Here is a 56,152-nt window from a genome sequence, read left to right as displayed (position 1 = left end):
GCAACACCATGAGCAAGAAAACCAAGCGACCTCAGATCCCCCAGACCAATCCCGTCGCCAAATATGCCGGGAAGTTCAACCGAGCCGCCACGTTCCGCGACGGCCGCACCTATACCCGCAAGCTCAAACACAAAGGCCAGGAGCCTTTTCCGATCCGCGCCGCCTGATCGGAAAAGGCTCTTGGATGGAGAAACAGCACGTCGGGAATCCCTTCCCGACCGACCGGCTGACACGGCCGTAGGTCGGCAATCCCTTGCCGACAAAGCCGCTGGCCCGGCCATGGCGTCGGGAAAGAATTCCCGACCTACCGAGTAACACCGATCGATCGGTCGAGCGGCAAGGCGACCGAACGTTGCCATGGTGGGTTACGGCGCACGCGAAGCATAGTGTTCTACGGCCAGCCTATACCGGAGTGCGCCTAACCCACCCTACGAAATCCCGGTTTCCGTCGTTACACCAAAGCGAAAAATGACCCGTGGTAGGGCGGGTTAGGTGCGCCGTCACGCAACCTGCGTGTAGCCCAGCGAGTCAGGCGCGCACCGTAACCCGCCAAACGAGCGGCAAGGCCACCAAGGAAAAAAGCGCATGGAACATTACTCGCGCTCCCGTCCCTGTGGAAACTTTTCCTCTCATCCGGTTGTTTCCAGCAACTGGGCCAGATCCAGCAAGCTCGGAAAGCTGAGCGCCGCCCATTTCGACAGTTTCCGGCGGATTTCGTGGCGCCGTTGAATCAGAACCGGAACAGTTCCCGCCGCACGGGCCGCTTCCAAGCCAGTTTCCGAATCCTCCAGCACCAGGCATAGGTCCGGCGGAACATTCAAACGTCTCGCCGCATCGAGAAAGAGGTCGGGCGCCGGTTTCCCCCGTTCGACCTGGTCGCGGGTCACGACAACCTGAAAGGTCTTTTCCATACCCGACAGCCGCAGGCACTCCCATGCATACGGGCCGTCGCTGTTGGTAGCCAGCGCATAGGGAATCGCCCGGTGTCGCAGAATAGCGAGCAGCTCTTTCAGGCCCGACATCGGCCCTATGCCGTGTTCGTCGAGATAGCGCCGCCAGTGGCGTTCGGCGGATTCATGAAACGACCTGCGATCGAACGCATCGCCAAGTGCAGTCTTAAGCGCCCGTTCCACGTCATCGGCATGGCGGCCGAACAACCCAAGGCAGAATTCTTCGCTCAGATCGAAGCCCAGATCGGCCGCCGCCGAACGCCAGGCGTGGCAATAAGTCGATTCGGTGTCCAGGGCCAGACCGTCCATGTCAAGAATGACCGCCCGGAAATCGGGAAGCGCCGACCGCGCACGGGCAAAAGTCATCGGGCCTGCTTGAGCATGACCAGGTTGCGAAACAGCGCAGCGCCCAAAGCGCCGAGCAGGGCGCCCGACACCTCCATCATGATGCCGGCGGTCGCGCTGTAATACGTGAATGACCCGCCCAGCAAAGGCTTGAGGATGGCGTACATCCAGATCGCCTTGATTCCGTAGTAGACGATCAAAGCGCCGACGATCCATTGCAGCACGTTGAGGTTGAGACGCAGCGCCGTGCGATAAAACCATATGCAAACCAGCACCGAAATGACGCCACCGATCATAATTTTCTCCTCCGAGTTCGTGAAAAACCCCCGTGCGACGGTTCTTTCGCGATCTCTATATATCGATAATTGGTTTAAGGGATGCAGGGGCGGAAATGTAACAAACGCAATGACGTTTGCCTATTCGGATTCAGGGCGTTCGCCGCTCGAACACCACCTTGATATATTCCCCCGCAGCTTCTCGGCTGGAACCCACTACGATGCGCCGCTGCCCCGAGTGCGATTCTTCCAGCAGACCCGAAATCTCGACGGTTTCTCCGGTCAGGGCCTGGCCCGCATAGGTGTGGGTAAAACTGACCGCTTCCGTGAGCTCGGGATGCGTCAATCGGTACACGGCCGGATAGTCGAACGCGTATGCCGCATCCGCTATTTGGGTCCGAAGCAGGATCGGCCCCAACTTGCGGACGGGGCCCGATGCTTTGGACGGTAGTTCGTCCACCAAGGTGATATCGAACTTTGTCCCGTCGATCAGCGCCTTGTTCAACTTGCGCCGCTCGTGCCAGAGAAATTCCTCGAACGTGAGCGCACAACCGCGCCGGTCGTAGGCGTCGCGCCATGCCGCATCGTCCAGCTCTTGCAGTTCTTCGGCCTCGATCAAGCGTCCGACGATCTCGCGAGCCTCGAAAAACGCTTCACGTCCGTAGATGACGAAATCGAGATCGGACTTCAGCGTTTGCGCGCCGATCAACAAAGAGCCGGTCAAACCGACCCGGCCCAAGTCCAGCCCGCAGGCACCGAATTTTTGCAGCAATCGAATCGCTTTCCGCTCGATTTCGTCTCGTGGCACCGAGTTCAGCAAATCTTGCACGCGATCCCGCGGTCGGAGATGGCGGCGTATGTTTTCCTGCGGCACGGCATGAAGTCGTGCGTCCAGCCGCTTCGACGAAAACAGATACCGGGGCGCCCGAGCTTGCAGGTAAGCATTGGCTTCGTCAGTGCCCATTTTGGCGAGCTTTCCTCCGATCGGCGCGTATCGGAGAAAACAGAGCACGCGATCATCCTCGAGCATCCCGTCCACGACGGCGAAAATCAGCCCTTCGTGGGTTTCGATGAAATCGCGGGGCTGATAAATGTCGGCAGGTTTTGGATTCATTGCCACGCTACATTCAACCGGAATTTCGGCTTTCCAAAAATTGCCGCCGACACGACGTCACGGCGTCGATCCGCTGCCGGCGCAGCTCTCGGCCCAGGCTCTCTCCTTTGAATCCTTTCTCCAACAGCGGTTGAACCGGAATCGCCAGAGCTGTTTCCCGCGCCGTCCGCAGCCATTCGGCTTGCGGATAAGGCCGATTCTCGAAACCGGGGCGGCCCTTGGCATCGGCTTCACAGGCGAGAAGAAAACCCTCCAGGGAGGCGTGGGCTCGGAGCGCATCGAGCCGCTGCAACAAATCCACCACGGTCGCGGGGCGCAGTTCGAGCGCCCGGTGACAATGGCCGTGGTAGCGCATCACTTTTTCAGCCAGCTTGCGATAGGCATTGGGCACCTTCAGCCGCAGGCAAAGGCTCTCCAATGCGCCAAGCCCGAGTTTTTCGTGGCCGTGATGCTTCGGCCACAATTCCTTGGGCGTCAGTCCTTTGCCCAAGTCGTGAGTCAGGGCGGCGAAACGCACTACCGGGTCGGGACTCAGCCGGACCGCCTGGTCGAGGACCAGCAAGGTATGAATACCGGTGTCGATCTCCGGATGATGCTCGGCGGGCTGCGGGACACCGAACAGCCGGTCGATTTCCGGGCACAGCCTGGCCAATGCGCCGCACTCCCGCAGCACCTCGAAAAAAGCTCTGGGAGTCGGCTCGGACAGGGCACGGGCGAGTTCCGCCCAAACCCTCTCCGGCACCAGAGCGTCCACTTCGCCGGCGGCCACCATGCCCCGCATCAGATCGGACGTTTCCGCCGCCACCCGAAAACCGAGCTGCGCGAAACGGGCAGCGAAGCGGGCCACTCGGAGGATGCGCACCGGGTCTTCGCCGAATGCCGGCGAAACATGGCGCAGAATCCGGTCCTTGAGATCCCGTGCGCCGCCATAGGGATCGACGAGCCGGCCTTCCTCGTCCAGGGCCATGGCGTTGATGGTCAGGTCGCGGCGGAGCAGATCCTGTTCCAGCGTCACGTCCGGCTCGGCATGAACGACGAAGCCTCGGTAGCCCGGCGCGGTTTTCCGCTCCGTGCGGGCGAGCGCGTATTCATCACGGGTCTCTGGATGCAAGAACACGGGAAAGTCCTTGCCGACCGGTTTAAAACCTCGGGCAATCATGCTTTCCGGCGTTTCGCCCACGACCACCCAGTCGCGTTCCTCCACCGGTCGCCCGAGCAGGCTATCCCTTACGGCGCCGCCGACAAGATAAGTTTTCATGGGTTTTTAGCTTGGACCCCGGTTCCTGTTAGCATACGGCCCCTATTTTAAACGCGGATGAGCAGCGCATGTGGGAAGAACTGGGACTGTACCTGGCTTTCGGCAGCCTGGCCGGCGTGTTGTCCGGCTTGTTCGGGATCGGCGGAGGGGTCGTGATCGTGCCGTTTCTGGTCTGGTTTTTTTCAATACGGGGCTTTCCACCGAATTCCGTCATGATCATGGCGGTGGCGACTTCGCTTGCTACCATCGTCGTCACGTCCGTTTCAGCGGTTTATGCGCACCACCGTCTCGGTGCCGTGCGCTGGGATACGGTATCCCGGCTGTCGCCCGGCATATTGATCGGCTCCGTTATCGGTTCGATCATCGCCGACCGATTGCCGGCACATTGGTTTAAACTGATTTTCGCGCTTTTTCTGCTTTATGTTGCCGCTCGTCTTCTAATCGATGTGAAGACTAAAAGCGATCAAAGTCGAACGCCGAGCGGGTGGCTATATTCAGCCGCCGGCTTAGGGATAGGCGCGGTTTCTTCCATCCTCGGGATAGGTGGCGGGACACTGAGCGTGCCCTTTCTCGTCAGATGCCATTTTCCGATCCGAAACGCCGTCGCCATCTCCAGCGCCTGCGGTTTTCCCATAGCGGTCGCCGGCTCTCTGACCTATATTGCCCTGGGTTGGGAAAAACCAGTGTTGCCGGCTTGGAGTCTAGGCTATGTTTACCTGCCCGCCTTTGCCGGCATCGTGGCGACCAGTATTCCGTTCGCGCCGCTCGGCGCTGAACTCGCGCATCGGCTACCGACGCGGAAACTCAGGCGAATGTTCGCGATCGTCGTACTGATCGTGGGAGTCAAACTGTTTTGGCAGGCCATTCAACCCTGAATCTGAATTTAAGTGCGGTAGGTCGGCCATCCTTTGCCGACAAATCCGCTGCGTCGGGAAGGGATTTCCGACCTACAAAGAGAGAGAAACTATGACCGCAAAACCCCGCATCGAAATCGAATACTGCACTCAATGCCGCTGGCTGCTGCGCGCAGCCTGGCTGGCGCAGGAACTTCTGACCACGTTCGAGGAGGAGATCGGCGAAGTGGCGCTGATTCCCGGTACCGGCGGAATATTCGAAGTGCGCCACGGGAACACGATGCTATGGTCCCGAAAGGAAGAAGGACGCTTCCCCGAAGCGAAAGAGCTTAAACAGCGGGTAAGGGATGAAATCGTGCCGGGAAAAGACCTCGGCCATTCGGATAGGGAGAACAGATAGGCACCCGTAACTACCCCGCAAACGATACCTAACCGGAAAGACGAGAAACTACGTCTAATGTTTCGCTCCAAATATTTCCGGGACTGAAAGCGCCGGCAAGATTTTCAGCAATGTCTCCTAAAAGGCTCTTGTTCAAGTATGCAAAGGGAGACATGGCTGGACAAACATAACAAAGTCACAAAGTACACTACACTTCTTCAAGAAATCACAATTGTGTGACAGCCGTCATACAACGTTCGATCCGGACGCACTAGATTTAGGCGTATCCGGAGCTCGGAGCTCCACTCCCTTTTCTCGATAAAGTCGCAGGCTATCGCTACGACAGCTCCCAGGGTGATCGGCGCTGCCGACGGATGGATTTTCAAGACACGGGAATAGTTTCCAAAGGTGCTTCAAATGATGGTGTGGAGCAAGCATCGGCCACTCCAGGCTGCCGGAAAATCACGGGGGGTCACATTGATCGAACTGCTAGTGACGGTGTCGGTCCTGGCTATTCTGTCGTCTATCGCTGTGCCCAGTCTCCAGAATTTCACGAATACTAGCCGTGCCGTCGCCCTAACCAACGAACTTGTGGCAGCGCTCAACTTCGCCCGTTCCGAGGCGATCAAGCGCGGCGTCGCCGTAACGATCTGTAAGACCGCCAATCCCGATAATGCAAGCCCCACCTGCACGACCGCAGAAGGTTGGCAGAGCGGTTGGCTGACGTTTACCGACCCCACCGATCGAGGCACTGTGAATGACGGCGAAACCCGCCTACGGATCAAGCAGCCGACTAGCGGTACCGGCACCATCGATGGCGGCACCGAATTCGGCAACTACATCACCTATTTTCCCGGTGGGGATTATGTGGGCAGTGGCGGAACGAACGGAACGCTGACCGTGTGTGTAGGCGGCGTCAAACGCGATATTGCCGTGAAAAACACTGGCCAGATCCACATCGAAAAAGGAACTTGCTAATGAAGCGCAGAAACGTTTCAAAAGGCCGATTCGGCCTAAAGGCGGGGCAAAAAGGCGTTAGCATGATCGAAGTGCTGGTGACCATGGTCGTCATCGCGCTCGGTCTATTGGGGCACGGCAGGCTGCTCGCCACCACTCTCAATCACAACAACTCGGCTTATATGCGAAGCCTGGCGACCATGCTGGCTTATGACATAGCCGAGAGCATGCGCGCCAACCGCGCCGCCGCGATAGGCGGCAGCTATAACGTTGCGGTCGGCAGCAGCCCCAGCGGCGGCACCGTGGCGGGCGACGATCTGGTCTCATGGAAAAACCGGCTATCCGAGTTGCTTCCCGCTGGAGACGGCTCCGTCACCGTCGACATTCAGGGCAACACTACCATCGTCATCCAATGGGACCAAAAAGAGGATCGCGACGGCGACGGCAATAACGATCTGATATCCCTGACAACCCAGACCGATCTTTAGCCATGCGCACTCCCATTTTCGCGATGACGGTACCGCCGAACTCCTACCGAGGCGTGACCCTGATCGAGCTGATGATATCCCTGACAATCGGCTTATTGCTGACCGCCGTTCTCGGCTACGCATTTCTGGGCAGCCGACAGGCTTTTCGTACCACGGACACGCTGTCCCGCATGCAGGAGAGCGCCCGCTACGCTTTCGAACGCATCTCCTCCGACATCCGCATGGCGGGATTCACGGGTTGTTCGTTCTCCACGATGGCCAATGTGCTCAACACCGCAACGGATTGGGACAAAGATCTGTTCGGCTTCCCGCTGGTGGGTTATGAGGACACGGCAAATCCCACCTACCCGAACGGTGTCTCCGGCAACGTATTGAGAGGTGACGCGCTGACGGTATTGCGGGCAGACAATTCTCGCGAGTGGGTCGTAGTCCATCCCCCCGGGCATAACGCAAGCGCCGCGACCATTCCGGTAGCCCCCACCCATAACATCCAACCGGGAGAAATCCTGGTCATTACCGACTGCCGGCATGCCGCCGTTTTTCAGATGACCGGCCCGGCCAACATCGGCAACAACTCGAATCAAATCAACCATACTACCGGGAATTCCACCGCCCCCGGCAACTTCACGAAGTGCTTTGGTATCGGAACACCATCAGATCCGATGTGCGGCAGCGCCAACAGCCAACTTTATACCTACGCCCCTGGATCGAGGATTCTGCGCCTCAGTGCCGCGACCTATTACATCCGTACCAACGATGCGGGTGAACCCGCGCTCTACCGCCAAAGACTCATAGCCAGCGGCGGCAATGCCGCCACCACGGCGGAGGAAATGGTGGAAGGCGTGCAGGACATGCAAATTCAGTATGGAGAGAATACCGATGGAGCTCCCGGCGTCGATACCTACGTCACGGCCGATGGGGTTACCAACTGGACGAATGTTCTGAGCATACGCATCAGCTTGCTGATGGTCAGCCTTTCGGATGAAAGCATCACTACCGCCCCCCAGGCGTATACCTACAACGGGGCCACGATCACACCGACCGACCGGCTTTTGCGCAAGGCTTTCACCACCACCATCTCCGTAAGGAACCGACTATGACCAGGCGGTTTGAGAATGGCGCCGGCTTGCCTAGAAGGCAACGAGGCATCTCGCTCGTGATGGCGTTGATCTTTCTGACCATTCTGATGCTGTTGGGCACCAGCGCTACGCTGAACACCAATCTTCAGGAACGCATGGCGGGTAACACCCGCAATCGCGATTTGGCTTTTCAGGCCGCCGAAGCCGCCCTGAAGGACGCCGAAAGCACCCTGACGGCTTGGCGCACCTTGGCGTTCGACGGCAGCGTCGACGGCCTTATTACTTATGACGCCACCCATGGTAACGACGCCGACTACTGGGGCAGCACCGTCAATCTGGACAGCTTGGTCGACGCCGACTATCCCAATTGGTCGAGCTCTCGCAGTCCCGCCCAGAGTCTGAGCCAGGTTGCCGAACAGCCGAGATACATCGTCGAAAGAATGCCCAATGTCGCGGCCACGGAGTATTACCGTGTCACCGCGCGCGGCGTCGGCGGCGATCTTAACGCGGTAGTGATTTTGCAAGCTCTTTATACGTATACGCCACCTTGAAACGGAGAGGCAACATGCATCAATCCGCCAAAGCCATCCGCCTGACTTCGTTGTCTTTGGGGCTGCTCGCTTCAGGCTGCCTGGATTTGTCTGCGTACGCGGCGCCTTTGACGCTGTCCGATCAGCCGCTTTTTCTAACCGTTCCGGTCGCGCCGAATCTGGTCGTCACACTAGACGATTCACTCAGTATGCCGTCCGCGGCCGTGCCGGACAGTATCGAGGCAAGTCAGGCGACCAATCGTTTCAAGTCGGCCTATTTCAATGCCCTTTATTACAACCCGGCCATTACCTATCCGCCGCCGCCGAAGTACAACGGAACCAGCAATGACTGCACGCTCAGCAGCGCCCCAGCAGCCATGTGCTACCCCAATATTTCGTTTACCGCCGCTCCGATTAACGGTTTCGACACGTCACGCGGAACGGTGAACCTTGCAACCAATTATTGGGCAACGAGACAGTACTCGCCACAGAACACGAACCAGACTAACGCCGGCTCTCCGAATGGGAGCAGCGACCGCGGATACTACGGTTCAAACACAAGCATTACCTACAACTATGGACCTTCCACCTGCCAGGTGGATTTCGACAACAACAGCAGCAACGACCGGATACATATCGATTCCGGATGCTCGGGTATCTTCGCTAATCTTGCATCGGGGGCATCGCTTACGGTTACCGGTTCTTCCCGGGATGGGACCTATACGGTCACCAGCGTCAACAGTTCACAGCAGTACATTTACGTCGGCAATCGCTGGTCCAATGATCTCAACAACCAAACGGGCGTAAGCCTTTCCTGGACGCTCGACACTACGGCAAACACTTACCCGGCCTATTACTACCTTTTTTATACGCAAGCCGGCGTCCCCAGACCAGCCGCTTGCACTCCTACCGCCTCCGGCCAGAAGGACGATGATGATTGCTACGTGAAAGTGACTGTCGGTTCGGCGTCGGACACCTTTGCGGGCACAGCGGAACAAAAGGAACAGAACTTCGCCAACTGGTACTCCTATTACCGCACCCGGAACCTGGCTACGGTGTCCGGCGCAATGCGCGCTTTTGCAGGCCTGGATGGCGAGGTGCGCGTGGCATGGCAAGATCTAAATAACTCGGGCATTACGTGCAATACGTTCGGGACAAATTGCGAGGGGTGGGATGGCAGCACCACAGACAATCGAATTCGACGATTGAACGCTACGCTCCCGAATGGGAAGACTCATAAGCAGGAGCTTTACGACTGGCTTGCCCGTTTTCCGGTTGCTGGAAGCACTTATTTGCGTACAGCCGCCGTCCGTGCCGGTGATTACTTTACGGGAGCCATCAACATCAACCATCCTTTGGCAGACGACCCGCAAATCCGGGACAAGCCTCTCAATCCTGACGGAACGGTAAGAGGTTATGATGCCTGCCGTCGAAACGTCCATCTGTTGATGACCGATGGAGGGTGGTGCGGAGATTCGGTAACCGTCGGCGACTTGAACAGCTCCGGGGTTACCTTGCCCGAACCCATGCCGACCTCGGGCGGTGGAACCACTTCGAGCTGGACCCCGGGCCCCCCTTACAGGGATTACCAAAGCAACAATCTGGCGGATATCGCGTTCAAGTATTGGGTTACCGATCTTCAGTCAGGTCTAGATAATAATGTCCCCGCGAGTTTCAAAGATCTTTCCGGCGATGCGGCGGCTCAGTGGCTCAACCCCAAGAATGATCCGGCGACTTGGCAGCACCTGAATACCTTCATCATTGGACTCGGCTTGGGTACGACGATGAGCGGCACCCCGGTATCCGGCACGGGAACGTACCCGATATGGGGCGGCAGCACCTTCGCTGGGGACTATTCCAAATTGGCCGAGGGTGCTAGCTGCCCCAATCCTCCAACGAGCTCGAGTTCCGGCTCACCCTATTGTTGGCCTTACACTCAGACCAGCGAATCTTGTCCTCCGAGCGACCTGAATCAGCAGCGCAAAGTATACGATTTGTGGCATGCCGCCATTAGCAGTCGGGGAGAGTTCTTCAGCGCGGAGAACGCTCAGGATGTCGTGGATGCATTCAATTCGGTCGTGAATGCCGTTACAGCAGCAAATCCTTCTTTCGCGGCACTGGCCGCAAATTCCACCAGCATTCAAAGCGGTGCCGTACTTTTCCAAGCCCGCTTCGACACTAGGGATTGGCATGGCCAGCTCATCGCCTATCCGGTACAGGGCGACGGCAGTGTCGGTTCGCCCTATTGGGATGCCGCCACAATTCCCGCTCCGGGTTCCCGGAACATCTTCACCTGGACCGGTGCTTCAGGCCAAAGCTTCAGCGACTGTACCAACCTTAGCGCCTCACAGAAGGCGGTTCTGGATACTGACTCCAGCGGGGTGGTGGACAATCTCTGTAGCGATCGGCTTAATTGGCTGCGGGGCAGCCATAGCGACGAGCAACGGAATGGCGGTGCCTTTCGGAATCGGGTAGCAAGCATTGTCGATATCGCCGATTCGGACGGGGACGGCAATCGGAGCGAATCGGTCAATGTCGAATGGTGGCTGGGCGACATCATCGATTCCGATCCGGCTTTCGTAAAAGCAGAGGACTACGGTTATAGCGAAGGCACATCGGCGTTGGCGGAACCGGAAAGATCCTCATATTCAGCATTTGTAAGCGGTAAATCGTCGCGCACCCCGGCCGTATACGTAGGTGCAAACGACGGCATGCTGCACGCTTTCCGAGCTGATGTCGGGAGCGCCGATTCCGGCAAGGAACTATTCGCTTATGTTCCAGCGGGAGTTTACGACAATCTCAGCAAGCTCACTAACCCGGCCTATACACATAAATATTTTGTAGACGGTTCGCCTCAGGTAAGTGATGCCTACTTGTCAGGCGATTGGAAAACCGTATTGGTTGGAGGACTTGGCGCTGGGGGTAAATCGATCTACGCTCTGGATATCAGCGATCCTGACGGCTTTAACGCCAGTAACGTGCTGTGGGAATACTCGGATGCGACCGATTTGGGTTATACCTTCAGTCAGCCACAGATCGCCAGACTAAATAACGGTCAATGGGCGGCTATTTTCGGCAACGGTTACAACAGCGCCTCGGACAAGGCCTTTCTGTACGTGGTGAATCTGAGTAATGGGTCTCAGATCGCAAAGATTGCCGCAGGCGACAGCACCAGCAACGGTCTCTCCACCCCGGTTTTGTACGATGCCAACAACGACAAAATCATCGATTATGCCTACGCCGGCGATTTGCAGGGCAACCTCTGGAAATTCGACCTGAGCGCTTTAACGCTGGCCAACGGCGGAAATCCTCTGTTCACCGCGACTAATGCAAACGGCGAGGTTCAACCGATTACGGTTCAGCCCGTAATCGGCAACCACCCGAACGGCGGTGTGCTGATCTACTTCGGAACAGGGCGCTATCTCACAGCCACCGACCCGTCCAATATCGAAGTGCAAAGCTTTTATGCCATTTGGGACAAACCCAATGAGATTGGAACAGTGCCCCGGGATAACGATCATATACAAGCTCAAACAATCACCACCGAAACAACGGAATTCGGCTTCGGCCAAAGAGAAACCAGCAACAACACAGTAGATTGGGGCAGCAAGCGCGGCTGGTATCTCGATCTGGTGCCGCCTAGCGGCGCCGCCGGCGAGCGCGTGATTTCACGAGCTTTGCTGAAGCACGATCGCATCATCTTCGTTACCGTCATCCCGTCCTCTGATCCCTGCGTTTCCGGGGGAGACAGTTGGCTCATGGAACTCGACGCGGTCACCGGTGGGCGCACCAGTATTTCTAACTTCGACTTCAATGCAGACAATGTTTTTGATGACGCGGATAAACTGGCTAGCGGCAATGTTTCGTCGGGGATAAAGTCGACGGTAGGCATTGCCGAAACCCCGACATGGCTACAGAGCGAGACTCCCGGCGTGGCATATAAGGAATTATCAGGCACCACGGGCAATATCATGAGCATCAAGAATCGGGGGCCTTTAGATGACGAAGGTGGCGGCAGCGGGAGCATAGAACGGAAATATTGGATGCAAATCCAATAGGAGTAACGCGAGATGAACTCCCAGACGACGCCAAGAGGGTTCACGCTGATCGAACTGATGATCACCGTGGCTATAGTGGGTATCTTGGCAGCCATCGCTCTGCCAGGCTATCAAGAATATGTCAAACGTGCGGCCCGATCCGAAGCAAAGTCTGACTTGCTGGAAGATGCGCAGTTTCTCGAACGTCTGTTCACGGAAGCGAATTGCTACAATTCCGGTACTGATCGAATTTGCGGCGATGCGAACGACGGAAACCCGATGTTGCCGGTAATTCAATCTCCACGGAATGGAACTGCGAAATACAACATCACCGTTGCTGCTGGTGCAACAACATTTACTTTGACAGCAGCTCCGGCAAGCGGCAGCACCATGGACGGTGACGCATGCGGTTCGTTCACGCTGAATCAGCTTGGACAGAAGGGACTTACGGGCGCATCGAAAACTGTCAGCGAATGTTGGAATTGACCCTGAACAGGCAGCTCTCTGAAGGTTTTACTACCGACTCTTTACAATTGTGAGCAATTTGCCAATCAGGCGTAAAATTTACAGCGTTTCTCACCACTGTTCACCGGCGTTCACTCAGAAGCCGCCCCGCGCCCTCTAATGGACGCTGAGATGAGTAGTCGTCGGCAATTCGTTGCCGACGAAGTTGTCTGTGAAACGGCCAATTCCTCAGTGCATCTTCCGGTTTGGCGTAGCGGTCCAGGGGATAGTAGATAGTGGGTTGGGAATCCTTTCCCGACGCAACGGCCCGGGAAGCGGCTTCGTCGGCAATGGATTGCCGACCTACTCCACTGGGCAGCTCACTCGCTTTGCCAAGAACCGTTTGCATCCCCGATCATGGCGCAGCCGGTAATAGTCGTTGAGGTCGCGGTAATCGCAACACCAGCGTAGAGTCATCGGGCAGTTAGACTTCGACCACGCGCGTTGTTCGGCCCATTCGCCACGGGCTTGGAGAATGGGAGGAGCCAATCGACTGCCGGAACTGATCACCCCGTCCGGAAACTAGCTTCAATCATCCAGCGCCCGAAGCGTCCTGATTCCATCGCGCTGCGGCAAGCTGACTTTGGCATCGGGACACGGCTCCCACAAAATCTACTTCTCTAATCTGATTTATGAGAGTTTAGCGGCTGTGCAGATATACTTAGCGAAATATTCGGTTTAGGAAATGGATAGGTTACGCTGAAGCATCGGCTACCCCCTACGAATTACTGGGCTGATGTCTGCAGCGGATCACCAGCAGTTAGCAACGGTTCCGGTTCCTGTAATTCCCTTAGCTCCCGAACTGCTTAACGTTAGATTGCCGCAAACGCCATCGCTTTGCTGGCTGCCTTGTCCAGTCGCCGTTAGTGAAAAGCATGTCGCGATCGGGCATGCCGCCGTAGCGGCAGCGATGCTGATCTGGTAATAACCTTCTTGAGAATTTGCCGGGTTAGCGGCATAGCCGAGTGCCGTCATAGAGTTGGCATAAGTTTTATTGTCCAGATAGTACTGTTCCTGCTTGGCGGCGGCGGCCATCAAAGCGGCTTTGCCGTCCGAGCGCCGAGTTTTAATTACTTGGCTTTGATAGCTGGGAAAAGCGACCGCCGCCAGTATTCCTACCACGGCAACCGCGATCATCAATTCCATCAGGGTAAAACCCCGAATTTTTCGAATACCTTGCATCGTCATGATCGATCTCTCATTCCTTCTCATACCAGAATGTTTTCCAAATCGCCCTGCTTTCCAAGGGATGCCTGAACTCTTCTTCCGGTGGGATATTCCCTGGAGTAATAAATTGTTTTCCGCCCAATGACATGTAGATCGGATCGCTGGGGATGCCCGATCCGGTATCGACAGAACGCTCCTTCGTTTCACCGTTGGAATCATTGCTGGTGTCGAAGTCGTAAACGCCAGCCGCAGTAAACAGATTTACGACATAAGTATAGGCTTTGCCCTCCGCCGGTCCGCACGTCAGGTTGTCGTCTTCCCCAGAATCCCCCACGGGCACATAAGTGCTGAAGAATATTTTTCCGAAGAACGTCAACGGTGAAGCCAGAGACTTTTCGCCACCGTCCGCGCCAAGTCCAAGATTGATATACCACCCACAGTTACACGCATTGCTCGCCGTCGCCGCCGTGTCGGTCAAATTGTCGAGATTGCTCACCTGTTTTGTGGTAGACGGAGGATTTCCAGTGAGCGTGTTACGGTCCTTGAACATGTAAAACTGATTCTGAATATTTGTGTCCAGCGGATGTTCGCGGTCTCCGGAACCAATGATTACAGCGTCAAAGGTTCCGGTATTGTCTTTTGCCTGAACGAAATCTGGTCTGTGGAAGAACCGGCGGTCGGCTTGCCCTGCATGCCGTCCAACGGAAAGAATGGGTGATATCGTCCATTCCGCACGCTTATCGAGGTAAACCGGTGGATCGACTTCAGGATCCGGAGGGGGGGGAGCAATCAAATCCGCACGCCATATCACACCGCCGGTATCGCCAACCAGGATTCTATCGGTCAGCCCGTCGCTGTCTGTATCTACGGCGGTTACGCTGGAGGGTATGCTGTCCAGAAGATCGGCGTGCGCTCTGCATTGGGTCGCCGGAATGCTTCCGCACGTTTTGGCCGCTTTCCACACCAGAGCTCCGGTTTCGGCATCGACGATATAGATCGCGTTGCCCTCGCTATCGTTGGTGCCGGTTGCGGCATTATTGGAATCGGCGCCGCTTCGGGTGTCTTTATTGGCGTCGTACCCGCCCGCGAAGATCACGACGGGCTTCTCGCCGCTTCCCCAGTTCAAGCTGCCTACAACCGGATCGGAGAAGGTCCATCCCAAGTCGTCGAAATTACCGCCGCTGGTTTTGGAAATCGACCACAGCATTTTGGGATCGTCCGGGTCGCTGATGTCCAAAGCGTAATAAGCCTTGCCGCCGCGCCGCATACCTATGTAGGCCCAGACCTTTTCTCCCGATTCGATCGTACCGTCGCCGTCGGTGTCCTTCATATAGACGGCGGCCTTACCATCTAGCCCATACACATGCGGCGTAGCATCTGCATTCTCCGCTAAAAGTTTGAGGTTGCCGATCAGAGACCTCGGCATAAAAGCCCAATCCTCCACGCCGCTCGGCACTTCGGGCGAACTGCCGGAGGTCGAGTTGCGGAACATATGCAGATAGCCGTCGTTGCCCGCCAAGAGAATACGCACATCCTGCACCGTGTTCGAATAGCCCGCCGCCGTTCGCGCGCCGTAATTGATGGGTGTCGGCTTCGAATGCAAGGGATCGGCCATCAGCCAGGGCTTTTGGGGGCTCTGGCCGCTCGGCGTAGCGCTCGGCGTAGCCCATGGATGCACGTCCGAGATGCTCCCGTCGGCGTCCAGGTCGAACGGGTCGAGTCCGCGGGCGAACTTGAGAAGATCGATCGCCATGGTTTGATCCGTCGCGGAGGCGGTCGCGTAGCTGGCGGCGGTGGTCCAGCAATCCGTCGAAGGAGAACAGGATGTCGACTTGTTCGCGCCCCTAAGTTTAAGCTTGTCCCAGATTACGGAGACGCCAGCCGTCGTCGCATCATCCGCGTTCAGCGCGCGGAATGCGGTGGGCGTTCCGTTTGTATAGCTGTCCGGCTCGGTAAAAAGCTTTCGGGCGCCGGATGTATTGCTAGTGCCTGGACTGCCGCCCAGAAAACCGGGAATTTTTTGTCCGGCGCCACCACGCGAGACGCTACGGCCATCCTTGCCTGAAACTTCACCAATCTCCGTATCGGCCGCTACGACGTCCGCGCCACCGGCACTGGTCCAAAAGGTCAGAGCTTCGTTCTTGATCCGACCGTCGGTCGCCGAAATGGCCTCGTTGTCGTTCTGATCGAGAACCAGCAAATTTCCGGTGCTCTCGTCAACCGCCAGTTTCAGACGTTTGAGATTGCCGTTCCAGCGGGGGGTACCTTCCGGCTGGAACAAGGCATAAAACACATTTTCGAGCGTTTCGGTACGGTTGAAGACATTGACCGGAACGGCGGCGGATACGAAGGTCGTGCTGATGCTCAAAATTTGCTCAAAAACATCTTTAAACTGCTTGACCAGATCATCGGGATTGCTGCTCAAAGGCAGCGCCGCATTCGTACCGCCGGCCGACGCATAACCGTTGGTAGTTGTGTTGACCTTGGTCTGATCGACGAAGAAAAAGGAAGTGACATTTTGGACGTCTTCCAGATCCGGATTGTGTTGTCCCCAAGTTCCATCCGCCAAATCAGCATCGCGCATAAAGCGGATCACGGTCGAGAAGTTGTTGTTAGTGCCGGTGATGTTCAGCTGGTTCATGCCGCCGTTGGCCTTGGTCTCCCTGATCGCCAGATCCGAATCGGAATCCTGCTGGGACACCTGGAACATGATGTTGATGACGAAAATCTTACTGCATTGGGTCCCGGACAAAGGGCTAGTGTAGCGGTTTCCCGTTTCTATGGAGGTATCCCAACTGATGTCGGGATTATCAACGGGCAAGTTTTGCTGGTTGTTCGTGTCGTAATCGGTCCAGCCATTATGGCCGTTATAGATATCCTGGCCCGTCAAATAGCGGAACAGCTCGAAATAAAGCTCCTTTCCCTGAAACGAATGGGCAAGATTGCCTTGCGGCACCGGGATTTGAGCAAGCTTGTTGTGCAGACGGCTTGTGCCGGTATCGAAACCCAGCATCATATAGCCGCCGTTACTGCAACCGGTTCTGTTGGGGCCTTCGCAATTGTTATTGTTGTTATGGTTGATCATGAGTCCGAACTTCACGCCGGTGAGCTGCGGCGCCAGATCGTCCGTCACTTTTCTCAAGACAGCCCGCAACAGCTCGAAAAAACTGACGGTGCCGCTAGCGGGAAGATAAGTCGTTCCCGTGCTCGGCGATACGGCCGAGCGGAGACTGTTGCACTCGCTGCCCTGACAAACCGTCGACCCCAAATTCGAGCGGTAATCTAGAGCAAACATCACCATGGGACTTCCGCCCTCGGTGCTGGCTGAGTTCAGATAAATGTCGGTGTCCTCGCCATGAGCGGGTTGCAGACTCAAAATGGCAATCAGAGAGGAGACCAAGACTGTTGCGAGTTTCATGGATGCACTCCGCGAGTTCTTTTTCATTTGGGTATGATCCGCATCAGTCCGGCGCCCAAACCGGCCGCGCCGCGTCCGACGCCTGTAGCATCGTATTGGCTTTCCCCCAGGTAATAAGCCGATGCGAACATGGCCGAGCTGGTAGCCAAAAGGCGGGGCGGCAAACCGGTACCAGGATTCTGGCGAGTAAGTCGTAATCTGCTGGTACCCGTGGCGCTGTCGTCGAATGGCGGAGCAGGAAGATCGATGTTGGTTTGGTCGCAAGCCGTTCCGTCCGCCTTGGTTTGGTTTGCCGTACAGAGGGCATAACCGACATTGCCGATGACCGGGAGCAGATCCGGATTATTGACGAGGTAATCGATAGCCGCTTGTGCTTGTTGAAATGCCGTCTCTTTATCTTCGGCATTACTGGCCATACGCAGCTCTTGAGTGCTCGTCCGCATCCCGGCCAATCCGACGATCGTCACCACCAGGAGAATCAGCAGCGACACCACTAAAGCGGCGCCCCTCTGAATGTGAAGATTACTGAAGTGCTTCATGAGGCGGTCGCTCCTTGCAGAAGGAGTTGGTATTGGGTATTTCGTAGTTGCACAGTGGTTGTGTACATCCGGCGGTAATAGTGATCGTTGAAGGCATTGCCGCCGTTAAGAATCCCATTGACACTCACATCGACACCTGAGTCGTATGCGCCGTCTCCATCCGCATCTACGAGCAAATAGGTCTTGTCGTCGGCGGGAGAGGAAAAATCCTGGTCTGAGCTGCGGACCAGCAAAGAGATGCGTGCGCTAACCGCGGTTTGCAGCTGCGTAGCGGAAGGGTTGGACAGATACCGATTCGGAATGCCGTCGCCGTCGGTATCGATACCGAATTCGACGTAGAGAAACTCGATTCCTTCTACCAATTCCCCTTCGCCTTGCTCGCTCATCGCACCATTTACAAGATGCTTCCGGCGCAGCCATGGAACTCCCGTGGTATCGTCGGTGGCGATGTAATACATATGGGATTGATATTCCCAGTCCTGCATTCCCGCGGGGGTTTGGGTAACGCTGTCCCGTGTCGCCAGAGTGCCGCCGGCTCCCACCGTGCTGACGTAGACGCCTGCAGGAGGTGTGCTGGGGTTCTGATAATTGACTCCGGAGACATGCTTGACGGCGAGAATATTAGTATTGGATTTATAGCTTGACCCGCTTGGGACGCTGAACCAAGCGAATCTAGAAGTAGGAGCGGGCGCCGCTACGGAAGGTACGAAATAATCGATCGTCGATGCCAAGTTATAGGCCCAGGCGGCCCCGGTTCCCGCGGTCGAGGGCCCTGAGCTATCGATATCACTGCCGGAACCGACCACCCCTCCCCAGAAGCCCGCCATCGACAAATCGCGCGCCAGAAGCTGTAGGGCATAGCGGGCGTTTTCCTGCATCCGGGCGCTCCGCTCGTCCTGGTTATAACTTCCCTTGTTCTGGACGAACATGCTGGTGACGCCGGCGGTGACGAACAAGCCCAAGACCAGCGCCACCATGAGCTCGACCAAGCCGACACCGGATTGCCTGAATGTGGTGGTATGTATCAATCTGCTCATGGTCCGATCCAGGTGGTGATGGATAAGATGCGGCGATAGCCGTTCGTGCCGCTCGGTCCGTCGTAACTTCCCTGGCCACAGGTGCTGGCGTTGACACCTTGATTGCTCCACGCTAAATCGGCCTGACCGCGCCACGCGATGGTGACCGTGTAAGTACCGGGCGAGCCGTCCGCCGGGCCGCTGATACACGTAGTTGGATTGACCAAGCCGCCGGTTTGATTGCCGTTCCGGGTTTCGCTGGCGCCATTCAAGGCATCCCAAAAATTCCGCAAGTCCAAGGCGGCAATTTGAGTAGAAGTGCAGCCGGCCGAGCAGTTCGGAGCGGCTGCGGGCGGAGTGGACGAATTGAATGTCTGTGTGCCGTTGGCCGTGACGTAATTGATCAAAGACGTGCCCGACGAATTCAACCTCATCCTTTCCAGCAGCTCGGTGGCCAAGGACGTGGCCAAAGTCCGCTGTACGGCCTCGTAGCCCGACTGCTTGGCCTTGAGCTGAAGCGCGGCGATGCCGAGGACGCCTATGGAAAAGACCAAGACGCTGATCAGCACTTCCAACATGGAGAAACCTCCCATCCTTGCCAGGAGATGCCAAGGGCGCGAGTTTGCCGACTTCAATGGCATGCGGCCGTATTCGTAAATACGATCCGAACCGCAGAAAAAACTTATTCGAGAATCTAGTCGTTTCATATCGGTTTTAGTTACAGCTCAAGCTGTCTGTGGGTTCCCTAAGTCTTCCAGTGTTGGAAAGGACGCGGCCTTTGGCTTTGCTCGATCCCCGGCTGTCGCAAAAAATGAATGTGCCATTGAACCCGGCGGAAAAACCTCGTGCATCGAAGGTAACCCGACCCCCGCTGAAGGTAAGGGTGGTTCCAGAAGCCAGTGGCGGTTTTACCTGGAGCAGATTGTCGTCGCCGTCCAAAACCCCGTTGCGGTTGCGATCCGAGAATATTATCCAGCCGTCCGCCCATGCGGCACTGGAGTCGCAGTTGTTACCGCTTGTGTTTCTCTTGCATAGCGTCACCGGAATACCCCGCTTGATGGCTTCGCTTCTCGCAAGACCCACATCAGCTACCAGTTCGTTGATCTGTGTCGTCTGGCGATTATTAAGTATCGTCTCTCGAAAGCTGGGTACCCCGATGGTGAGTGTCACGGCAAGCACCGCTACCGCGACCATCAGCTCGATTAATGTAAAACCGTTTTCATGATCTGTTTTCATGCCGATAGTTATAGCAGCGCTTTTTCGCTGCATCGGTAGAAGCCGACAATCGGTAGGATTTATCCGACGAACGGCCGTGATGGAGCGGCGCGTTCAAAACAGCCGCAAGAAGAGGATAGGGCGGATTGTTGCCCTCCGATGATCAAAGGGATGCGCTCGAATTACCGAATTCAAGCGGATCTCTTGTTTTCGATGGGCTCTCGTGTGTGCCGAGGGAACTGAAGAAGAAAAGGTCGGGCAGGTGTTATTTCACGTGGAACGGCCTTCGAGACACCTTGAAAGGAAACAATCGGCAAATGGCGCGCGACAGCCAATTGCGCTTGGCAAGGCGTTGTTCGCGCGAGCGTTCGAATTCCGCGTTGAAGAACGCTTTGGTGAGCTGTCCCGGCGTGGGAGTGTAACCGTGACGCGCCAGCCATGCGTCTCGGGCTTCCGCCAGAAGACGATAAAAGGCGATATCGTAAGCTGTATTGGCCTCGTAACTGAGTGGCTCGTCGTCGAAATGGATTCTCAGTTCATCCAGCCGCCGGCGGAACCACGCAGTCAGTTCATTCAAGGTGTACTCGTCGGATACCGGCATCTTTGCGAACCCGTTTCGTCTGTCAGTGTAATCACTAAGATTTCGTTACGGCCGATGAAGTTCAGCCGGCGCCCCGTCCCGGTGCGCACCTAACTCACCCAGCAAACTTCGGAGTACCGGGGAAAAACGTGGATTGCCGCGGGCTGGAGCCAGTCCTTAAGCCACTTAGCGGAGAAACGACGTCGACTGCGTCCAATTGTCGCTTCTAGGTTAAAGTTTGCCCGAGAACTTTCTCATCCAACTTTATAAGTTCGCTCAGCCATGAACACAGAAGAAATATTCAAACGATTGCGTATCGGCTTGTCGCTGGTAGTTGGATTTTTTACCGGCAAGTTTCTCGCGACCACCATGCAGCATCATGCGTCGGAGTTTTTTATCGGCGGTTTCGGGGTAGGCGTCGTTTTGACGCAGTTGGTTTACTGGGGCATCGAATCTCTTTGGGGCGGCGAACGTTCCGAGTGATTGCATCGCGCCCAAAATCGCTCTACAGTAGAATTCAATCCACGGATGACGAGCCTTTAAACGAATTCATTCCTGAGAGGAGACATGTGCCATGTTTCTCAAACTGAAAAAGAATGGACATCTGGTCGAGATTCTCGGTCTCAACGATTTGGTCAATCCGATACATAAAAACATAGTCGGGCGCTTGCATTGGGGCGAGGAGATGCAGGATCCGGAAAAATTCCCGAAGACCGAATTGGTATTTCCGTCAGGCGAAGAGCTTCCGGTTTGCTGGACGGATGTCCACTATCGCGACAAGGAACTCCCCGCAAGTAAACCGTAAGAGCACGCGGAGCTACGAGAATTTCGCGTTCGTTATCCCGAAGCGAGGCGGTGTGCATGCCGCGTCGTTTCGGGCAAGCGGTAACGCTTAGTGCAGCGCATCACCCATTCGACGGCCGTCTGCAAAGCGACACGGTGGCCGGGCGAGATGTAAACCGGTTTGACGCCCTGCCTCGTCCTTAACACGGCTCCGATGGTCTCCCCTTTGTCCAAAAGGGGAACCCAAGCGCCGCGCCGGTCTGGAACGCCGTCATGAACACCTAAGAGCCGTGTCTTTCCGACGCCTATCGTCGGGATATCGGTTAGTACCCCCAAATGACAAGCTATGCCCAAGCGGCGAGGATGCGCATAGCCTTGACCATCGACCAGCATCAAATCCGGCAGATCTCGCAAAGCTTGCAAGGCATCCAAGATGGCTGGAATTTCCCGGAAGGATAGAAGGCCCGGAATATAAGGAAACGAAGTCGGCCGCCTCGCAACGGCGCTATCGATCAACTCCAGCTCGGGGAAACTCAACTTCGCCACGGCAGCTCGCGTGACAGTGCCCCCTTCTTCGAAACCGACGTCCACCCCGGCTACGCATCGGACCGTTTCCGGTAATTCGTCCTGCAAACTGACGAGGTTTCGCAGCCGTTTCTGAATGGCGATCGCTTCTTGCGGTGTGACATCCCAGGGGTGTTCGTGTCGTAGCTTCAACTTCAACGTCCATTTTGGTGGATTAAACCTTTCGGCTTCGTCAGCGGGTTTGTCGGCAAAGGATTGCCGACCTACGTCCAAGGTGTAGACCCGAACAAATTCGTAGGATGTGCTGAACGAAGGGAAGCGCCCTTCGACTGAGCTCAGGACAGGCATCGTTCGCGATTGATGCGGTTCGGTTCATGCCGGGCTATCCTGCCCGGCTCCCTCCGGGCGGCTCTCTCCGTGCAAATCGGCGATCTTGCCGATTTGTCGTACCTCAGCGCATCCTACATGCCTAATCTGACAAACTTCGTTTTGCCTCATCCCACAAGGCGTCCATCTCGGCCAGTGTGGACTCAGTCAAGGATTTTCCCCGTGCCGACAATTGCTTTTCGATATAGCGAAAGCGGTTGATGAACTTTCGGTTGCCGCTCCGAAGCGCCGTCTCGGCATCGACCTCGAGGTGCCGGGCGAGATTGACGACGACGAACAGCAAATCGCCGATTTCTTCCCGGATATGGCTTTGGTCGCCCGTTGCCCAAGCGGCCTCGAGCTCGTCCAATTCTTCCCTGACTTTGGCGAAAACTGGCCCTATGTCGGGCCAATCGAAGCCGTGCCGCGCGGCCCGCTTCTGCAATTTCTGCGCGGCTACGAGCGCCGGCAAATTCGCCGCGATGCCGCTCAAAGCACTTTCGTCCTGCTCCGTTTTGCCTTTTTCCCGGCGCTCGGCGACTTTGGATGATTCCCAATACTCATGCCTTTCGGCATCGGTCTCGAATACGGTCTCGCCGAAAACATGGGGATGTCGGCGTATCAGCTTTTCGCTGATCGCGCCGGCCACGTCTTCGAAAGTGAACAAGCCGCGGTCCTCGGCGATCCGCGAATGGAAAACGACCTGCAAAAGCAAATCGCCCAATTCTTCGCGTAAATCCTCGATATCCCCGCGCTCCGCCGCATCGGCGACCTCGTACGCCTCTTCCAAGGTGTAGGGTACGAGGCTCGCGAAGTCCTGCTGCAAGTCCCAGGGACACCCCGTCTCGGGATGGCGCAAGCGCGCCATGATGTCCAACAGCCGCTGGATATTCGTCATATCCGATCGGGCAGCTCGCAGCCGAAGCTTTCCCGATAGCGCTCCTTGAACGCATGCAGGGTGAAGCTGTGATTCTGGGTGCCGAAGGTCTCGACCTTGATGGCTCCCATCAACGAGGCGATACGGCCTATGGTGGGCCAGTCGAATTCTTCCAGAAGGCCGTAGATCAGCCCGGCGCGGTAGGCGTCACCGCAACCGGTCGGATCGAGCACTGCAGTCGGCTTTGCCGGCGGTATTTCGTGGCGGATGCCATTGGCATAGATCAACGATCCTTGTGCGCCCTTGGTGACGATCAGCGCTTCGACGCGCTGCGCGAGTTCTTCCGGCGCGAGACCGGTGCGATCCTGCATGAGCTGCGCTTCGTAGTCGTTCAAGGTCACCCAGGTCGCCAGCTCGACGAAACTCAAGAGTTCCTGTCCGTCGAACATAGGCATGCCCTGGCCGGGATCGAAGATGAACGGGATGCCGGCTTCGGCGAATTGGGCGGCATGCTGAACCATGCCGTCCTTGCCGTCCGGCGCCACGATGCCGATGCGGATGCCGCAATCCGTGGGTACTCGGTTCAGATGGGAAAACGACATCGCGCCAGGGTGGAAAGCCGTGATCTGGTTGTCGTCCATGTCCGTGGTGATATAAGCCTGTGCCGTATAGCTGTCGCCCAGGACCTTGATGAAATCCTGATTAATGCCGCAGTAGCCCAGCCACTGCGCGTAGGGTGTGAAATCCTTGCCCACAGTGGCCATGGGCAGAGGATCGGCGCCCAAGAGCTTGAGGTTATAAGCAATATTGCCGGCGCAGCCGCCATATTCGCGGCGGAGTTCCGGAACCAGAAAGGAGACGTTCAGGATATGGACCTGCTCCGGGAGGATGTGATTCTTGAATCGATCCTGAAACACCATGATAGTGTCGTAGGCCACCGAGCCGCAGATTAACGCTGTCATTCTTTTTTACCTTTTTATCGAATCAAAATCAGTAACCAGACCGCACCGGCGAGGACCAGCGAGAAAAACACGGCCGCCGATCCAATATCCTTGGCGCGGCCGGACAATTCGTGCCGTTCGAAACCGATACGGTCGACGGTCGCTTCGACGGCGCTGTTCAACAATTCGACGATCAAGACGTTCAGCAGCACGCCGATCAAAAGCGCGCGTTCGATGCCGTTCTGGCCGATCCACAGCCCCAAGGGAACGCCGGCGAGGACCAGCAGACACTCCTGCCGAAACGCCTCCTCATTCAGCCAGGCGGCCCGGATACCCGAAATGGAATTGGTAAATGCCGCGTAAAAACGGGCAATGCCCGTGAGCGTTTGTCCTGCCATAGAGGGGTTCTTATTCTGATTTATAGGCGAGATCGGGGTGCCGCGCCGCCCGGACTTCATCCAAACGGCGCACCGGCAGCGAATGGGGTGCGCTCTTAAGCCGATCCGGGTCGGTCTCTGCTTCTTTCAGAATCTCGGCCATTATCCGGACAAACGCATCCAGGGCTTCCTTGCTTTCCGTCTCGGTCGGCTCGATGAGAAAACACTCGGGAATCAAGAGCGGAAAATATACCGTCGGCGCATGGACGCCATAATCCAACAGGCGTTTAGCGAAGTCCAGCGCCGTAACATGATGTTCTTTGGCCAGCCGCTTCAGCGTAATGATGAACTCGTGGGCGGCGCGGCGCTGCGGAAAAGCGGGTTCGAATCCGGCTTCGACCAGTTTCTTGAGCAGATAATTGGCGTTCAGGGTCGAGAATTCCGCCACCCGCTCGAGGCCTTCATGGCCTAGCATTCGGATGTAGACATAAGCGCGCAGGAGAACGCCGACATTTCCCGCGAACGTGACCAGATGCCCGATGCTGTGCGGCCGCTCGGTTTCGGTCAGCATGCGATAGCGCGACCCGTCTTTCACAATGACGGGCAGAGGCAGGAAGGGCAGCAGCTTGTCACCCACGCCCACCGGGCCCGCACCCGGACCGCCGCCGCCGTGGGGCGTCGAAAACGTCTTGTGGAGATTGAGATGAATGACGTCGAAGCCCATGTCGCCGGGGCGCACTTTGCCGGCGATGGCGTTCAGATTGGCGCCGTCGTAATAGAGCAGCCCGCCGGCCCGGTGCACGATATCGGCGATGGCTCGAATGTGCTGGTCGAACACTCCCAAAGTCGAGGGATTGGTGAGCATGATGCCGGCGGTTTGCGGACCCACGGCCAGCTCCAGTGCAGTGAGATCCACGTTGCCGTCGGCATCGGTGGCGACTTCCCGTACCCGAAAGCCGCCCATGGACGCCGAAGCGGGATTGGTGCCGTGCGCGGCGTCGGGCACCAGCATTTCGGTTCGAGCTAAATCGTCCCGCAACCTGTGGTAAGCGCGGATCATGCCGACGCCGGCGAATTCGCCCTGAGCCCCGGCCGCGCAGGCCAGCGAAACCCCGGCCATGCCGGTGATTTCCGCGAGCATCTCCTGGAGCTCGTACAGACAGGCCAAAGTCCCTTGCCCGGTCCGCTCCAGCCCCAGGGGATGGGTATTCAGAAATCCGGGCAGACTTGCGAGGTCATGGCAAACCTTGGGGTTGTACTTCATGGTGCAAGAGCCCAGGGGATAAAAGTGAGTGTCTATAGAGAAATTTTGCTGGGACAGCCGGGTGTAATGGCGAACGGCATCCAGTTCTGAGACTTCGGGCAAGGCCGGAGGAATTTTGCGCAACAAATGGTCTGGAATGGCCGGCGATTCACCGGATTCCGGGAGCAACTGGGCATGCGCGGCGCGCCCTCGGCGCGAACGATCGAAAATCAGCATTCTATCGGCTCCGACCTCTTCAGCCATGATTAAGCAGCGACGCTATTTGGCGTGCGTACGATTCGATATCCTCCTGAGTACGCGTTTCCGTGACACAAACCAGAATGGCTTCGCCGAGTTCCGGATAATCCCTTGCGAGTTCGTGTCCTCCAAGAATCCCCCGTTCCGCCAAGCCGTCCATGATCTCCCTGGCGGGCCTCCGCGTGCGGAAAACCGCTTCATGGAAGAAAGGCCCCGAGAAAACCCGCTCGACGCCGTCGACGGCAGTCAAGCTACTCATCAGGCTGAGCGTGTTTTGATGGCTCTGCAAAGCGACTCGCCGCAATCCTTCCGGCCCTAAGAGCGCCATGTAAATGGTCGCCGCCGTGACCATCAAGCCCTGGTTGGTGCAGATATTGGAGGTCGCCCGGCCGCGGCGGATATGTTGCTCGCGTGCCTGAAGCGTAAGCGTGAAACCGGGCTTGCCGTCCATATCCACGGTCCGGCCGACCAGACGTCCGGGCAGTTGATGGACGTGCGCCTTGCGGCAGCACATAAATCCGAAATACGGTCCACCGCCCGACAAGGGTATGCCCAAAGGCTGGCCGTCCCCGCAAGCGATATCGGCGCCCTCTTGCCCCCATTCGCCCGGGGGCTTAAGGAGAGCCAGTGCCATGGGATTGACCAGCGCGATGGCGATGGCGCCGTTTGCGGCGGCCCAAACGGTCAGTTCGTCTACGGCCTCGAGCACGCCGAAGAAATTGATCTGGGGAATCACCAAGGCGGCGATGTCCGTGCCCGAGTGGATTTCCAGAGACGCCGGATCGACGCGCCCGGTTTCGACGTCATAGGGCAGCTCGATCAGTTCCAGCGCCTGGCTCCCGACGATGGTCCGGACCACCCGCCGGTAAAACGGATGTACGGTCTTCGGCATCAGGATGCGGCGCGAATGCGATTTTCGGTTCGTCCGCACCGCCATCAACACCGCTTCCGCGAGGCTGGTCGCGCCGTCGTAGAGCGAAGCGTTCGATACGTCCATGGCGGTGAGGCTCGCCATCATGCTCTGATATTCGTAGAGCACCTGCAGCGTGCCTTGACTCGCTTCCGCCTGGTAGGGCGTGTACGCGCTGTAATACTCGCCCCGGCTGGTTACGGCCCAAACCGCGGCCGGTATGTGGTGCTCGTAAGCCCCGGCGCCGGCAAAGCATAGAAGCGGACGGTTCTGGCCGGCGCGTGCGCGCATCAAACGCGTAACTTCCATTTCTTTCAAAGCGGGCGGGAGATCGAGCGCGCCGCAACGCAACTCCGCCGGTATTTCGTCGAAGAGCGTTTCTGTCGATGGCACACCGAGGGCCGCAAGCATCTCGCGGATATCGGCTTCGGTATGAGGAATGAAAGGCATGTGGCTAAGGGTTTGCTTTCTTAATTATTTCTGGCCCCTCCGCCGGGCCAGAATGCTATGGGCTCAAGACATTCGATCTGGGCCTGGACAAGGCATGGGCGCTCCTGGCAAACACCGGACAAATCGGCATGTATCATCTGCCGGAGAATTTATGCCGATTGGCACGCGCGACGCGTATAACCCAAAGACATGCGAAACGCCGGTGCCTGTTCCGGCCGCTACACTCGATTCGCTAGCATCGCTACCGGAGGAGAACAAGCGATAAAACAAACGAACCGTTTAGTCGGCCTCAGCGTCTGCTTTATAAGCTTCGGCATCCAAAAGGGTGTTTAGTTCTGAAAGATCATCCGCCTTGACGCAGAACAACCACGCGGCATAGGAGTCTTGGTTGATCGCTTCGGGAGCATCCGACAATGACCCGTTGACCTCGACGATTTCGCCGGATACCGGGCTATAGATGTCCGAGGCGGCTTTCACCGATTCGACCACGGCGCATGCTTCGCCCGCCTTAACCCGCCGGCCGATTTCCGGCAGCTCGACATATACCACGTCGCCCAATTGCTCTTGAGCGTAGTCGGAGATGCCCACGCGTACATTCCCGCTCTCCTCCGGTTTCGCCCATTCATGGGTTTTCGCATACTTCAAATCGTCCGGCAGTCTGCTCATCGTTCTATCCTATTCACCCTAAATAACCGACACTCCGGTCAAATTACGGGAAAACCACGCGATGGTAAAGGGCACCCTATACGCCCGCCATGATTGAACGAAAAATTCCGGGATTGCCATGGCGCAAAGCCAAGGGCTCGCAGTCACGTGGTTAACGTCGGTAGCGATTATGTGGCCGAGGATTACGAAATGGCACACCGGAACCATAAGGCCGCCGTTCCCAGTGACGGAAAGGCTTATTGAACCGATGAGGCTGTCTGTCACGGTACTGAAAAGGTTTATCGAATCGATCGGGCCGTTTGTCGCGGTACTGGAACGGTTTATCGTAGCGATAAGGCCGTCTGTCCCAGTAGTAGGGGCGATGATAACGATCGAACCCATAAAAACGCCGGTCATAGCCATAGGGTCGCCGGTACGTGTAAGGGTAGGCGCCGTATCCGTGGAAATAGCTATAAGGATAATAATCGTACCGGTAGTAAGGACTCGGATATCCCGCGCCGATGCCCGCCCGATAATGAACACCTGCGCCGCAGCCGCTCACGAGCGCACCGATGAACGCGAACAGCAGGATCCGAAGTAATCGACAGGGCTCTTTGAAGCAGACATCCATAAGCAGCGCACGCCTATGAGCAGTCAGTGTCACAGTTTTGATATCGACCTATTAGACTCCTCTCGCACCAAAAAATCATGGGTGCAAGGATTATTTCCTTCGTGATCGGGTCGTACTTTAAACGTCAGAGCTGAAAAGATTTGGCACAGTGAATGCTTAAAGAACAGCGATGCCAGCTACGACAAACTACCGGTATACCGGGGAACAAAACCATTACCGCCGATCGGATAAGCCGGTATCATTTTGCTGTTTGTTCTGGACTCCGAACCCCGAGAAATCAGCATGCCGCCCGAAAAATTCGGAACGCTCGCTGAATGTCTTTTTTATATTTTGTTTTATGAGCTAGCCGATGACTTTTCAATTTACCTCAACAGGCAAAGCCCTCCTGGCTTTGTGCTCGATTTTTCTTGGGTTCCTCCCGGTTGTGACCGGTGCTGAAGCCCTGCTTCCACCCCAGCAAGTCATTCAGAAAACGTCCGATGAGGTAAAGCAAGCCTTACGGGAATACGACTATAAGCTCGACGTTCCCAGAGCGACGCGCATCGTCAAGGAGATCCTGGAGCCCCATGTCGACGTCGATCGCGCGGCCCTGCTCATTCTAGGCAAGCACTGGCGAACCGCCACTCCACAGCAGCGGGAACGTTTCAAAAACGAATTCCGTATGCTGCTCATTCGCACTTACACCGCGGCATTCACCGAATATAAGGACTGGGACATCCGCTATCTGCCGCTTCAGACACCGCTAGCCGACAAGAAAGCCGTCATCAAGACCGAGATTCTCCAGCCCGGCGCAAAACCGGTCGCCGTGGACTATCGCATGGTCGACACCAATGGCGCATGGAAAGTCTATGACGTGCTGATAGAAGGCATCAGTCTGGTGCAAAACTATCGCACGACGTTTAGCGAGGACATTGCCCGGACCGGCTCTTTGGACAGTGTCATCGACGAACTGAGCAAGCGCAACGCTGAAGGATCAAAAGCCTCGATAAACGGCGCTGCCCGTTCCCCGGCCACCTAGAACTGCTTTCCCGCTTACGCGGGTGTCGCGTTGCGCGATGCCCCCCTTGTCGCCCAGGAGAGACATCTCTGCCGGGCGACTTCGATCTTAAGTCAGCCGATCGGGGTGGCTTGCGACAGCAAGGCGAAGGTAATCTCCCGCCAAGGACGGACCGCCATCGATCCTGATACCTGAGCGCCAGCACGCTTTGTAAGCCTGGCTCTTGGGTAATTTCTCACAGAATCACATCTCGATTCTTTCTATCGTCTCGATCTGGCTTGGGGAAACGGTCGCACGCGTATTTTTTCCGTCGGACTCACTGGAAAAAAAGCGATCTCAAGCCCCTCCCTAAGTTTCTTTCGAGTGTTCCCCATTATGAATACTTACGACGTTTATCTTTATCTCGATGGCCGTACCGAGGTTATCAAGATAAAGGCACCAACCAGCCTTGAAGCCAAGGCGATAGCGGAAACCCGATTGGGAATCGCCGAGAGAGGATTCGACCAAAACAGGCATGTGTTTGCTGTAAGCGAGAGAGAAAATCAGAATTTTGGCCGGGAATAGTCTCTCCCATTCGATCTCTTCCCTAGAAATATTATCGAGTCGATCATATTATCGCTTCGGGCGCCGATCCGTGTTCGGCACCTTAACCAATCGCTAATATAAAGGAGATCTCTCGATGAAAACGATAAGATTGATGACCCTGTTCGGTTCCGTGGCATCGATGATCCTCGTGTCCTCCCCAAGTTGGGCCGAAACACCGAACTATCTGAAAGTGAAACAAGCGGAAGTCGAATGGGAAAACAAGAGCAAAGGGAAGGTTCTTGACGTGGAAATTGAAACATCGGCCGCCGTGCCTATGGACGGCAAGGCAGGCGCATTCGGTTATGGCGCCCTGACCGACGGCACCAACAACGTCCTGGTCCTGGTTACTCATTTGCCCATACAGGACAGCACGCACGTAGATCCCAAGAGCGGGTTTCACGCCCACGTGCTCGACCTGAAGAAACCCACAGCGGCCTGCGACGGAGCCACGCTCGAGGTGGATCTTGAGAATTCCGGAAACAATACCGGCTTCGACGCCAATTACACCTGGTCGATCAAAGGCACCAAGATCAAGATAGAGGGTGTTCCGGTAACCGATCTCGGCGATGCAGGTGTGGAAAATCTGGTGAGCTTTTCCATCAAGCCAGTACTAGACGCGCAGCAAAATCCGACCAATCTCTGCGTAACCGTAGCCGAACAGATCTAAATCAATCGTGTACAGCCGGCGGCGCTCAAATGTGCCGTCGGCGGTTTGAAATCAGCCTGTCAACCTCGATATGGTCGATAAGAAGGCTCGTTCAAAAGAAAGCCCCGGTAGACCGAGGCTGTTAAAGGTGAGGTTAAGAGGAGAGTCGATTATTACGCTGTAAAGGATTTTAACCTACCTATCTTATTACATACAAGACTATACATTGGTATCGTTATTCTATTTAAGAATAACAAAACTCTCCCTTTCTGACGCTCTCTAATTCGATCGGCCTCAGATGAGGCAAAGCCGACCTCCTGCACAACACGGTACCATGCTTTCCCAGTCCTAAAGAGCTCAACGCTTCGTTCCCCCGGCTCATCGGAAAATGCTCGGCCTGCGGGGCTATTCCATGCAGTGCGGCAAAATCCAGCATCATATTGTTGATCATCCCCGTGAGCCGGCAGGCGAGCCGGACACGCTTTTTTGCCCCGGGATCAGGCTCGTCTTGATTACTTGAATCGGCTCCAAAACGGCGCCCAGGCGCGAATTGCGTTCAGGCTTCCTTCCACGAAATCGTTAACGAGGATGACCTCCCGAATGACGGGCAACAAGAACTCTGATGCTGAATCAAACCGTCCGAATCATTTACTTTTTGCCGAACTGCACCGGCTTAAGTTTCAGACAAATTGAGACTTCGCATCCGGGGAAAGCTTGTGATGTGGCATCCACATGCACGCGTTATAGGGCTATCCTTGAGCTGTTCCATATCGCTAGAGTTTGCCGGACTACGGCTTAATATGTTTTTCAAAGGAAGAACTTCGTGAGTAACGTAAAACCTTTGTTCGGACGTTTTTCCGGCCCGCCGCCCATCTCCCTGCCGCGAATCCTCCTGATTCTATTGCTCATCGTCTTGGCATGGACCTCGTACTACACAATACCGGCGGAATCGGAAGGCATTGTGCTCCGGTTCGGAAAATACATTCTTAAAGTGCCGCCCGGCCTGCATTTCAAACTTCCGTTCGGCATCGACAACGTGATCGAGGTGCCGACCCAGCGGCAACTCAAGCTGGAATTCGGTTTGGTCACACCCGGCTACACCCACCCGGATCAGGTGGGCAAGGAGCCGGAAAAGGAAAAATCCATGGTGACCGGAGACTTGAATGCGGCGCTCGTCGAGTGGGTCGTGCAATACCGCATCACCGAACCCGAGACTTACCTCTTCGCGGTGCGTAATCCGGGACTGACCCTGCGGGACCTCTCCGAATCGGTCATGCGGGAAGTCGTAGGAGACCGGACAGTCGACGAAATCATTACGATAGGCCGCCAGGAAATCGAGGAATCGGTCCTCGATCGGCTGCGGGAATTGGCGGGCCGTTACCGCCTCGGCGTTTCCGTCAATCAGGTGCAGTTAAAGAACGTCAATCCGCCGGAACCCGTGCAGCCCTCGTTCAACGAAGTGAATCGGGCGCAGCAGGACCGGGAGAATGCCATCAATCTGGCCAACGGCGAATACAACAAAGCCGTGCCCCGCGCCCGCGGCGAGGCGGATCAGAAAATCCGCGCAGCCGAAGGCTACCGGTTCAAGCGGATCAACGAGGCGGAGGGCGATGCCGCCGCGTTCAGCGCCGTTCTCGAGCAATACATCAAGGCGCCGGAGATCACCCGGGCGCGTCTTTACCTCGAAACGCTGGGCGACGTTCTTCCCGAGGCCAAGCAATCGATCATCGTGGACGAATCGGTACAGCAGATCCTGCCGATGCTTCCCTTACCCGCACGGCTGCCGGAGGAAAGATAAATGAGCTTGGCTAAGACTCTCGCGATTCTTCTCGCGCTCTTGGCGGCTGCATTGGTACTGCTGTCCGCATTCACGGTCAACGAAACCGAGCAAGCAATCGTTACCCAGTTCGGCAGGCCGGTCCGCGACCCCATTACCGACCCCGGTCTACATTTCAAACTGCCTCTCATCCAGCAGGTCACCCGTTTCGACAAACGTTATCTGGCCTGGGACGGGCCCATGGTGGAAATGTCAACCAAGGACAAGACCTATATTCAGGTGGATACCTTCGCGCGCTGGCGCATCACCGATCCCATGCAGTATTACCTTCGCCTGCGGGACGAGCGGAGTGCCCAGTCGCGTCTGGAAGATATCTTGGGCAGCGAGACGCGCACGGCGATAGCCAGGCACGAACTGATCGAGGTGGTTCGCACCGACAAAACGCGTCGACCGCTGCAGGATGAAAGCGTCGCAGGCGCGCTATCGGCAGTAGGCGGGCTTGGCGTTTTGCGTCCGATCCAATACGGTCGGCTGGAAATCGAAAAAGGCATCTTCAACGCCGCCGCTCCGAAACTGGCCGAGTTCGGCATCGAGCTTCTGGACATCCGGCTCAAGCGGATCAATTACAATCCGGGCGTGCTCGAGCGCATCCACCAACGCATGATCAGCGAGCGGCTACAGATTGCCCAGCGGTTCCGATCCGAAGGCGAGGGTGAAGCCGCGCGCATTTCCGGCAACAAGGACCGCGACATCAACGAAATCGAATCGGCCGCCTACAAACGGGTTCAGGAAATTCGCGGCGAGGCGGATGCCAAAGCGACGGAGATCTATGCCAGGGCATACACGCAGCGCCCCGAGGCGGCCGACTTCTACCGTTTCTTGAAGAGCCTCGAAACCTATCGCAAGGTCATCAACGGCGAATCTACGGTCGTTCTTTCGACCAACAGCGATCTTTTTGCCTTGCTCAAGCGCATCGAGCAAAAAGGGCACCGTGACCAATAGCGCCACTGCATGGCCAGGCCGTTCGGCACGGCTCGTCGGAAGCTCTCGACCGGAACCAGCCGAATCTTTCGTCGATTTCGGCGTCAAATCGGGGGTATCCGGCGCTATGTCGAGGCAAAGTCACTTGGTGAATCGCTTCCTGGCTACTCTTCTTGCCATCCAGCTTTCTGTCGGAATCGCCGGCTGTGCGACCAATCCCATCACCGGCCGCAGTCAGATCATGTTGGTCAGCGACAACAAGGCCGCCCGGTACTCCGCACAGGCTTACGACCAATTGCTGCTGAATGCAGAAAAACAGCAGGTCCTAGACGAAGATCCCGCCACGGTCAATCGGGTTCGATCCATAGCACAGCCGTTAATTGCACAAGCCGCAGCGCTGCGTCCGGAGACCCGCCACTGGCAATGGGAGGTGCACGTTCTGAAAAGCGATCAAGTAAATGCCTGGTGCATGGCCGGTGGCAAGATCGCCGTATACACGGGACTGCTTCAGAAAATCCGTCCCACGGACGACGAACTGGCTCAGGTTCTGGGACACGAAATCGCTCACGCCTTGCTCTCGCACCAGGCCGAGAAAATGTCGCGCCTTCAGGTTCAAAAGCTTGGCTTGGGCCTAGGCGTTCTGGCCGGGGCAATCGCTGGCTATAACTTGGGCGGCGTGGCCGGCCTCGCCGATACCGTCGCCACCGTCAGCTTGCAGTTGCCCAACAGCCGCAAGGCCGAGAGCGAGGCGGACGCGGTCGGCATCGAGCTCGCCGCCAAAGCGGGATATGATCCTTTTGCCGCTATTTCCCTCTGGGAGAAAATGATCAAAGTCGGAGGCAGCGGCGGTCCGGACTGGCTCAGCACTCACCCCAATCCCGAACAACGCCTACAGAGCATGCGGGTAAAGGCTCAGCAGTTGATGCCTGTTTATGAAGCCAATCGCCGCGCGCCCTGAACCGGTTGTCGGATCGCTTGCGTAGCGGCTTTTAAATCGGCATGCTCGCTGCGAACGGAAGAACGGCAACCCGCCTTTGCACAATTCTTTTCCAATGCCACTTTTGATCGAGCTTAAGCAACGCGCCCGTCGCCTCAAAGCGGAGGCTTTCGCGCTGTATCTGGCCGCCCGTCATCCAGGAACGCCCTGGTATGCAAAGCTTCTCGCGGCCGCGATCGTGGCTTATGCGTTCAGCCCGGTCGATCTCATCCCGGATTTCATCCCCGTGCTGGGATATCTCGACGATCTAGTCTTGATTCCGCTGGGACTGGCCTTGGTGATTCGATTGATTCCATCCGCGGTACTCGCCGAATGCCGATCCGCGGCTGCAGACGCATTCACGCCCGGCAACAAACCGGTGAGTTATGCGGCCGGAGCCTTTATCGTCATGATTTGGTTGACGCTGGCCGCTCTAGGGATGATCTGGCTTTACGGTGTGTTCGCGGATGCGCCGGTCTCGCCTTGAAGACGGACAAGGTTCCACCTGGTAATATCGGCGACCCGATTTGCCGGCATCCGACATGACCGAGTTCCTCCGCTGCCCGACCCATCGTTACGACGACCCGCTCGCGCTGGTGTGGATTGCCTGCGCCGAACGCGTGGGCTTTCGCATCGAACGCACCCCGCACGCCTACGCCTCGACCGATGGGCGCGGCACGATCTTCATCGGCACCGACGACATCCTCGACCCTGACGATTCGCTCGCCCAGATGATTCTTCACGAGCTATGTCATGCCCTGGTCGAAGGGGAAGCCGGCGAAAGACAGGTAGACTGGGGGCTAGTCGGCAGCGGCGGCCGAAATCCATGGCGCGAGCATGCTTGTCTGCGGCTGCAAGCCTATCTGGCCGATAGCGTGGGCCTGCGGGATTTCTTCGCGCCGACCACCGATTTCCGCGTAAGCTTTTGGGAGTCGCTGCCCGCCGATCCATTCACGGCGTCGCCGAAAGAGGGAGGGCGCCGCGAGCGTAGCTGTGTCGCCGCACGCCTTGCCGCTTGGCGGGCATCGCAGCACCGTTGGGCGCCGCACCTCGACGAGGCGCTCGCCGCCAGCGCGGCCATTGCGGCTTTAGTTCCCCGTGTGAAGCACAACGCTAATGCTGGCCCAGACGCCTGCGGCGAAAGCGCGATGCCTTCGCTGTGGACGAAGGCGGCCGAACCACCCGCCCGGCATCCGGCGGGGCACGCGCCCATCGCGGCGTATCATAGCGGCCGCGGCTGTACCGGCTGTGCCTGGGCGTTCATCGAGCGCCGGGGATTGCGCTGCCGGCATGCGCCCGGCGTCCGGCTGCCAAGCGATGCGCCGGCGTGCTCGCGTTTCGAACCGGCCGACGAGCTCGATTGCCTTACCTGCGGCGCGTGTTGCCGCGAGGCTTATGATTCGGTCGAGATCTCCAAGCGCGAGCCGGTGATCAAGCGCCATCCGACCCTCGTCATCATTCACGATGCCCGCAGCAAGCTGCGGCGACACGGCTCGCGCTGTGCTGCGCTGTCCGGAGGCGGCACTTCCACCGAGAGCTACGCATGCGTGATCTACGACGACCGTCCAAGAACCTGCCGCGACTTTACCCGCGGCAGCGGAAACTGCCTCGATGCGCGCCGCAGGGTCGGTCTTTCGCTATGAATGACCGGTCCCTGCAATAAGCCGATCTGAAACCTGCCCAGCGGCATGAAGTCTTAATTTAAACGGGGCTAACCGCTGGCGAGAAGCTCATCGTAATGGTGCCGCGCTCGGTTTCAAGCGGGATACGGGAATCATTATTCAGGAGGAAACCTGTTATGGCTTATCACGATACGCCCATAGACACTGCGACACGGGGATTGTTCGGTTTTGTCGCGGGCTTTTTCGCCACACTGATTTTCCACCAGCTCACATTGGCGCTGCTTTGGGCCGTCGGTCTGGCGCCTTTCGCACCGTTCTCATTGGCGCCAACCTCGCCGTTCGGCATCCCGGCCGTGTTCTCGTTGGCCTTCTGGGGCGGTGTCTGGGGTTTTTTGTTTGCGCTGGTAGAACCCCGGTTTCCGCCGCCTCCCGGCTACTGGGTGACAGCGTTCCTGTTCGGCGCCATTCTGCCGTCGCTGGTGGCGCTCTTGGTGGTATTTCCGCTCAAGGGCCGGCCCTTGGGAGGCGGCTGGCACCCTCCTTTGCTCGCGACGGCGTTCCTGATCAATGGCGCCTGGGGGCTCGGCACCGGCTTGATCTTCAAATTACTCGCCACCCGCTGGCGTGGATTACGTGCCAGCCCTGCGGACCACCATCCGTAGTTCGGAACGTCCGTTCTGAGGACTGATAGTCACGCGATCCGGTTCACTCGACAGTGACGGATTTCGCCAAGTTGCGCGGCTGATCGACGTCGGTACCTTTGATCAATGCGACGTGATAGGCGAGCATCTGCAAGGGCACCGTGTAGACGATAGGCGCAACGATCTCTTCGGTCTCCGCGACGCGTAACAAATTGACGCCCGGCGCGCTCTCCATGGGCACGCGCACGTCGGCGAAGACGTAGAGTTCGCCGCCCCGGGCCTGAACCTCCTGAAGATTCGATTTGAGCTTTTCCAGAAGTTCGTTGTTCGGAGCAACCGCCACTACCGGCATCTCGGCGTCGATGAGCGCGAGAGGGCCGTGCTTGAGCTCGCCAGACGGATACGCTTCGGCGTGAATATAGGAGATTTCCTTCAGTTTGAGCGCACCCTCCATCGCGACCGGATAATGGGCACCACGTCCCAGATAGAGCGCGTGACGCTTGTCGCCGAAACGTTCCGCCCATTGCTGAATTTCGTCCTCCAGAAGTAAAACTCGCTCGATTTGCTCCGGCAGACTTTCAAGCTCCTTGACGATCCGCGCTTCCTGCTCCTGCGGGAGCCCGTTGCGCTTGCCCAGGGCGACGACCAGAAGGAGCAGGGCGGTCAGCTGGGTGGTGAACGCCTTGGTGGAGGCGACGCCGACTTCGGGACCGGCTCGAGTCATCAGGGTCGATTCGGATTCCCGAACGATCGAGCTTTCCGGCACGTTGCAGATCGCGAGGGTGTGCGCATAGCCGAGCTTCTTGGCCTCCTTCAGCGCCGCCAAGGTATCGGCGGTTTCGCCGGACTGCGAAATGCTGACGAACAGGGTCCCGGGCGGAACTACATTCTTGCGGTAACGGAATTCGCTGGCCACTTCCACGCTGCACGGAAGTCCCGCGATCGATTCCATCCAGTAGCGCGCCACCATGCCGGCATGATAGCTGGTACCGCAGGCGACGATCTGAACCGATTTGATGTGGTCGAACGCTTTCTCGGCATACGGCCCGAAAGCGGCATCGAGCACTTTTCCGGCTCGTATCCGCCCGTCGAGGGTTTTTTCGATTGCCACCGGCTGCTCATGAATTTCCTTTTGCATGTAGTGGCGGTATTCGCCGCGCTCCACGGCGTCGGCCGCCAATTTCGTTTCATGGACGGGCCGCTGTACCGGATTTCCGTGTCTATCGTAAATATCGACCGCTTCCGTGGACAAATCGGCGATGTCGCCGTCGTCGAGGAAAATAAAACGCTGCGTTTCACCGACTAGCGCGAAGACATCGGAGGCGATGAAGTTTTCGCTCTCGCCCAACCCCACCACTAATGGACTGCCGTGGCGCGCGGCGATCAGCCGCTTCGGTTCGTTGATGCTGATCACGCCGATGGCATAAGCCCCTTCGAGCACCTTGCAGGTTTCCTTGACGGCCTCGAAAAGACTCAGACCTTCCTCCAAAAATCCGTGGATCTGATGGACGATGACTTCGGTGTCCGTTTCCGATTCGAAATCGTATCCCTTTTGCCGGAGTTCCTTTCTAAGATCGTCATGATTCTCGATGATGCCGTTGTGGACCACGGCCACGGACTCGCGGCAGATATGAGGATGGGCGTTGCGTTCGGAGGGAACGCCATGTGTCGCCCAACGGGTATGAGCTATGCCGACTTTGCCGTCGACTAAGGAAGTTTCCAAAGCCTTTTCCAGCTCCCTGATCTTCCCTTTTCTGCGTACACGCTGAAGCTGAGCGGAATCGTCCAATACCGCCAGCCCCGCCGAGTCGTAGCCGCGATATTCCAGACGGCGAAGCCCTTCCAGCAGGACGGGGGTAACGACTCTGTGTGCGATGGCACCAACAATACCACACATGACTCAACTCCTTTTCTTGGTGGGTCGCTGCCAACCCTCGATGGTAACTTGGTTCGCTCGGCTGAGGGTCAGGGCATTTTCGGGCGCATCCTTGGTAACCGTTGCTCCGGCACCGATGGTTGCATTCTTGCCGACTCTGACCGGCGCGACCAACTGGGTATCCGAACCGATGAACGCGCCGTCTTCTATGACGGTTTGATGTTTATTGGCGCCGTCATAGTTGCAGGTGATCGTGCCGGCACCGACGTTCACGTCGCGGCCGATGATCGTGTCTCCGATATAGCTGAGGTGATTGACCTTGGAACGACTGGCTATCGCCGACTTCTTGACTTCCACAAAGTTGCCGATGTGGACGTGATCTTCGATCCGCGTTTCCGGACGGATGCGTGCAAACGGGCCGATGCGGCAGCCCTGGCCGATCACGGCATCTTCGATGACGCAGTTCGGAAGAATTTCCACGTCGTTGGCGATCTGGCTGTCCTTGATCACGCAATTGGCACCGATGCGGACGTTATCGCCGAGTTTGATCCGGCCCTCCAAAATGACATTGATGTCGATTTCCACGTCGCGCCCGATGGATTCGATTTCTCCCCGCACATCGAAACGCGACGGATCGCGCAAGGTGACACCGTTCCGCATCAAATCTTCCGCCACTCGTCTTTGGAAAACCCGTTCCAGGTGAGCCAACTGTTCGCGGTTGTTCACGCCCAGCACTTCGTCCGGATCGTGCGGCTGTACCGTTTCCACCCGAACGTCATCGGCAACCGCCATGGCGATCACATCGGTAAGGTAATACTCCCGCTGGGCATTATTGTTTTCCAACCGGCTCAGCCAGGTTTTGAGGTGTCTGCCTTTTATGGCCAAAATTCCCGTATTGACTTCGCTGATCTTACGCTCCTCCGGCGTGGCATCTTTTTCTTCCACGATCCTGACCACTCGACCGCTGCCATCCCGGACGATGCGGCCATAGCCGTAAGGGTCGGCAAGATCGACCGTCAACAGCCCCATCTGATCCGCCTCTGCCAGCGGAATCAGCTTTTCGACCGTCTCGTCGCCGAGCAAGGGCACATCGCCATAAAGAATCAGAACCGTGCGCGCTTCGTCGATGTCGTCCGCAACTTGCATGACTGCATGGCCGGTGCCGAGCTGTTCCTTCTGCTCGACCCAGATGACCTTCAGGTGCTCGAGGCTCTTGAGAACTGTCTCGCCACCATGTCCGTAGATCACAGTGATCTTGTCGGGGCACAACCGGGTGGCCAATGCATATACATGCTCGAGTAGCGTACGGTCGCCGATTTTATGGAGTATCTTGGGAAGGGACGAACGCATACGCGTTCCCTGGCCCGCGGCCAGGATGACGATTTCCAAAGGCATCTTCCGTTTTTCCTTGTTGAAGAAGCGGAAAATAAGGACTGGTTCGACCCGATCGAAAACAGCGACCGGATACTCGTATTTATATTAACGTGAAAAACTAAAAAACCCAGCAAAATACAGGAGCGGCGTGCCCGGTATTTTGCTGGGTCTCGAAAACGGCTGAACTTACGCGCGGCCTTTCCGATATTTCTCCAAGGTTCGAAGCTGCATGACAGCCTCGGCGAGCTGTGCCTGTGCCAGAGCGTAATCGATCTTGCCGGACTTGTCCGACAGCATCTCTTCCGCACGTCTCTTGGCTTCCAGCGCTGCCGCCTCGTCGATGTCTTTGGCGCGAACGGCGGTGTCGGCGAGTATGGTCACGACATGGGGCTGAACCTCGAGCATGCCGCCCGAAATGAAAAACGGATGGACTTCCTGATCGTTAACCTTTACCCGCACCTCGCCCGGCTTCAGCCGGGTGAGGAATGGTGCGTGCCGTGCGGCAATACCCACTTCGCCCATTTCGGCCGGAGCAACCACCAATTCCGCGAGCCCGGAATAAATCTCCGCCTCCGCACTCACGATATCAACGTGGATCGTCATAGCCATAGTGCTTTTTCTCTTTGAATTATGCGGCGCCCCGGTTGGCTTTCTCCAGGGCTTCGTCGATGCTGCCGACCATGTAGAACGCCTGCTCGGGAATATCGTCGTATTCCCCTTCGACGATCCCTTTGAATCCTGAGATCGTATCCTTCAGGGATACGTATTTGCCCGGCGAGCCGGTGAATACTTCGGCGACGAAGAACGGCTGCGACAAGAACCGCTGCACTTTCCGCGCACGGGAAACGGTCAGCTTGTCTTCTTCCGAAAGTTCGTCCATGCCGAGGATCGCGATGATATCGCGAAGCTCTTTGTAGCGCTGCAGGGTGCTCTGCACTTTGCGGGCAACCTGATAATGCTCCTGGCCGACGACGAGCGGATCCAATTGGCGACTAGTCGAATCGAGAGGATCTACCGCCGGGTAGATACCCAGCTCGGCGATCTGACGGGACAAAACCACGGTCGCGTCCAAGTGGGCGAAGGTGGTTGCCGGAGACGGGTCGGTCAAGTCGTCGGCGGGGACGTACACGGCCTGAATCGAGGTGATGGACCCCACCTTCGTCGAAGTAATCCGTTCCTGGAGCACACCCATTTCTTCCGCCAGGTTGGGCTGGTATCCAACCGCGGAAGGCATACGGCCAAGCAACGCGGATACTTCGGTACCCGCCAGCGTGTAGCGGTAAATGTTGTCGATGAACAGCAGCACGTCGCGGCCTTCGTCTCGGAAATACTCTGCCATGGTCAAGCCGGTCAGCGCCACGCGCAGACGGTTGCCCGGCGGCTCGTTCATCTGGCCGTATACCAGCGACACTTTATCGAGAACGTTGCTTTCGCTCATTTCGTGATAAAAGTCGTTCCCCTCGCGCGTCCGTTCGCCGACGCCTGCAAACACCGAATAGCCGCTGTGTTCGATCGCGATGTTGCGGATCAGCTCCATCATGTTTACGGTCTTGCCGACCCCGGCGCCGCCGAACAGGCCGACTTTACCGCCCTTGGCGAAGGGGCAGACCAAGTCGATAACCTTGATGCCGGTTTCCAGCAGCTCATTGGCCGCCGCTTGATCTTGGAAGCTCGGGGCTTTCCGATGAATAGCCCAGCGCTCCTTCTCGCCGATCGCGCCCTTCTCGTCGATCGGATCGCCCAAGACGTTCATGATTCGACCCAAGGTTTCCTTACCGACGGGTACGGAAATCGGAGCTCCCGTATTCGTTACCTTCAACCCGCGCATCAAACCGTCGGTGCTGCCCATGGCGATCGTTCTGACAATACCGTCACCGAGCTGCTGCTGAACTTCGAGCACCAGGTCTTTATCATCCACCTTTAGTGCGTCGTAAACTTTGGGAAGGGTCTCCCGTGGGAACTCCACGTCGACCACGGCGCCGATAATCTGTACGATTTTGCCCGAACTCATGACTGTCCTCGTAAAAACTCTTGCGTTTATTCTGTAACGATTCGCTTAGACCGCAGCCGCGCCGCCGACGATTTCCGCGATCTCCTGGGTAATGGCCGCCTGCCTCGCTTTGTTGTAGATCAGCTGCAACTCTTTGATGAGTTTTCCGGCGTTGTCGGATGCGCTTTTCATTGCGACCATTCGCGCCGCCTGCTCGCAGGCGTTGTTCTCCACCAGACCTTGGAAAACGATCGACTCCACGTACCGGATCAACAGCTGATCGAGCACTTCCTTCGCGTCAGGCTCGTAAATGTAATCCCACTGGCCTTTCTGTTCTTCACCGATGTCCTCCGGTCGGATGGGAAGCAGCTGGACGAGCCGCGGCTTCTGAGTCATCGTATTGAGAAACTCGTTGTAAAGAACGTACAACTCGTCGATCTTGCCCTCGGAATATTCGTCGACCATGGTCTTTATGACGCCGATGATATCCTGCAGATGGGGACGGTCGCCGAGCTTGGTCGCCTGAGAAACCACGTTTGCACCGATCGAACTGAAGAACGCGGTACCCTTTTGGCCAATCGTGCTTAGGGTGACGGCCTTGTCTTCCGCGTTCCATCCGCGCATTCTGCGCAGAGCCAATCTGAATAAATTGGCGTTGAGCCCTCCGCACAGTCCCCGATCGGACGAAATCAGAATGACCCCGACCCGGTTTACCGGTCTCTCGATCGTGAATGGGTGTTTGTATTCCGGGTTCGCGTGAGCCAGATGCTTGATGATCTGCGCGATCTTCCGGGAATACGGCCGCGTAGCCTGCATTCGTTCCTGGGTTCTGCGCATCTTGCTGGCTGCCACCATTTCCATGGCCCGCGTGATCTTCTGAGTATTTTTGATACTCGTGATCTTCAGACGGATTTCTTTTCCGACGGCCATCGATCAATCCCTACCAAGTGTGGGTTTCTTTGTACTTCGTAACCGCAGCGTGCAATGCCGATTGAATCTCGTCATTGTAGTCGCCGGTCGCATTGATCTTTTCCATGAGATCGGCATGTTCCGACTTCATGTAATTTTGCAGACCGTCTTCGAAATCCTTCACCTGATTGACTTGGAGATCGTCCAAAAAGCCTTCGTTGGCGGCGAACAGAGATACGGCCATTTGCGCCACGCTAAGCGGGGAGTATTGGCTTTGCTTCATGATTTCGGTAACGCGCTGGCCGCGCTCGATCTGCTTCCGCGTAGCCTCGTCCAGATCCGAGGCGAACTGCGCGAATGCTGCCAACTCACGGAACTGGGCCAAATCGAGACGAATACCGCCACCCAATTTCCTGATGATCTTGGTCTGAGCGGCACCACCCACACGGGATACGGAAAGACCGGCGTTCACGGCCGGACGGACGCCCGCGTTGAACAAATTGGTCTCAAGGTAAATCTGACCGTCGGTGATCGAAATCACGTTCGTCGGAACGAAAGCCGATACGTCTCCCGCCTGTGTCTCGATGATCGGCAACGCGGTCAGTGAGCCGGTTTTGCCCTTGACCTTGCCGCCGGTCAATTTTTCGACTTCGGCCGCGTTGATTCGGGAGGCACGCTCCAAAAGACGCGAGTGCAGATAGAAAACGTCGCCCGGATAAGCTTCGCGACCCGGCGGGCGGCGGAGCAGCAGTGAAATTTGGCGGTATGCCCAAGCCTGCTTGGTCAAATCGTCATAGATGATCAATGCATCCTCGCCGCGATCCCGGAAGAACTCGCCCATGGCGCATCCGGCATAGGGTGCGATGAACTGCAGCGCCGCGGATTCGGAAGCGGAAGCGGCTACGATGATGGTGTGAGCCATCGCGCCGTGTTCCTCGAGTTTCCGGACCACGTTGGCTATCGAGGACTGCTTCTGGCCGATGGCGACGTAAATACATTTAACGCCCGTGCCTTTCTGATTGATGATGGTATCGACGGCGATGGCCGATTTCCCGGTCTGGCGGTCGCCGATGATCAGCTCGCGCTGGCCTCGGCCGATCGGAATCATTGAGTCAATCGCCTTCAGGCCGGTTTGTAGCGGCTGGCTGACCGACTGTCTAGCAATAACGCCGGGAGCAATTTTTTCGATGGGTGAACGTTCCTTGGTCTCAATGGGACCTTTGCCGTCTATGGGCCGGCCCAGAGCGTCCACAACACGCCCGAGCAATGCCTCGCCGACCGGAACATCAAGAATGCGCCCAGTGCATTTCGCGGTATCGCCTTCAGCCAGATGCTCATAGGCACCGAGCACTACCGCACCAACCGAGTCGCGCTCCAAGTTCAGGGCCATACCAAAGGTATTTTCCTTGAATTCGATCATTTCGCCCTGCATCACTTCGGTCAAGCCGTGGATGCGGACGATGCCGTCGGTCACGCTAACGATCGTGCCCTCGGTGCGGGCCTCGGCACCTATATCGAACTGCTCGATTCGCTTCTTAATGAGTTCACTGATTTCAGATGGGTTCAGCTGCATGATTCTTCTCGCTCTAAGTCCAGAGTCTCTTTGCTAATCTTTCAACCTGGCCGCGGATGGATGCGTCTATCACCCGGTCACCCGCCTTGATGTAAACGCCGCCGATCAAAGTTGGATCGACATCGACGCGCAAACGTGCTTTTTTCTCCAGAACACGCTCCAGCACGGAAGACAACCGCGTTTGTTCAGCGTCTTTCAACGGAAAAGCCGTGCTGACGTCTACCTCGATGTATCCTTCATCCTCGGCCTTATATTGGTTAAATAGCTCGGCGATATATTTAACCAGGTCAAGCCGGCGATTCCGGATCAGCAGCCGGACAAAATTTTGTGCCTCAGTGTCCAGGTGATCTTTGCAGAGACCGAGAAAAGCCTCCGAAAACTGCTCGCGGTTAGCCTTGGGATTGGCCGCGGCTTTAGCTAACTGCTCGTCTTGCATGAGCAGAGTGACGAAAGCGAGCGCGTCGCTCCACTTATCAGCCGTTCCCGTTTCTTTGGCCCTCTTGTAAACCGCAACGGCATAAGGCCTCGCCAACGTCGTTAACTCGCTCATTATGCTTGACCCAACTGCTTACCGAGGTTGTCGATAATTTCCCGATGCTTCTTTTGATCCACTTCTTTCTGCAGGATTTGCTCGGCCGCAGAAATGGCCAGCACCGCTACCTGTTGACGCAAACCTTCTTTCGCCTGCTGCAATTCGCGCTCGATCTCGGCTTTCGCCGCAGCAACGATCCGCTCGCCTTCATCCTTCGCCGATTGCTTGGATTCCTCGACCACCTCGCTGGCGCGCTTTTGCGCTAGATTTACGATGTCTGCGGCCTGATCCTTAGCTTCCCGCAACAAAGCGGTCGCGCGCTTCTCGGCCAACTCCATCTCATGCTTGCCTTTTTCAGCCGAAGCGAGACCGTCGGCAATCTTCTTTTTGCGCTCCTCGAGCGCTTGCATCAAAGGCGGCCACACGTACTTCATGGTGAACCACACCAGAAGCGCAAATGTGATCATTTGGCCGATCAGAGTGGCGTTAATACTCACAGCGCTTTCCTCTTTGGTTGTTTGCCATTAAAGCGTCGCAATCGCGGCTTTTTTAGCCCTTGAGTGCGGACAGGAACGGATTGGCGAAAGTGAAGAACAGAGCGAGACCCACGCCGATCATGGTTACGGCGTCGAGCAGACCGGCGACGATGAACATTTTGACCTGCAGCATCGGAACCATCTCCGGCTGACGCGCGGCGCCTTCCAGGAATTTGCCGCCCAACAGGCCGAAACCGATAGCGGTTCCCATGGCGCCCAGGCCCAGGATGATGCCCACGGCGATTGCGGTCATGCCAGATACAGATGCGATTTCCATTGTTCCTCCGAATTATCGAACGTTAAGGTTGATTGAAAGAGATTAATGATCTTCGTGGGCTAGACTCAGATATACGATGGTCAGAACCATGAAGATGAAAGCTTGCAAAGTGATGATCAGAATATGAAAGACCGCCCAGGGGAAACTCAGCAAGGGCTGCACGTACCAAGGCAGCAGCGCGATCAATATGAAAATCAGCTCGCCGGCATACATGTTTCCGAAAAGACGAAGGCCGAGAGATACCGGTTTCGCCAATTCCTCGACAAGCTTCAGAATCAGGTTGAACGGGATCATCCATACACTGTGAAAAGGGGTCAGAATCATTTCTTTCCCAAAACCAATCGGCCCCTTCACTTTGAAGCTGTAGAACAGAATCAGGAAGAACACCGAAATCGACATCGCAAAGGTCGCGTTCAAATCCGTACTGGGAACCACGCGAAGATAGTCGAGCCCGATGGCCTTGCCGATATCGGGCAACAGGTCGACCGGAATAAGGTCCATCGAGTTCATCAAGAATACCCAGACGAAGATGCTCAACGCCAAGGGTGCGATTAACGCGCTACGCCCATGAAAACTATCCTTGACCTGAGCGTCAACGAATTCGACGATCATCTCCACAAAATTTTGCAGGGGGCCGGGTACGCCGGAAGTCGCCTTTTCAGCCGCCTTGCGGAAAATGATGACGAATAAGCCGCCTAAGAAAACAGAGAAAAACAGGGTATCCAGATGAAATGTCCAGAATCCTTCGCCGGTCGATAAGGGGGTCAAGTGGTGAACGATATATCCAGTTGCCCCGCCAGAGCCGTGTTCTTCTGTCGCCATATTCTCTCTCGTTAGCGTTCGATATCGCGCATCAAAAGCGCACACCAAAATACCATCAATACCGATACGAAACCGGCAAATAATGGCAGGAATAAAATGTTAGGCAGTTGGAAAATTAAAATAAATAAACCGGCGGTTATGATTATTTTTATGCTTTCGCCGATATAAAACGATCTCACGATGTCTTTTGCCGTTCTTGTTTTATCGGAAAATCCGAATTTTGCGGCGAAATAGACGTTCGGCAAAAAGGCTATCAACCCGCCGAGCAACGCTGACCTAGCTGCCAGCCAACCGAAGAAGGCCAACGTGAAACCGCCGATCAGTGCAATCGCAAGAAGCTGCATCAACAGAACCCGCTTGACGGCGAAAAACAACTTTTTCGCACCCATTGAGGGCCCCCAAACAAATGCTTCGGAATGATAACAACCAAAATGCGGAAGATCAATGTTGCATGTTTATTTCAAGCGATCGAGCACACCTTCCAGTTGATCCAGGCTGTCGTAATGGATGACGAGTTGTCCGGCGCCTTTTTTTCCGTGTTTGATCAGCACGGGAGCGCCGATTCGCGTGGCGATTCGCTCTTCGAGGCGGCGAATGTCGGGATCCTTCATCTCCGGTTTTCGCGCCTTTTGCCCATCCCGGAGCTTTTGGATAAGCAACTCCGTAGCACGAACGCTCAACTTTGCCGAAGCGACTTTACGGGCAATTTCAGCCTGAAGCTGAAATTCCAGCGCGAGTATCGCCCGAGCGTGTCCCATTTCTATGGCACCGGTAAGCAGAAGATGCTTAGCATCCGGATGAAGTTCGTTCAAGCGCAGCAAGTTGCTGACGGTAGCCCGGGATTTGCCGACGGCATCCGCGACCTGCTGGTGGGTCATCTCGAACTCTTCGAGCAGGCGCTTCAGGGCTTCCGCCTCCTCGAGAGGATTCAAGTCTTCTCGCTGGATATTTTCGATAAGGGCGATCGCTAAGGCGGCCTGATCCGTAACCTCGCGCACGACCACCGGCAAATCGTGCAATCCTGCCAGTTGGGCCGCCCGCCACCGTCTCTCGCCGGCGATGATTTCGTACTGGCTGTCGCCCATAGGTCTGACCACCACGGGCTGGACCACGCCCTGCGCACTGATCGAATCGGCCAATTCTTGAAGTCGCGCCGGGTCGATATCCTTGCGCGGCTGGAAACGGCTCGGCCTGAGTTGATCTATGGAAAGCGTTCTGAGCTTCTCGGTCTCGTTTTCGAGTTTCGCGCCGCCCAACAGGACATCGAGGCCGCGGCCGAGTCCTCGTCTTTTTGCCGTCATGACTTGAATTTATTGAAGAATTGAAGGAATTTTTCGCGATTTTTGATTGCGTCGCACGATTTCGCCCGCCAAGGCCAGATAAGCGACGGCTCCTCGAGAAGACTTATCGTACTTTATCGCTGGCAAACCGTGGCTCGGCGCCTCGGCAAGCCGAATGTTGCGCGGGATGATGGTGCGGAAGACCTTATCGCTGAAATGGGCGATCAATTGCGCGGAAACGTCATTGGCGAGCCGGCTGCGTGGATCGTACATCGTGCGAAGCAAACCCTCGATACGAAGTTCCGGATTGACCGAGTCGCGGATATTCCCCAGCGTATCCATTAAATCCGAAAGTCCTTCCAAGGCGTAATATTCGCACTGCATGGGAATCAACACGCTGTCCGCAGCGACCAAGGCGTTGAGCGTCAGCACGTTAAGCGACGGTGGGCAGTCGACGAGGATGAACTGGTAATCGTCGCGGCAACTCTTGAGCGCCTCGGCAAGCGCGCGCTCTTTGCCTGCCTGTTTCATCAGTTCGACCTGAGCGGCAGTCAGATCGGCATTACCCGGCAGAAGATCGAAGCCGATCTCGGTCAAAGATTTGACGGCCTCGCGTACCGTGGCGTGACGCGTCAATACGTCGTAAGACGAATTTTTGAGACTTTTCTTGTCAACGCCGCATCCCATAGTCGTGTTGCCTTGCGGATCCAGATCCACAAGCAAAACGCGATGCTTGATCGCCGCAAGCGACGCAGCCAAGTTAATGCTGGTGGTCGTTTTACCCACGCCCCCCTTTTGGTTGGCTACCGCAATAATTTTGCCCATGGTTTCCTCAGCCGATAGCTATTTCGATCAAATGACGTTCGACGTCCAGACCCGGAATCTTTAAACGATGACTCTTAACCGGCGAGTCTTTAAGGGTCTGTATTTCGCCCTCCGGCAACTGCCCTTTCTGAGCCAATATCACGCCGTGGGGAGCCAGCATTCTGCGCGTTGTCTCCATTATTTCCGCAAGGCTCGCATAAGCCCGCGCCAATATCGTGTCGAATCCGTGGTCCGGATGGTAGTCTTCCACCCGCGAGGTGACGACCTCCACGTTCGCGAGACCCAATTCGATCACGGCCTGCTGAACAAAACGGGTCTTCTTCGCGTTGCTGTCCAACAGAACGAAATGCCTGCTCTCGCTCATGACAGCCAAGGGAATACCCGGCAAACCGGCCCCGGTTCCCACGTCCAGTATCCTTTCGCCCCGGAGGTACGGCCAAATGGTAAGACTGTCGAGCAGATGCAAATCCACTCCCGTCCGCAAGTCGCGGATGGCCGTCAAGTTGTAAACCCGGTTCCATTTCTGGATTAAGCGCAGAAAGGCCAAAAGCTTTTCGTGTTGCTCCGGCGTAAACGGTATGTTTAACGCGGTTATTCCGTCCGCTAGACGTCTACCGATTTCGTCCACTTAAGATCAAGCGCTCTTCTTTTTAAGATGGACCAACAGCAGCGAAATCGCCGCCGGTGTGACGCCCGGAATCCGCGCTGCTTGCCCGACAGTTTCGGGACGTTGTTGTTTGAGCTTTTCCCGGACCTCGTTGGACAACCCGATGACGTTCTGATAATCGAGACTTTCCGGCAAACGCCAATGGTCGTAGCGGCGAGAGCGCTCGATCTCCGCCTGCTGGCGATCGATGTAGCCTTGGTACTTCGCCTGAATTTCGACTTGATCGAGAACTTGCTCGTTTTCTTCTTCAGTTAACCGAGCGGATATCGCTTGGAGGTGTTCGATGCGGATCTCCGGTCGCCGCAGCAGTTCGAGTAGGGTGGATTCCCGCAACAGCGGCGCACTCAGGAACCGGCTTATGGTTTCGGCTTCGGCAGTATTCGGTCTGACATACGTTTTTGCCAGGCCGGTCTGTATCTCCGCAATGGCCTGCTGCTTCGCTTCGAATGCACGCCAGCGCTCGTCGTCCACCAATCCGAGTTCGCGGCCTTTCCCGGTCAGCCGAAGATCGGCGTTGTCCTCTCGTAGCAGCAACCGGTATTCCGCCCGGCTGGTGAACATGCGATAGGGTTCGCTCGTGCCCCGAGTGATCAGATCGTCGATCAGAACCCCCATGTAAGCCTCGTCGCGCATAGGCGACCAGGGTTCCAGATCCTTGGCCTTGCGCGCGGCGTTGACGCCCGCGATCAGGCCTTGCGCGGCGGCTTCCTCGTATCCCGTCGTGCCGTTGATCTGTCCGGCGAAGAACAGGTTCTCGAGGTGCTTGGTTTCGAGCGAGGACTTCAGGTCGCGCGGATCGAAGAAATCGTATTCGATGGCGTAGCCCGGCCGTGTGATATGAGCGTTTTCGAAACCGCGTATCGACCTCACAAGCTCGTACTGCACGTCGAAGGGCAGACTGGTCGAAATGCCGTTCGGATAGATTTCGTAAGTATCGAGACCTTCGGGTTCAACAAAAATCTGGTGCGAATCCCTTTCCGCGAAACGCACGACCTTGTCTTCGATAGAGGGACAATAGCGCGGCCCGACCCCTTCGATAACGCCCGCATACATCGGCGAGCGGTCGAGACCGCAGCGGATGATATCGTGAGTCCGTTCGTTGGTACGGGTGATGTAGCAAGGCACTTGGCGAGGATGTTCCTCCCGCCGGCCGAGGAATGAGAACACGGGAACCGGCTCGTCGCCGGGCTGCTCCAGCATGACCGCATAATCGATGCTTCGCCCGTCGATCCGAGGAGGCGTTCCGGTCTTGAGCCGGCCGACCCGAAACGGCAGTTCGCGCAAACGCGCCGCCAAAGCGTTAGAGGGCGGATCGCCCGCCCGGCCGCCTTCGTAGTTTTCGAGACCGATATGAATCCGGCCGGCCAGGAAGGTGCCTACGGTGAGGACCACCGTACGAGCCCTGAATTTGAGCCCCATCTGCGTGATCACGCCGGCTGCGCGGTAATTTTCCACGATCAGATCGGATACGGCCTGCTGGAATAAGGTCAAATTCGGCTGAGTTTCCAGCACCCGACGCACGGCTTTCTTATAAAGCACGCGATCGGCTTGGGCCCGAGTCGCCCGCACCGCCGGGCCTTTGCTGGCATTGAGCACACGGAACTGAATGCCGGCTCGGTCCGCAGCATGCGCCATCAAGCCGCCCAGAGCATCGATCTCCTTGACCAAATGCCCTTTGCCGATCCCCCCGATAGCGGGATTGCAGCTCATCTGGCCAAGGGTTTCGATGTTCTGGGTAAGCAGCAGCGTCTTAGAGCCAGTCCGCGCAGCCGCCAAAGCCGCTTCCGTACCAGCGTGTCCGCCACCGACCACGATGACGTCGAATTCGGTGGAAAAATGCATGAGAGTTGAAATTTCAGGCAGATAGACCGGTTTTGCACTCCCCTGAAGTGCGCGCATAGCTTACTACATCGAACGCCAAAATTGGCATTGCGTTTAAGCCAAGACACGCCCGTACGCTCTGTGATGCAAAGCCACGCAATCTTTTTACCTATACACTATTGTTCAACACATTCTACACCTAGCGTTAACAAATCGAACAACACGGCTCCGCCAGTCCTTATCGAAACTCCGATGACTACATTACTTTGGCTACAAACCGGTGCCTGTGGCGGCGATACGATGTCGATCCTGTGCGCCGACAGTCCGTCGCTGGAAGAACTCCTGGATCAATACGGCATCGACATCCTCTGGCAACCGTCCTTGTCCTCAGAGCCCAAAGGGAAGCTGGACGCCCTGATCGAGGCCATTCTCAGGGACGAGCAAAGACTCGATATCTTGTGCATCGAAGGCAGCATCATGACCGGACCCAATGGATCCGGCCTGTACGATCCGTATCGCGGCCGTTCCAAGATGAGTTTGGTCAGGGAGCTGGCGGAAAAATGCCGTTATCTGGTTGCCATGGGTACTTGTGCGGCCTTCGGCGGCGTCCACGCCGCACCCCCCAATCCGACCGACTGCACAGGCATCCAGTTCGACAAGAAACTTCCCGGCGGCTTGCTGCCTGCCGAATGGCGGTCGCGAGCGGGAGCGCCGGTCATCAATGTCTCCGGCTGTCCGGCACATCCCAACGCCATGACCAAGACGCTGGCCATGCTGGCTTCCGGACTTCCGTTGGAACTCGACCATCTCAACCGCCCTAAGGATTTTTTCAATTCCCTGGTGCATCAAGGCTGCACGCGGAACGAGTATCACGAGTACGACGTCGAGGACAGCGCCTTCGGCGAAAAGGGCTGTTTGTTCTTCAACCTGGGCTGCCAGGGACCGACCACGCATGCCATTTGCAATACCGAGCTTTGGAACGGCCGCAGCAGTAAAACCCGCGCGGGAGTACCCTGTTTCGGCTGTACGTCCCCGGACTTCCCGCTGGACCAGGATCTGTTTCGCACCGAGAAAATCGGCGCCGTTCCGATAAACCTGCCCTTGGGGGTGGAGCGCGCCAATTATATGGCGTACAAGAGCCTGGCCCACGAGGCCGCGCCCGAACGGGTCCTGAATAAAGAAATGGATCCCTGATGGCTAGACGAATTATCCAGATCGATCTTAATCGGGTCGAAGGCGACCTGGAATTCCAGTTGGAGCTGGAAGGTCGCGAAGTGGTAGATGCCCGCTGCATCGGTTCGCTCTATCGGGGATTCGAGCAAATCCTCATAGGCCGAAAACCTAAGGACGCATTGGTCATTACGCCCCGAATCTGCGGCATTTGCGGCACCGCCCATCTCTATTCGGCCGTTCTGGCCCTGGAGCAAATCGGTCGTATTGCCGTGCCCCCCAATGCTTCCCGCATCCGCAATCTATGCCTGATGGCCGAGACGGTGCAAAGCGATCTGCGGCAATCGTTTCTATTCTTTACCGCCGATTTTTGCCATCCCAAATATGCCGGCCGGCCGCTTTACGAAAAAACACTGGGGGCCTTCCTGCCCTTCAAAGGCTGGGCCCATCGCGGCACCCTGGAGCATTCGCGCCATGTTCCCGGGATCGTTGCCATCTTCGGAGGCCAGTGGCCCCATTCCTCCTACATGGTGCCGGGCGGGGTGACGGCTCCTCCCACCAGTCGCCGCATCCTGGACAGCCTGTCCATCATCAACAATCTGACCCGATGGTTCGAGCAGGCAGTCATCGGAACCGATCTGGGTCCCTGGCTGGAGCTCGAATCCGCCGACCAGCTCTTCGCCTGGCTCGAAGCCGCGGACACTCACGCGAATAGCGCCATCGGCCTGATGACGAGGATGAGCCGCGACATCGGCCTGCACCGTTCCGGTTTCGGAACTTCCCATATGCTGAGCTGCGGCGCTTACTGCGATTCGGCCGGCGGGCAGATGTTCAAATCGGGCTTCCTCGATGGCGATACGGGGAAGATCGAACCTTTCGATCAGGCCGAAATCGCCGAGCACGTGCGCTATTCCTGGTTCGAGCCGTATGAAGGCGGCCGCCATCCGTTCCGCGGTGAGACCATTCCGGATTTTCAACCCCACTCCAATCGCTATTCCTGGAGCAAGGCGCCCCGCTATCGGAACGAGGTGGTACAAACGGGTCCCCTGGCCGAATTGCTGATCGACGGCGATCCGCTGATCGGCTCGCTGTATCGGGCGGAGGGCGGAAACACCTGGTTGCGGCAGTTCGCCCGCCTGCGCCGCACGGCTTTGCTGCTCCAGAAAATGCGGGAGATCCTGCACGAGCTGGCCGCCCATCTGGACGATCCCCACTTTACTTCGCCTGCCGCGGACGAAATCCCGGACGGGGAGGGATTCGGACTGATAACTGCGGCACGGGGTGCCCTGGGCCACTGGGTGCAAGTCACCGACGGAGCCATTTCCCGGTACCAGGTCATCACGCCGACCGCCTGGAACGCATCGCCCAAGGACAGCGAAGGCCGGCACGGACATTGGGAGAGTAGTTTGATCGGCCTTACCGTCGACGATCCGGACGATCCCGTGGAGATCGGCCATATTATCCGCTCCCACGATCCCTGCCTGGTTTGCACCGTGCACCTGTTGGATACGGGCAAGCGGATGACGGTCTGGCCCTGATCATGGACGGTCGTCACATCGTCTGTTTCGGTAACGAGTTGCACGGCGACGACGGCTTCGGCATCCGCGTTTATCAACAGCTCCGCCGGCTGGCTTGGCCGAGGGACGTCAAGCTGTTCAACGCGGGCATAGCCGGACTGAACGCACTGGAATTCTTGACCGATTGCCGTCAGGCGATTCTGGTTGACGCATTGGCCGATACGGGGAATGCCGGCGCTGTTTGCGTATTCAAACCCGACGATACGGTCGGACGCTGGGAAACCCCCATCGGTCATGGCTTGGGTATTCCGTACTTGTTGAAGGCCCTCGAAATCGTCTGCGAGTCGCCACCGGACATCATCATCGTGGGGGCCGAGGTCGAGAAAAGGGCCATCAAGCCTTTCTCTCCCGGTCTGTCCGGCAAGTCGGAACGCGCCGTCGAAAAGGCGGTCCGTACCATCCAGCGTCTGGTGTCGGTGTGAAACCCCTAAACCCGCCGAGCCGCCGTATCGCCGTCGAATCGGTGACTCTCGTCGAAACGGCCTGTCCGCCCCGTTGGACGGGGCGCATTCTTTTTCCGGGCGAACGCCGATTCACGGACATCCTCATTTTCAGCAGGGATGGCCAATTCTGGGCGATTCCCGCCCATTGTCCGCATGAGGGTCACGATTTGACGGACTGTCCCTTGTTCGACGGCGGAAAGTTGATCTGTCCGGTGCACGGCCAGCGTATCGAACTGAATTCGGCAGCACTGAAGGTCGAAGTGGACAACGGCCGATTTAACATCCCCTTGCCGGAGAAGGGACCCTATTGGATTTGCAACACCGATCACGAACCAAGTCGCGGGGAAGAGGATTCCGAAGCCCTCCGCCAAATGAGGGAAGAAACCGAAAAACTGAGGCTGGCGAATCTGAAACAGGAAAAACGCATCCTGGCCATCACCCGAAGCATGGATGCCATGCTCAAGGAATCGGAGCAACAGAAGGCGAAACTCAAGGAAGCCATGGGACGCCAGCAGGCTCTCAGCCGCTTCATCCAGCGTGTGCTGGACACCATGGATGACGTTCTGGTCGTCGTCGATGCGGACGGCCGCATCCGTCAGGTCAACGGAGCGGCGGAACGCCAGCTCGGGCTCTCCGAGGAAGCGTGGTCCGGCTCCCCTGTCGACGAACTGCTGTCCCCGGAAGACAGACGGTTTCTCGCCGCGCAATTGCCACCCTTGCCCTGGCCGGCGAAATCGGCACTGCTGGAGACCATCCGTTTGCACAAATCCTATAGCGGCGAGCACCGTCTGTCCGTTCCGCCCCGCCAGCGCCCGGGCCCGATTTACTGGCTGAAGGGCAACCTGCTGCACTCGGAGCAGGGCAAGCTGGAAGGCGCCGTCATCACGGCGACGAACATCACCGAAATCAAAGCAAGGGAAACCCAACTGCGGCTGAACGCCAAAGTATTCGAGAACACCAGCGAGGCGATTTTCATCACCGATCTCGAGGGAACGATTCTGGACGTGAACGACGCATTTTGTGATATCAGCGGCTATCGGCGATCGGAGGTGGTGGGTCAAAGCACCCGTTTGCTCAAATCGGGTCTGCAAGACCAGGCATTTTACGTCCGTATGTGGAAAACCCTTTTAAGCAAAGGCTATTGGAAGGGCGAAATCTGGGACCGGCGGAAGAGCGGCGAGTGCTTCCCGATGCTGCTGACCATCAATGCCGTCGCCGACGAGCGGGACAGGCTCACCCATTACGTGGCCGTCGCCCTGGATATCAGCAGCTTGAAACATGCCGAGAGAAAATTGGAACAATTGGCCTACTACGATTCTCTGACGGGCCTGCCCAACCGCTTTCTCTTCAAGGAACGGTTCGAGCACGAAAGCGCTCTGGCGCTACGCAACGGAACCAGGTTGGCCGTATGTTTCATCGATCTGGACAATTTCAAGGATGTCAATGACACGCTGGGGCACTGGGCCGGCGATTACCTGCTGAAGGAAGTCGCGTCGCGTATCCGGAACTGCCTGCGCAAAACCGATACCGTGGCGCGGTTCGGC

General features: G+C 56.9%; 58 protein-coding genes (1 of these 58 only partly in view). 25 read left to right on the top strand and 33 right to left on the bottom strand.

Going from position 1 to position 56,152, the window contains the following annotated elements; genetic code table 11:
* The first annotated feature begins 8 nt into the window (after window positions 1-8).
* A complete protein-coding gene (locus ACR2TX_RS06395; protein ID WP_166642451.1) occupies window positions 9-167 on the top strand; it encodes a DUF7230 family protein in 159 nt (52 codons plus the stop codon).
* Window positions 168-629: 462 nt separating this feature from the next.
* Here the strand turns inward: ACR2TX_RS06395 and ACR2TX_RS06390 are convergent, their stop codons facing one another.
* From ACR2TX_RS06390 to ACR2TX_RS06375, 4 genes are all read right to left on the bottom strand, one after another.
* Window positions 630-1,316 (bottom strand): HAD family hydrolase, encoded by a 687-nt coding sequence (locus ACR2TX_RS06390; RefSeq protein WP_156879879.1) that lies wholly within the window; start codon window positions 1,314-1,316, stop codon window positions 630-632.
* On the bottom strand, window positions 1,313-1,591 hold the full coding sequence (locus ACR2TX_RS06385; protein WP_077730970.1) for a hypothetical protein: 279 nt from the start codon (window positions 1,589-1,591) through the stop codon (window positions 1,313-1,315). Before ACR2TX_RS06385 ends, ACR2TX_RS06390 begins: the two co-directional genes overlap by 4 nt.
* A gap of 130 nt (window positions 1,592-1,721) precedes the next feature.
* Window positions 1,722-2,684: a nucleotidyltransferase domain-containing protein gene (locus ACR2TX_RS06380; RefSeq protein ID WP_434110792.1), complete on the bottom strand. Its 963-nt coding sequence runs from the start codon at window positions 2,682-2,684 to the stop codon at window positions 1,722-1,724.
* A 13-nt stretch (window positions 2,685-2,697) separates the two neighbouring features.
* Entirely contained in the window at window positions 2,698-3,942 is a 1,245-nt protein-coding gene (locus tag ACR2TX_RS06375; RefSeq protein ID WP_434131575.1) for a multifunctional CCA addition/repair protein, read from the bottom strand.
* A gap of 68 nt (window positions 3,943-4,010) precedes the next feature.
* Here ACR2TX_RS06375 and ACR2TX_RS06370 point away from each other — a divergent pair, with 68 nt between their 5' ends.
* The 8 genes from ACR2TX_RS06370 (at window position 4,011) to ACR2TX_RS06335 (ending at window position 12,752) form a co-directional block, all read left to right on the top strand.
* Window positions 4,011-4,817 carry a sulfite exporter TauE/SafE family protein gene (locus ACR2TX_RS06370; RefSeq protein WP_434131574.1) on the top strand — a complete coding sequence of 269 codons (807 nt, stop codon included), beginning with the start codon at window positions 4,011-4,013 and terminating at the stop codon, window positions 4,815-4,817.
* Between the two features lie 91 nt (window positions 4,818-4,908).
* Window positions 4,909-5,196 (top strand): SelT/SelW/SelH family protein, encoded by a 288-nt coding sequence (locus tag ACR2TX_RS06365; protein ID WP_434131572.1) that lies wholly within the window; start codon window positions 4,909-4,911, stop codon window positions 5,194-5,196.
* 396 nt (window positions 5,197-5,592) lie between these two features.
* Window positions 5,593-6,153, top strand: coding sequence for a GspH/FimT family pseudopilin (locus tag ACR2TX_RS06360; protein WP_156879956.1), 561 nt, complete (start codon window positions 5,593-5,595; stop codon window positions 6,151-6,153).
* Window positions 6,153-6,620 (top strand): type IV pilus modification protein PilV, encoded by a 468-nt coding sequence (gene pilV / locus ACR2TX_RS06355; protein ID WP_077730976.1) that lies wholly within the window; start codon window positions 6,153-6,155, stop codon window positions 6,618-6,620. The genes ACR2TX_RS06360 and pilV (ACR2TX_RS06355) overlap by 1 nt, the downstream gene beginning before the upstream one ends.
* A 2-nt stretch (window positions 6,621-6,622) precedes the next feature.
* Window positions 6,623-7,720 carry a PilW family protein gene (locus ACR2TX_RS06350; protein WP_434131571.1) on the top strand — a complete coding sequence of 366 codons (1,098 nt, stop codon included), beginning with the start codon at window positions 6,623-6,625 and terminating at the stop codon, window positions 7,718-7,720.
* Window positions 7,717-8,250: a PilX N-terminal domain-containing pilus assembly protein gene (locus ACR2TX_RS06345; RefSeq protein WP_133716307.1), complete on the top strand. Its 534-nt coding sequence runs from the start codon at window positions 7,717-7,719 to the stop codon at window positions 8,248-8,250. The genes ACR2TX_RS06350 and ACR2TX_RS06345 overlap by 4 nt, the downstream gene beginning before the upstream one ends.
* Window positions 8,251-8,264: 14 nt before the next feature.
* Complete coding sequence (locus tag ACR2TX_RS06340) at window positions 8,265-12,287, top strand: PilC/PilY family type IV pilus protein (RefSeq protein WP_434131570.1); 4,023 nt, start codon at window positions 8,265-8,267, stop codon at window positions 12,285-12,287.
* 12 nt (window positions 12,288-12,299) lie between these two features.
* A complete protein-coding gene (locus ACR2TX_RS06335) occupies window positions 12,300-12,752 on the top strand; it encodes a type IV pilin protein (protein WP_077730979.1) in 453 nt (150 codons plus the stop codon).
* 768 nt (window positions 12,753-13,520) lie between these two features.
* On the opposite strand, the gene ACR2TX_RS06330 is transcribed toward ACR2TX_RS06335, so the two are convergent.
* The 7 genes from ACR2TX_RS06330 to ACR2TX_RS06300 all read right to left on the bottom strand — a co-directional run bounded on the left by ACR2TX_RS06330 (window position 13,521) and on the right by ACR2TX_RS06300 (window position 20,702).
* Window positions 13,521-13,958 (bottom strand): type IV pilin protein, encoded by a 438-nt coding sequence (locus ACR2TX_RS06330; protein ID WP_276205400.1) that lies wholly within the window; start codon window positions 13,956-13,958, stop codon window positions 13,521-13,523.
* A gap of 10 nt (window positions 13,959-13,968) precedes the next feature.
* Window positions 13,969-17,355, bottom strand: coding sequence for a pilus assembly protein (locus tag ACR2TX_RS06325; protein ID WP_434131569.1), 3,387 nt, complete (start codon window positions 17,353-17,355; stop codon window positions 13,969-13,971).
* A gap of 23 nt (window positions 17,356-17,378) precedes the next feature.
* Window positions 17,379-17,894, bottom strand: a complete 516-nt coding sequence (locus ACR2TX_RS06320) for a pilus assembly PilX family protein (RefSeq protein ID WP_077728340.1) — start codon at window positions 17,892-17,894, stop codon at window positions 17,379-17,381.
* Window positions 17,891-18,931, bottom strand: coding sequence for a PilW family protein (locus tag ACR2TX_RS06315; protein ID WP_434131567.1), 1,041 nt, complete (start codon window positions 18,929-18,931; stop codon window positions 17,891-17,893). The genes ACR2TX_RS06320 and ACR2TX_RS06315 overlap by 4 nt, the downstream gene beginning before the upstream one ends.
* The gene (pilV, locus tag ACR2TX_RS06310) at window positions 18,928-19,488 is read right to left on the bottom strand and encodes a type IV pilus modification protein PilV (RefSeq protein WP_434131565.1); all 561 of its coding nucleotides are present in this window, start codon (window positions 19,486-19,488) and stop codon (window positions 18,928-18,930) included. Before pilV (ACR2TX_RS06310) ends, ACR2TX_RS06315 begins: the two co-directional genes overlap by 4 nt.
* A gap of 136 nt (window positions 19,489-19,624) precedes the next feature.
* Window positions 19,625-20,179 carry a GspH/FimT family pseudopilin gene (locus ACR2TX_RS06305; protein WP_077728337.1) on the bottom strand — a complete coding sequence of 185 codons (555 nt, stop codon included), beginning with the start codon at window positions 20,177-20,179 and terminating at the stop codon, window positions 19,625-19,627.
* Between the two features lie 211 nt (window positions 20,180-20,390).
* Window positions 20,391-20,702, bottom strand: a complete 312-nt coding sequence (locus ACR2TX_RS06300) for a hypothetical protein (RefSeq protein ID WP_133716313.1) — start codon at window positions 20,700-20,702, stop codon at window positions 20,391-20,393.
* Between the two features lie 285 nt (window positions 20,703-20,987).
* Here ACR2TX_RS06300 and ACR2TX_RS06295 point away from each other — a divergent pair, with 285 nt between their 5' ends.
* Both ACR2TX_RS06295 and ACR2TX_RS06290 read left to right on the top strand, forming a co-directional pair.
* Window positions 20,988-21,188, top strand: coding sequence for a hypothetical protein (locus ACR2TX_RS06295; RefSeq protein ID WP_077728335.1), 201 nt, complete (start codon window positions 20,988-20,990; stop codon window positions 21,186-21,188).
* Between the two features lie 91 nt (window positions 21,189-21,279).
* Entirely contained in the window at window positions 21,280-21,510 is a 231-nt protein-coding gene (locus ACR2TX_RS06290; RefSeq protein WP_077728334.1) for an acetyltransferase, read from the top strand.
* A 32-nt stretch (window positions 21,511-21,542) separates the two neighbouring features.
* On the opposite strand, the gene nfi is transcribed toward ACR2TX_RS06290, so the two are convergent.
* The 7 genes from nfi to gcvH all read right to left on the bottom strand — a co-directional run bounded on the left by nfi (window position 21,543) and on the right by gcvH (window position 28,101).
* Window positions 21,543-22,205 carry a deoxyribonuclease V gene (nfi, locus tag ACR2TX_RS06285; protein ID WP_077728351.1) on the bottom strand — a complete coding sequence of 221 codons (663 nt, stop codon included), beginning with the start codon at window positions 22,203-22,205 and terminating at the stop codon, window positions 21,543-21,545.
* Between the two features lie 277 nt (window positions 22,206-22,482).
* Window positions 22,483-23,277 carry a nucleoside triphosphate pyrophosphohydrolase gene (mazG, locus tag ACR2TX_RS06280; RefSeq protein ID WP_434110780.1) on the bottom strand — a complete coding sequence of 265 codons (795 nt, stop codon included), beginning with the start codon at window positions 23,275-23,277 and terminating at the stop codon, window positions 22,483-22,485.
* Window positions 23,274-24,218, bottom strand: coding sequence for a carbohydrate kinase family protein (locus tag ACR2TX_RS06275; protein ID WP_077728332.1), 945 nt, complete (start codon window positions 24,216-24,218; stop codon window positions 23,274-23,276). The genes mazG and ACR2TX_RS06275 overlap by 4 nt, the downstream gene beginning before the upstream one ends.
* A gap of 14 nt (window positions 24,219-24,232) precedes the next feature.
* Complete coding sequence (locus tag ACR2TX_RS06270) at window positions 24,233-24,595, bottom strand: diacylglycerol kinase (RefSeq protein ID WP_077728331.1); 363 nt, start codon at window positions 24,593-24,595, stop codon at window positions 24,233-24,235.
* Between the two features lie 10 nt (window positions 24,596-24,605).
* Window positions 24,606-26,054 carry an aminomethyl-transferring glycine dehydrogenase subunit GcvPB gene (gene gcvPB, locus ACR2TX_RS06265; protein WP_434110778.1) on the bottom strand — a complete coding sequence of 483 codons (1,449 nt, stop codon included), beginning with the start codon at window positions 26,052-26,054 and terminating at the stop codon, window positions 24,606-24,608.
* A 19-nt stretch (window positions 26,055-26,073) separates the two neighbouring features.
* Complete coding sequence (gene gcvPA / locus ACR2TX_RS06260; RefSeq protein WP_434110776.1) at window positions 26,074-27,435, bottom strand: aminomethyl-transferring glycine dehydrogenase subunit GcvPA; 1,362 nt, start codon at window positions 27,433-27,435, stop codon at window positions 26,074-26,076.
* A 279-nt stretch (window positions 27,436-27,714) separates the two neighbouring features.
* The gene (gene gcvH / locus ACR2TX_RS06255; RefSeq protein ID WP_086133035.1) at window positions 27,715-28,101 is read right to left on the bottom strand and encodes a glycine cleavage system protein GcvH; all 387 of its coding nucleotides are present in this window, start codon (window positions 28,099-28,101) and stop codon (window positions 27,715-27,717) included.
* A gap of 118 nt (window positions 28,102-28,219) precedes the next feature.
* Between gcvH and ACR2TX_RS06250 the strand changes: the two genes are divergently transcribed.
* The 10 genes from ACR2TX_RS06250 to ACR2TX_RS06205 all read left to right on the top strand — a co-directional run bounded on the left by ACR2TX_RS06250 (window position 28,220) and on the right by ACR2TX_RS06205 (window position 36,957).
* On the top strand, window positions 28,220-28,681 hold the full coding sequence (locus ACR2TX_RS06250) for a hypothetical protein (RefSeq protein WP_086133036.1): 462 nt from the start codon (window positions 28,220-28,222) through the stop codon (window positions 28,679-28,681).
* 379 nt (window positions 28,682-29,060) lie between these two features.
* Window positions 29,061-29,729, top strand: coding sequence for an ABC transporter substrate-binding protein (locus ACR2TX_RS06245; protein WP_133716318.1), 669 nt, complete (start codon window positions 29,061-29,063; stop codon window positions 29,727-29,729).
* A 354-nt stretch (window positions 29,730-30,083) separates the two neighbouring features.
* Window positions 30,084-30,272 (top strand): hypothetical protein, encoded by a 189-nt coding sequence (locus ACR2TX_RS06240; RefSeq protein ID WP_077728326.1) that lies wholly within the window; start codon window positions 30,084-30,086, stop codon window positions 30,270-30,272.
* 115 nt (window positions 30,273-30,387) lie between these two features.
* Window positions 30,388-30,960, top strand: a complete 573-nt coding sequence (locus ACR2TX_RS06235; protein WP_347257436.1) for a hypothetical protein — start codon at window positions 30,388-30,390, stop codon at window positions 30,958-30,960.
* An 802-nt stretch (window positions 30,961-31,762) separates the two neighbouring features.
* Entirely contained in the window at window positions 31,763-32,737 is a 975-nt protein-coding gene (gene hflK / locus ACR2TX_RS06230) for an FtsH protease activity modulator HflK (protein WP_347257437.1), read from the top strand.
* Window positions 32,738-33,718, top strand: coding sequence for a protease modulator HflC (hflC, locus tag ACR2TX_RS06225; protein WP_077728323.1), 981 nt, complete (start codon window positions 32,738-32,740; stop codon window positions 33,716-33,718).
* A 127-nt stretch (window positions 33,719-33,845) separates the two neighbouring features.
* Window positions 33,846-34,655: a M48 family metallopeptidase gene (locus ACR2TX_RS06220; RefSeq protein ID WP_240506764.1), complete on the top strand. Its 810-nt coding sequence runs from the start codon at window positions 33,846-33,848 to the stop codon at window positions 34,653-34,655.
* Between the two features lie 94 nt (window positions 34,656-34,749).
* Complete coding sequence (locus ACR2TX_RS06215) at window positions 34,750-35,160, top strand: YkvA family protein (protein ID WP_434131561.1); 411 nt, start codon at window positions 34,750-34,752, stop codon at window positions 35,158-35,160.
* A gap of 55 nt (window positions 35,161-35,215) precedes the next feature.
* Entirely contained in the window at window positions 35,216-36,316 is a 1,101-nt protein-coding gene (locus ACR2TX_RS06210; RefSeq protein ID WP_347257438.1) for a YkgJ family cysteine cluster protein, read from the top strand.
* A 155-nt stretch (window positions 36,317-36,471) separates the two neighbouring features.
* Window positions 36,472-36,957 (top strand): hypothetical protein, encoded by a 486-nt coding sequence (locus tag ACR2TX_RS06205; protein WP_077728320.1) that lies wholly within the window; start codon window positions 36,472-36,474, stop codon window positions 36,955-36,957.
* Between the two features lie 43 nt (window positions 36,958-37,000).
* On the opposite strand, the gene glmS is transcribed toward ACR2TX_RS06205, so the two are convergent.
* The 15 genes from glmS to mnmG all read right to left on the bottom strand — a co-directional run bounded on the left by glmS (window position 37,001) and on the right by mnmG (window position 51,439).
* Window positions 37,001-38,833, bottom strand: coding sequence for a glutamine--fructose-6-phosphate transaminase (isomerizing) (glmS, locus tag ACR2TX_RS06200; protein WP_077728319.1), 1,833 nt, complete (start codon window positions 38,831-38,833; stop codon window positions 37,001-37,003).
* 3 nt (window positions 38,834-38,836) lie between these two features.
* Window positions 38,837-40,207, bottom strand: coding sequence for a bifunctional UDP-N-acetylglucosamine diphosphorylase/glucosamine-1-phosphate N-acetyltransferase GlmU (gene glmU / locus ACR2TX_RS06195; protein ID WP_434131558.1), 1,371 nt, complete (start codon window positions 40,205-40,207; stop codon window positions 38,837-38,839).
* 165 nt (window positions 40,208-40,372) lie between these two features.
* Window positions 40,373-40,795: a F0F1 ATP synthase subunit epsilon gene (locus tag ACR2TX_RS06190; protein WP_077728317.1), complete on the bottom strand. Its 423-nt coding sequence runs from the start codon at window positions 40,793-40,795 to the stop codon at window positions 40,373-40,375.
* Window positions 40,796-40,814: 19 nt separating this feature from the next.
* Window positions 40,815-42,197, bottom strand: a complete 1,383-nt coding sequence (gene atpD / locus ACR2TX_RS06185) for a F0F1 ATP synthase subunit beta (protein WP_077728316.1) — start codon at window positions 42,195-42,197, stop codon at window positions 40,815-40,817.
* A gap of 45 nt (window positions 42,198-42,242) precedes the next feature.
* A complete protein-coding gene (gene atpG, locus ACR2TX_RS06180) occupies window positions 42,243-43,106 on the bottom strand; it encodes a F0F1 ATP synthase subunit gamma (RefSeq protein WP_077728315.1) in 864 nt (287 codons plus the stop codon).
* A gap of 10 nt (window positions 43,107-43,116) precedes the next feature.
* Window positions 43,117-44,658, bottom strand: a complete 1,542-nt coding sequence (gene atpA, locus ACR2TX_RS06175) for a F0F1 ATP synthase subunit alpha (protein WP_077728314.1) — start codon at window positions 44,656-44,658, stop codon at window positions 43,117-43,119.
* A 13-nt stretch (window positions 44,659-44,671) separates the two neighbouring features.
* Window positions 44,672-45,208 carry a F0F1 ATP synthase subunit delta gene (locus ACR2TX_RS06170; protein ID WP_077728313.1) on the bottom strand — a complete coding sequence of 179 codons (537 nt, stop codon included), beginning with the start codon at window positions 45,206-45,208 and terminating at the stop codon, window positions 44,672-44,674.
* Window positions 45,208-45,687, bottom strand: a complete 480-nt coding sequence (locus tag ACR2TX_RS06165) for a F0F1 ATP synthase subunit B (RefSeq protein ID WP_086133831.1) — start codon at window positions 45,685-45,687, stop codon at window positions 45,208-45,210. Before ACR2TX_RS06165 ends, ACR2TX_RS06170 begins: the two co-directional genes overlap by 1 nt.
* Window positions 45,688-45,739: 52 nt before the next feature.
* Entirely contained in the window at window positions 45,740-46,003 is a 264-nt protein-coding gene (gene atpE / locus ACR2TX_RS06160; RefSeq protein ID WP_026611179.1) for a F0F1 ATP synthase subunit C, read from the bottom strand.
* Between the two features lie 42 nt (window positions 46,004-46,045).
* Window positions 46,046-46,825 (bottom strand): F0F1 ATP synthase subunit A, encoded by a 780-nt coding sequence (atpB, locus tag ACR2TX_RS06155; protein WP_077728311.1) that lies wholly within the window; start codon window positions 46,823-46,825, stop codon window positions 46,046-46,048.
* 11 nt (window positions 46,826-46,836) lie between these two features.
* A complete protein-coding gene (locus ACR2TX_RS06150) occupies window positions 46,837-47,214 on the bottom strand; it encodes an ATP synthase subunit I (protein WP_077728310.1) in 378 nt (125 codons plus the stop codon).
* Window positions 47,215-47,280: 66 nt separating this feature from the next.
* A complete protein-coding gene (locus tag ACR2TX_RS06145) occupies window positions 47,281-48,126 on the bottom strand; it encodes a ParB/RepB/Spo0J family partition protein (protein WP_347257439.1) in 846 nt (281 codons plus the stop codon).
* 9 nt (window positions 48,127-48,135) lie between these two features.
* Window positions 48,136-48,930 (bottom strand): ParA family protein, encoded by a 795-nt coding sequence (locus ACR2TX_RS06140; RefSeq protein WP_086133830.1) that lies wholly within the window; start codon window positions 48,928-48,930, stop codon window positions 48,136-48,138.
* 7 nt (window positions 48,931-48,937) lie between these two features.
* Window positions 48,938-49,558 carry a 16S rRNA (guanine(527)-N(7))-methyltransferase RsmG gene (gene rsmG / locus ACR2TX_RS06135; protein WP_086133829.1) on the bottom strand — a complete coding sequence of 207 codons (621 nt, stop codon included), beginning with the start codon at window positions 49,556-49,558 and terminating at the stop codon, window positions 48,938-48,940.
* Between the two features lie 6 nt (window positions 49,559-49,564).
* Window positions 49,565-51,439 (bottom strand): tRNA uridine-5-carboxymethylaminomethyl(34) synthesis enzyme MnmG, encoded by a 1,875-nt coding sequence (mnmG, locus tag ACR2TX_RS06130; RefSeq protein ID WP_077728306.1) that lies wholly within the window; start codon window positions 51,437-51,439, stop codon window positions 49,565-49,567.
* Window positions 51,440-51,670: 231 nt separating this feature from the next.
* Between mnmG and ACR2TX_RS06125 the strand changes: the two genes are divergently transcribed.
* The 4 genes in view from ACR2TX_RS06125 to ACR2TX_RS06110 are tightly spaced (at most 2 nt apart) and all read left to right on the top strand, a layout consistent with a single transcriptional unit that may run on beyond the window.
* Window positions 51,671-52,612 (top strand): NADH:ubiquinone oxidoreductase, encoded by a 942-nt coding sequence (locus tag ACR2TX_RS06125; RefSeq protein WP_077728305.1) that lies wholly within the window; start codon window positions 51,671-51,673, stop codon window positions 52,610-52,612.
* Complete coding sequence (locus ACR2TX_RS06120; protein ID WP_077728304.1) at window positions 52,612-54,126, top strand: nickel-dependent hydrogenase large subunit; 1,515 nt, start codon at window positions 52,612-52,614, stop codon at window positions 54,124-54,126. The genes ACR2TX_RS06125 and ACR2TX_RS06120 overlap by 1 nt, the downstream gene beginning before the upstream one ends.
* A 2-nt stretch (window positions 54,127-54,128) precedes the next feature.
* Window positions 54,129-54,587, top strand: coding sequence for a hydrogenase maturation protease (locus ACR2TX_RS06115; protein WP_077728303.1), 459 nt, complete (start codon window positions 54,129-54,131; stop codon window positions 54,585-54,587).
* Window positions 54,584-56,152, top strand: the 5' portion of a protein-coding gene (locus ACR2TX_RS06110) for an EAL domain-containing protein (RefSeq protein ID WP_434131554.1). Its footprint extends 1,053 nt past the window's final position; only the first 1,569 of its 2,622 coding nucleotides appear in the window; the start codon lies at window positions 54,584-54,586; its stop codon lies off the right edge, out of view. Before ACR2TX_RS06115 ends, ACR2TX_RS06110 begins: the two co-directional genes overlap by 4 nt.

It is taken from the genome of Methylocaldum sp. GT1BB (assembly GCF_051027545.1).
GTDB lineage: Bacteria > Pseudomonadota > Gammaproteobacteria > Methylococcales > Methylococcaceae > Methylocaldum.
The sequence above is the reverse complement of the archived record's forward strand: the minus strand, read 5'-3'. Positions and strand labels throughout refer to the sequence as shown.

Coding starts and splice junctions, on each gene's coding strand:
- ACR2TX_RS06395 (WP_166642451.1), top strand. CDS start 9: ATGAGCAAGAAAACCAAGCGACCTCAGATCCCCCAGACCAATCCCGTC.
- ACR2TX_RS06390 (WP_156879879.1), bottom strand. CDS start 1,316: ATGACTTTTGCCCGTGCGCGGTCGGCGCTTCCCGATTTCCGGGCGGTC.
- ACR2TX_RS06385 (WP_077730970.1), bottom strand. CDS start 1,591: ATGATCGGTGGCGTCATTTCGGTGCTGGTTTGCATATGGTTTTATCGC.
- ACR2TX_RS06380 (WP_434110792.1), bottom strand. CDS start 2,684: ATGAATCCAAAACCTGCCGACATTTATCAGCCCCGCGATTTCATCGAA.
- ACR2TX_RS06375 (WP_434131575.1), bottom strand. CDS start 3,942: ATGAAAACTTATCTTGTCGGCGGCGCCGTAAGGGATAGCCTGCTCGGG.
- ACR2TX_RS06370 (WP_434131574.1), top strand. CDS start 4,011: ATGTGGGAAGAACTGGGACTGTACCTGGCTTTCGGCAGCCTGGCCGGC.
- ACR2TX_RS06365 (WP_434131572.1), top strand. CDS start 4,909: ATGACCGCAAAACCCCGCATCGAAATCGAATACTGCACTCAATGCCGC.
- ACR2TX_RS06360 (WP_156879956.1), top strand. CDS start 5,593: ATGATGGTGTGGAGCAAGCATCGGCCACTCCAGGCTGCCGGAAAATCA.
- pilV (WP_077730976.1), top strand. CDS start 6,153: ATGAAGCGCAGAAACGTTTCAAAAGGCCGATTCGGCCTAAAGGCGGGG.
- ACR2TX_RS06350 (WP_434131571.1), top strand. CDS start 6,623: ATGCGCACTCCCATTTTCGCGATGACGGTACCGCCGAACTCCTACCGA.
- ACR2TX_RS06345 (WP_133716307.1), top strand. CDS start 7,717: ATGACCAGGCGGTTTGAGAATGGCGCCGGCTTGCCTAGAAGGCAACGA.
- ACR2TX_RS06340 (WP_434131570.1), top strand. CDS start 8,265: ATGCATCAATCCGCCAAAGCCATCCGCCTGACTTCGTTGTCTTTGGGG.
- ACR2TX_RS06335 (WP_077730979.1), top strand. CDS start 12,300: ATGAACTCCCAGACGACGCCAAGAGGGTTCACGCTGATCGAACTGATG.
- ACR2TX_RS06330 (WP_276205400.1), bottom strand. CDS start 13,958: ATGACGATGCAAGGTATTCGAAAAATTCGGGGTTTTACCCTGATGGAA.
- ACR2TX_RS06325 (WP_434131569.1), bottom strand. CDS start 17,355: ATGAAACTCGCAACAGTCTTGGTCTCCTCTCTGATTGCCATTTTGAGT.
- ACR2TX_RS06320 (WP_077728340.1), bottom strand. CDS start 17,894: ATGAAGCACTTCAGTAATCTTCACATTCAGAGGGGCGCCGCTTTAGTG.
- ACR2TX_RS06315 (WP_434131567.1), bottom strand. CDS start 18,931: ATGAGCAGATTGATACATACCACCACATTCAGGCAATCCGGTGTCGGC.
- pilV (WP_434131565.1), bottom strand. CDS start 19,488: ATGTTGGAAGTGCTGATCAGCGTCTTGGTCTTTTCCATAGGCGTCCTC.
- ACR2TX_RS06305 (WP_077728337.1), bottom strand. CDS start 20,179: ATGCAGCGAAAAAGCGCTGCTATAACTATCGGCATGAAAACAGATCAT.
- ACR2TX_RS06295 (WP_077728335.1), top strand. CDS start 20,988: ATGAACACAGAAGAAATATTCAAACGATTGCGTATCGGCTTGTCGCTG.
- ACR2TX_RS06290 (WP_077728334.1), top strand. CDS start 21,280: ATGTTTCTCAAACTGAAAAAGAATGGACATCTGGTCGAGATTCTCGGT.
- mazG (WP_434110780.1), bottom strand. CDS start 23,277: ATGACGAATATCCAGCGGCTGTTGGACATCATGGCGCGCTTGCGCCAT.
- ACR2TX_RS06275 (WP_077728332.1), bottom strand. CDS start 24,218: ATGACAGCGTTAATCTGCGGCTCGGTGGCCTACGACACTATCATGGTG.
- ACR2TX_RS06270 (WP_077728331.1), bottom strand. CDS start 24,595: ATGGCAGGACAAACGCTCACGGGCATTGCCCGTTTTTACGCGGCATTT.
- gcvPB (WP_434110778.1), bottom strand. CDS start 26,054: ATGCTGATTTTCGATCGTTCGCGCCGAGGGCGCGCCGCGCATGCCCAG.
- gcvPA (WP_434110776.1), bottom strand. CDS start 27,435: ATGCCTTTCATTCCTCATACCGAAGCCGATATCCGCGAGATGCTTGCG.
- gcvH (WP_086133035.1), bottom strand. CDS start 28,101: ATGAGCAGACTGCCGGACGATTTGAAGTATGCGAAAACCCATGAATGG.
- ACR2TX_RS06250 (WP_086133036.1), top strand. CDS start 28,220: ATGGCGCAAAGCCAAGGGCTCGCAGTCACGTGGTTAACGTCGGTAGCG.
- ACR2TX_RS06245 (WP_133716318.1), top strand. CDS start 29,061: ATGACTTTTCAATTTACCTCAACAGGCAAAGCCCTCCTGGCTTTGTGC.
- ACR2TX_RS06240 (WP_077728326.1), top strand. CDS start 30,084: ATGAATACTTACGACGTTTATCTTTATCTCGATGGCCGTACCGAGGTT.
- ACR2TX_RS06235 (WP_347257436.1), top strand. CDS start 30,388: ATGAAAACGATAAGATTGATGACCCTGTTCGGTTCCGTGGCATCGATG.
- hflC (WP_077728323.1), top strand. CDS start 32,738: ATGAGCTTGGCTAAGACTCTCGCGATTCTTCTCGCGCTCTTGGCGGCT.
- ACR2TX_RS06215 (WP_434131561.1), top strand. CDS start 34,750: ATGCCACTTTTGATCGAGCTTAAGCAACGCGCCCGTCGCCTCAAAGCG.
- ACR2TX_RS06210 (WP_347257438.1), top strand. CDS start 35,216: ATGACCGAGTTCCTCCGCTGCCCGACCCATCGTTACGACGACCCGCTC.
- ACR2TX_RS06205 (WP_077728320.1), top strand. CDS start 36,472: ATGGCTTATCACGATACGCCCATAGACACTGCGACACGGGGATTGTTC.
- glmS (WP_077728319.1), bottom strand. CDS start 38,833: ATGTGTGGTATTGTTGGTGCCATCGCACACAGAGTCGTTACCCCCGTC.
- glmU (WP_434131558.1), bottom strand. CDS start 40,207: ATGCCTTTGGAAATCGTCATCCTGGCCGCGGGCCAGGGAACGCGTATG.
- ACR2TX_RS06190 (WP_077728317.1), bottom strand. CDS start 40,795: ATGGCTATGACGATCCACGTTGATATCGTGAGTGCGGAGGCGGAGATT.
- atpD (WP_077728316.1), bottom strand. CDS start 42,197: ATGAGTTCGGGCAAAATCGTACAGATTATCGGCGCCGTGGTCGACGTG.
- atpG (WP_077728315.1), bottom strand. CDS start 43,106: ATGGCCGTCGGAAAAGAAATCCGTCTGAAGATCACGAGTATCAAAAAT.
- atpA (WP_077728314.1), bottom strand. CDS start 44,658: ATGCAGCTGAACCCATCTGAAATCAGTGAACTCATTAAGAAGCGAATC.
- ACR2TX_RS06170 (WP_077728313.1), bottom strand. CDS start 45,208: ATGAGCGAGTTAACGACGTTGGCGAGGCCTTATGCCGTTGCGGTTTAC.
- atpE (WP_026611179.1), bottom strand. CDS start 46,003: ATGGAAATCGCATCTGTATCTGGCATGACCGCAATCGCCGTGGGCATC.
- atpB (WP_077728311.1), bottom strand. CDS start 46,825: ATGGCGACAGAAGAACACGGCTCTGGCGGGGCAACTGGATATATCGTT.
- ACR2TX_RS06150 (WP_077728310.1), bottom strand. CDS start 47,214: ATGGGTGCGAAAAAGTTGTTTTTCGCCGTCAAGCGGGTTCTGTTGATG.
- ACR2TX_RS06145 (WP_347257439.1), bottom strand. CDS start 48,126: ATGACGGCAAAAAGACGAGGACTCGGCCGCGGCCTCGATGTCCTGTTG.
- ACR2TX_RS06140 (WP_086133830.1), bottom strand. CDS start 48,930: ATGGGCAAAATTATTGCGGTAGCCAACCAAAAGGGGGGCGTGGGTAAA.
- mnmG (WP_077728306.1), bottom strand. CDS start 51,439: ATGCATTTTTCCACCGAATTCGACGTCATCGTGGTCGGTGGCGGACAC.
- ACR2TX_RS06125 (WP_077728305.1), top strand. CDS start 51,671: ATGACTACATTACTTTGGCTACAAACCGGTGCCTGTGGCGGCGATACG.
- ACR2TX_RS06120 (WP_077728304.1), top strand. CDS start 52,612: ATGGCTAGACGAATTATCCAGATCGATCTTAATCGGGTCGAAGGCGAC.
- ACR2TX_RS06115 (WP_077728303.1), top strand. CDS start 54,129: ATGGACGGTCGTCACATCGTCTGTTTCGGTAACGAGTTGCACGGCGAC.